The organism is Campylobacter concisus, from assembly GCF_902460715.1.
In the GTDB taxonomy this organism is placed as follows: Bacteria; Campylobacterota; Campylobacteria; order Campylobacterales; family Campylobacteraceae; genus Campylobacter_A; species Campylobacter_A concisus_AK.
In genome coordinates this window covers 845,531-903,201 of the sequence record NZ_CABPUX010000001.1, presented here as the reverse complement: position 1 = coordinate 903,201, position 57,671 = coordinate 845,531, and the positions used below count along the sequence as shown (strand labels likewise).

55 protein-coding genes and 1 tRNA gene (1 of these 56 cut by a window edge) are annotated in these 57,671 nt (G+C 39.8%); 25 read left to right on the top strand and 31 right to left on the bottom strand.

Translation table 11 applies throughout. The annotated features are described in order from the left end of the window. The 3 genes in view from fmt to obgE are tightly spaced (at most 46 nt apart) and all read right to left on the bottom strand, a layout consistent with a single transcriptional unit that may run on beyond the window. Nucleotides 1-312, bottom strand: the beginning of a protein-coding gene (gene fmt, locus F3G91_RS04435) for a methionyl-tRNA formyltransferase (RefSeq protein ID WP_149700823.1). The gene continues 594 nt to the left of window position 1, outside the view; 312 of the gene's 906 nt are visible here — the first part of the coding sequence; it begins with the start codon at nucleotides 310-312; its stop codon lies off the left edge, out of view. A gap of 16 nt (nucleotides 313-328) precedes the next feature. Next, nucleotides 329-664 (bottom strand): EF-hand domain-containing protein, encoded by a 336-nt coding sequence (locus tag F3G91_RS04430; RefSeq protein ID WP_149700822.1) that lies wholly within the window; start codon nucleotides 662-664, stop codon nucleotides 329-331. Nucleotides 665-710: 46 nt separating this feature from the next. Next, nucleotides 711-1,769 (bottom strand): GTPase ObgE, encoded by a 1,059-nt coding sequence (obgE, locus tag F3G91_RS04425; RefSeq protein WP_149700821.1) that lies wholly within the window; start codon nucleotides 1,767-1,769, stop codon nucleotides 711-713. A gap of 175 nt (nucleotides 1,770-1,944) precedes the next feature. Here obgE and polA point away from each other — a divergent pair, with 175 nt between their 5' ends. Then, nucleotides 1,945-4,581 (top strand): DNA polymerase I, encoded by a 2,637-nt coding sequence (polA, locus tag F3G91_RS04420; protein ID WP_149700820.1) that lies wholly within the window; start codon nucleotides 1,945-1,947, stop codon nucleotides 4,579-4,581. A gap of 150 nt (nucleotides 4,582-4,731) precedes the next feature. Here the strand turns inward: polA and ttdB are convergent, their stop codons facing one another. The 7 genes from ttdB to F3G91_RS04385 are packed head-to-tail and all read right to left on the bottom strand — an operon-like array spanning nucleotide 4,732 to nucleotide 11,551. Continuing rightward, nucleotides 4,732-5,352 (bottom strand): L(+)-tartrate dehydratase subunit beta, encoded by a 621-nt coding sequence (ttdB, locus tag F3G91_RS04415; RefSeq protein WP_149700819.1) that lies wholly within the window; start codon nucleotides 5,350-5,352, stop codon nucleotides 4,732-4,734. Continuing rightward, a complete protein-coding gene (gene ttdA, locus F3G91_RS04410) occupies nucleotides 5,349-6,248 on the bottom strand; it encodes a L(+)-tartrate dehydratase subunit alpha (RefSeq protein ID WP_149700818.1) in 900 nt (299 codons plus the stop codon). The genes ttdB and ttdA overlap by 4 nt, the downstream gene beginning before the upstream one ends. Nucleotides 6,249-6,259: 11 nt before the next feature. Then, a complete protein-coding gene (locus tag F3G91_RS04405; RefSeq protein ID WP_223227812.1) occupies nucleotides 6,260-7,591 on the bottom strand; it encodes a ribosomal maturation YjgA family protein in 1,332 nt (443 codons plus the stop codon). Between the two features lie 28 nt (nucleotides 7,592-7,619). After that, nucleotides 7,620-8,366 (bottom strand): nickel pincer cofactor biosynthesis protein LarB, encoded by a 747-nt coding sequence (gene larB / locus F3G91_RS04400; RefSeq protein ID WP_149700817.1) that lies wholly within the window; start codon nucleotides 8,364-8,366, stop codon nucleotides 7,620-7,622. Further along, nucleotides 8,363-9,136, bottom strand: a complete 774-nt coding sequence (larE, locus tag F3G91_RS04395) for an ATP-dependent sacrificial sulfur transferase LarE (protein ID WP_149700816.1) — start codon at nucleotides 9,134-9,136, stop codon at nucleotides 8,363-8,365. Before larE ends, larB begins: the two co-directional genes overlap by 4 nt. After that, complete coding sequence (gene larC / locus F3G91_RS04390; RefSeq protein WP_149700815.1) at nucleotides 9,108-10,298, bottom strand: nickel pincer cofactor biosynthesis protein LarC; 1,191 nt, start codon at nucleotides 10,296-10,298, stop codon at nucleotides 9,108-9,110. Before larC ends, larE begins: the two co-directional genes overlap by 29 nt. A 2-nt stretch (nucleotides 10,299-10,300) precedes the next feature. Beyond that, nucleotides 10,301-11,551, bottom strand: a complete 1,251-nt coding sequence (locus F3G91_RS04385) for a lactate racemase domain-containing protein (protein WP_103650554.1) — start codon at nucleotides 11,549-11,551, stop codon at nucleotides 10,301-10,303. A 205-nt stretch (nucleotides 11,552-11,756) separates the two neighbouring features. Here F3G91_RS04385 and F3G91_RS04380 point away from each other — a divergent pair, with 205 nt between their 5' ends. After that, complete coding sequence (locus F3G91_RS04380) at nucleotides 11,757-13,436, top strand: anaerobic C4-dicarboxylate transporter (protein ID WP_021084942.1); 1,680 nt, start codon at nucleotides 11,757-11,759, stop codon at nucleotides 13,434-13,436. Nucleotides 13,437-13,528: 92 nt separating this feature from the next. Here F3G91_RS04380 and flhB read toward each other — a convergent pair whose 3' ends face one another. Further along, complete coding sequence (gene flhB / locus F3G91_RS04375; RefSeq protein WP_002942594.1) at nucleotides 13,529-14,602, bottom strand: flagellar biosynthesis protein FlhB; 1,074 nt, start codon at nucleotides 14,600-14,602, stop codon at nucleotides 13,529-13,531. 143 nt (nucleotides 14,603-14,745) lie between these two features. Here flhB and F3G91_RS04370 point away from each other — a divergent pair, with 143 nt between their 5' ends. The 3 genes from F3G91_RS04370 (at nucleotide 14,746) to rpmA (ending at nucleotide 16,399) form a co-directional block, all read left to right on the top strand. Further along, nucleotides 14,746-15,708, top strand: coding sequence for a hypothetical protein (locus tag F3G91_RS04370; protein WP_149700814.1), 963 nt, complete (start codon nucleotides 14,746-14,748; stop codon nucleotides 15,706-15,708). 107 nt (nucleotides 15,709-15,815) lie between these two features. Then, the gene (gene rplU / locus F3G91_RS04365; protein WP_149700813.1) at nucleotides 15,816-16,130 is read left to right on the top strand and encodes a 50S ribosomal protein L21; all 315 of its coding nucleotides are present in this window, start codon (nucleotides 15,816-15,818) and stop codon (nucleotides 16,128-16,130) included. 11 nt (nucleotides 16,131-16,141) lie between these two features. After that, a complete protein-coding gene (rpmA, locus tag F3G91_RS04360; RefSeq protein ID WP_002942569.1) occupies nucleotides 16,142-16,399 on the top strand; it encodes a 50S ribosomal protein L27 in 258 nt (85 codons plus the stop codon). A 120-nt stretch (nucleotides 16,400-16,519) separates the two neighbouring features. On the opposite strand, the gene uvrA is transcribed toward rpmA, so the two are convergent. Further along, nucleotides 16,520-19,348 (bottom strand): excinuclease ABC subunit UvrA, encoded by a 2,829-nt coding sequence (gene uvrA / locus F3G91_RS04355; protein WP_149700812.1) that lies wholly within the window; start codon nucleotides 19,346-19,348, stop codon nucleotides 16,520-16,522. 173 nt (nucleotides 19,349-19,521) lie between these two features. On the opposite strand from uvrA, the gene F3G91_RS04350 reads away from it, so the two are divergent. The 14 genes from F3G91_RS04350 (at nucleotide 19,522) to F3G91_RS04285 (ending at nucleotide 31,605) form a co-directional block, all read left to right on the top strand. Beyond that, a complete protein-coding gene (locus F3G91_RS04350; protein WP_002942606.1) occupies nucleotides 19,522-19,806 on the top strand; it encodes an NADH-quinone oxidoreductase subunit I in 285 nt (94 codons plus the stop codon). A gap of 102 nt (nucleotides 19,807-19,908) precedes the next feature. Continuing rightward, complete coding sequence (ndk, locus tag F3G91_RS04345; protein ID WP_002942517.1) at nucleotides 19,909-20,322, top strand: nucleoside-diphosphate kinase; 414 nt, start codon at nucleotides 19,909-19,911, stop codon at nucleotides 20,320-20,322. A 14-nt stretch (nucleotides 20,323-20,336) separates the two neighbouring features. Then, nucleotides 20,337-20,696, top strand: coding sequence for a DUF177 domain-containing protein (locus F3G91_RS04340; RefSeq protein WP_103640030.1), 360 nt, complete (start codon nucleotides 20,337-20,339; stop codon nucleotides 20,694-20,696). 11 nt (nucleotides 20,697-20,707) lie between these two features. Beyond that, nucleotides 20,708-20,854 (top strand): 50S ribosomal protein L32, encoded by a 147-nt coding sequence (gene rpmF, locus F3G91_RS04335; protein ID WP_002942540.1) that lies wholly within the window; start codon nucleotides 20,708-20,710, stop codon nucleotides 20,852-20,854. 3 nt (nucleotides 20,855-20,857) lie between these two features. Continuing rightward, nucleotides 20,858-21,847 carry a phosphate acyltransferase PlsX gene (plsX, locus tag F3G91_RS04330; protein WP_009294377.1) on the top strand — a complete coding sequence of 330 codons (990 nt, stop codon included), beginning with the start codon at nucleotides 20,858-20,860 and terminating at the stop codon, nucleotides 21,845-21,847. Between the two features lie 3 nt (nucleotides 21,848-21,850). Further along, nucleotides 21,851-22,855, top strand: coding sequence for a beta-ketoacyl-ACP synthase III (locus tag F3G91_RS04325; protein WP_103640031.1), 1,005 nt, complete (start codon nucleotides 21,851-21,853; stop codon nucleotides 22,853-22,855). A gap of 197 nt (nucleotides 22,856-23,052) precedes the next feature. Beyond that, on the top strand, nucleotides 23,053-23,652 hold the full coding sequence (locus tag F3G91_RS04320; protein ID WP_002942572.1) for a peroxiredoxin: 600 nt from the start codon (nucleotides 23,053-23,055) through the stop codon (nucleotides 23,650-23,652). A 123-nt stretch (nucleotides 23,653-23,775) separates the two neighbouring features. Continuing rightward, nucleotides 23,776-24,858: a PilZ domain-containing protein gene (locus tag F3G91_RS04315; protein ID WP_103640032.1), complete on the top strand. Its 1,083-nt coding sequence runs from the start codon at nucleotides 23,776-23,778 to the stop codon at nucleotides 24,856-24,858. Nucleotides 24,859-24,866: 8 nt separating this feature from the next. Continuing rightward, complete coding sequence (locus F3G91_RS04310) at nucleotides 24,867-27,155, top strand: ATP-binding protein (protein WP_149700811.1); 2,289 nt, start codon at nucleotides 24,867-24,869, stop codon at nucleotides 27,153-27,155. Nucleotides 27,156-27,214: 59 nt separating this feature from the next. Then, a complete protein-coding gene (gene plsY / locus F3G91_RS04305) occupies nucleotides 27,215-27,826 on the top strand; it encodes a glycerol-3-phosphate 1-O-acyltransferase PlsY (RefSeq protein WP_149700810.1) in 612 nt (203 codons plus the stop codon). Continuing rightward, complete coding sequence (locus tag F3G91_RS04300; protein WP_103568336.1) at nucleotides 27,823-28,149, top strand: dihydroneopterin aldolase; 327 nt, start codon at nucleotides 27,823-27,825, stop codon at nucleotides 28,147-28,149. Before plsY ends, F3G91_RS04300 begins: the two co-directional genes overlap by 4 nt. A 76-nt stretch (nucleotides 28,150-28,225) precedes the next feature. Next, complete coding sequence (hsrA, locus tag F3G91_RS04295) at nucleotides 28,226-28,897, top strand: homeostatic response regulator transcription factor HsrA (RefSeq protein ID WP_002942555.1); 672 nt, start codon at nucleotides 28,226-28,228, stop codon at nucleotides 28,895-28,897. A 38-nt stretch (nucleotides 28,898-28,935) separates the two neighbouring features. Further along, nucleotides 28,936-30,153 carry a sensor histidine kinase gene (locus F3G91_RS04290; protein WP_188116800.1) on the top strand — a complete coding sequence of 406 codons (1,218 nt, stop codon included), beginning with the start codon at nucleotides 28,936-28,938 and terminating at the stop codon, nucleotides 30,151-30,153. 3 nt (nucleotides 30,154-30,156) lie between these two features. Next, a complete protein-coding gene (locus F3G91_RS04285; protein WP_149700809.1) occupies nucleotides 30,157-31,605 on the top strand; it encodes a Ppx/GppA phosphatase family protein in 1,449 nt (482 codons plus the stop codon). 799 nt (nucleotides 31,606-32,404) lie between these two features. On the opposite strand, the gene F3G91_RS04280 is transcribed toward F3G91_RS04285, so the two are convergent. The 10 genes from F3G91_RS04280 to F3G91_RS04235 all read right to left on the bottom strand — a co-directional run bounded on the left by F3G91_RS04280 (nucleotide 32,405) and on the right by F3G91_RS04235 (nucleotide 40,798). Further along, complete coding sequence (locus F3G91_RS04280; RefSeq protein WP_103640035.1) at nucleotides 32,405-33,283, bottom strand: excinuclease ABC subunit A; 879 nt, start codon at nucleotides 33,281-33,283, stop codon at nucleotides 32,405-32,407. Next, a complete protein-coding gene (fliN, locus tag F3G91_RS04275; RefSeq protein WP_002942551.1) occupies nucleotides 33,280-33,597 on the bottom strand; it encodes a flagellar motor switch protein FliN in 318 nt (105 codons plus the stop codon). Before fliN ends, F3G91_RS04280 begins: the two co-directional genes overlap by 4 nt. Continuing rightward, a complete protein-coding gene (locus F3G91_RS04270; RefSeq protein WP_002942548.1) occupies nucleotides 33,594-34,013 on the bottom strand; it encodes a chemotaxis protein CheX in 420 nt (139 codons plus the stop codon). Before F3G91_RS04270 ends, fliN begins: the two co-directional genes overlap by 4 nt. A 77-nt stretch (nucleotides 34,014-34,090) precedes the next feature. Then, nucleotides 34,091-34,840, bottom strand: a complete 750-nt coding sequence (gene trpA, locus F3G91_RS04265) for a tryptophan synthase subunit alpha (protein WP_021086085.1) — start codon at nucleotides 34,838-34,840, stop codon at nucleotides 34,091-34,093. Beyond that, nucleotides 34,833-36,014, bottom strand: a complete 1,182-nt coding sequence (gene trpB, locus F3G91_RS04260) for a tryptophan synthase subunit beta (protein WP_103612001.1) — start codon at nucleotides 36,012-36,014, stop codon at nucleotides 34,833-34,835. The genes trpA and trpB overlap by 8 nt, the downstream gene beginning before the upstream one ends. Further along, nucleotides 36,007-36,618 carry a phosphoribosylanthranilate isomerase gene (locus tag F3G91_RS04255; protein ID WP_149700808.1) on the bottom strand — a complete coding sequence of 204 codons (612 nt, stop codon included), beginning with the start codon at nucleotides 36,616-36,618 and terminating at the stop codon, nucleotides 36,007-36,009. The genes trpB and F3G91_RS04255 overlap by 8 nt, the downstream gene beginning before the upstream one ends. Further along, on the bottom strand, nucleotides 36,605-38,221 hold the full coding sequence (gene trpD / locus F3G91_RS04250) for an anthranilate phosphoribosyltransferase (RefSeq protein ID WP_149700807.1): 1,617 nt from the start codon (nucleotides 38,219-38,221) through the stop codon (nucleotides 36,605-36,607). The genes F3G91_RS04255 and trpD overlap by 14 nt, the downstream gene beginning before the upstream one ends. Nucleotides 38,222-38,304: 83 nt before the next feature. After that, complete coding sequence (gene recR / locus F3G91_RS04245) at nucleotides 38,305-38,877, bottom strand: recombination mediator RecR (RefSeq protein ID WP_009294391.1); 573 nt, start codon at nucleotides 38,875-38,877, stop codon at nucleotides 38,305-38,307. Further along, nucleotides 38,874-40,130 carry an ArsS family sensor histidine kinase gene (locus tag F3G91_RS04240; protein WP_021086841.1) on the bottom strand — a complete coding sequence of 419 codons (1,257 nt, stop codon included), beginning with the start codon at nucleotides 40,128-40,130 and terminating at the stop codon, nucleotides 38,874-38,876. The genes recR and F3G91_RS04240 overlap by 4 nt, the downstream gene beginning before the upstream one ends. Beyond that, complete coding sequence (locus F3G91_RS04235) at nucleotides 40,127-40,798, bottom strand: response regulator transcription factor (protein ID WP_009294394.1); 672 nt, start codon at nucleotides 40,796-40,798, stop codon at nucleotides 40,127-40,129. Before F3G91_RS04235 ends, F3G91_RS04240 begins: the two co-directional genes overlap by 4 nt. A gap of 123 nt (nucleotides 40,799-40,921) precedes the next feature. Here F3G91_RS04235 and dnaJ point away from each other — a divergent pair, with 123 nt between their 5' ends. Continuing rightward, nucleotides 40,922-42,064 (top strand): molecular chaperone DnaJ, encoded by a 1,143-nt coding sequence (gene dnaJ, locus F3G91_RS04230; RefSeq protein WP_149700806.1) that lies wholly within the window; start codon nucleotides 40,922-40,924, stop codon nucleotides 42,062-42,064. A 612-nt stretch (nucleotides 42,065-42,676) separates the two neighbouring features. Here the strand turns inward: dnaJ and F3G91_RS04225 are convergent. Together F3G91_RS04225 and pyk are read right to left on the bottom strand one after the other, a co-directional pair. Continuing rightward, entirely contained in the window at nucleotides 42,677-43,528 is an 852-nt protein-coding gene (locus tag F3G91_RS04225; protein ID WP_188116795.1) for an arginase family protein, read from the bottom strand. Nucleotides 43,529-43,542: 14 nt separating this feature from the next. Continuing rightward, entirely contained in the window at nucleotides 43,543-45,006 is a 1,464-nt protein-coding gene (gene pyk, locus F3G91_RS04220) for a pyruvate kinase (protein WP_149700805.1), read from the bottom strand. A 92-nt stretch (nucleotides 45,007-45,098) separates the two neighbouring features. On the opposite strand from pyk, the gene F3G91_RS04215 reads away from it, so the two are divergent. After that, nucleotides 45,099-46,160, top strand: a complete 1,062-nt coding sequence (locus F3G91_RS04215) for a TRAP transporter substrate-binding protein (RefSeq protein WP_103615660.1) — start codon at nucleotides 45,099-45,101, stop codon at nucleotides 46,158-46,160. 64 nt (nucleotides 46,161-46,224) lie between these two features. Here the strand turns inward: F3G91_RS04215 and F3G91_RS04210 are convergent, their stop codons facing one another. Beyond that, complete coding sequence (locus F3G91_RS04210) at nucleotides 46,225-47,427, bottom strand: molybdopterin molybdotransferase MoeA (RefSeq protein ID WP_149700804.1); 1,203 nt, start codon at nucleotides 47,425-47,427, stop codon at nucleotides 46,225-46,227. Between the two features lie 136 nt (nucleotides 47,428-47,563). Here F3G91_RS04210 and yedE point away from each other — a divergent pair, with 136 nt between their 5' ends. Further along, the gene (yedE, locus tag F3G91_RS04205; protein WP_149700803.1) at nucleotides 47,564-48,622 is read left to right on the top strand and encodes a YedE family putative selenium transporter; all 1,059 of its coding nucleotides are present in this window, start codon (nucleotides 47,564-47,566) and stop codon (nucleotides 48,620-48,622) included. A 117-nt stretch (nucleotides 48,623-48,739) separates the two neighbouring features. Next, nucleotides 48,740-48,816 (top strand) — tRNA-Met (locus F3G91_RS04200). A 656-nt stretch (nucleotides 48,817-49,472) separates the two neighbouring features. On the opposite strand, the gene F3G91_RS04195 is transcribed toward F3G91_RS04200, so the two are convergent. The 6 genes from F3G91_RS04195 to F3G91_RS04170 all read right to left on the bottom strand — a co-directional run bounded on the left by F3G91_RS04195 (nucleotide 49,473) and on the right by F3G91_RS04170 (nucleotide 55,477). Beyond that, the gene (locus tag F3G91_RS04195; protein ID WP_149700802.1) at nucleotides 49,473-49,730 is read right to left on the bottom strand and encodes a hypothetical protein; all 258 of its coding nucleotides are present in this window, start codon (nucleotides 49,728-49,730) and stop codon (nucleotides 49,473-49,475) included. Then, nucleotides 49,730-50,299, bottom strand: coding sequence for a GTP-binding protein (locus tag F3G91_RS04190; RefSeq protein ID WP_149700801.1), 570 nt, complete (start codon nucleotides 50,297-50,299; stop codon nucleotides 49,730-49,732). Before F3G91_RS04190 ends, F3G91_RS04195 begins: the two co-directional genes overlap by 1 nt. Nucleotides 50,300-50,440: 141 nt before the next feature. Beyond that, entirely contained in the window at nucleotides 50,441-52,069 is a 1,629-nt protein-coding gene (locus F3G91_RS04185) for a hypothetical protein (protein ID WP_149700800.1), read from the bottom strand. A gap of 51 nt (nucleotides 52,070-52,120) precedes the next feature. Further along, complete coding sequence (locus tag F3G91_RS04180) at nucleotides 52,121-52,393, bottom strand: hypothetical protein (protein ID WP_149700799.1); 273 nt, start codon at nucleotides 52,391-52,393, stop codon at nucleotides 52,121-52,123. Between the two features lie 68 nt (nucleotides 52,394-52,461). Next, nucleotides 52,462-53,787: an McrC family protein gene (locus F3G91_RS04175; RefSeq protein ID WP_149700798.1), complete on the bottom strand. Its 1,326-nt coding sequence runs from the start codon at nucleotides 53,785-53,787 to the stop codon at nucleotides 52,462-52,464. Continuing rightward, nucleotides 53,768-55,477, bottom strand: a complete 1,710-nt coding sequence (locus tag F3G91_RS04170) for an McrB family protein (protein ID WP_149700797.1) — start codon at nucleotides 55,475-55,477, stop codon at nucleotides 53,768-53,770. Before F3G91_RS04170 ends, F3G91_RS04175 begins: the two co-directional genes overlap by 20 nt. 164 nt (nucleotides 55,478-55,641) lie before the next feature. Here F3G91_RS04170 and F3G91_RS04165 point away from each other — a divergent pair, with 164 nt between their 5' ends. Next, nucleotides 55,642-57,129: a DUF2779 domain-containing protein gene (locus F3G91_RS04165; protein ID WP_188116794.1), complete on the top strand. Its 1,488-nt coding sequence runs from the start codon at nucleotides 55,642-55,644 to the stop codon at nucleotides 57,127-57,129. A 69-nt stretch (nucleotides 57,130-57,198) separates the two neighbouring features. Continuing rightward, on the top strand, nucleotides 57,199-57,459 hold the full coding sequence (locus tag F3G91_RS04160) for a DUF4143 domain-containing protein (RefSeq protein ID WP_223227811.1): 261 nt from the start codon (nucleotides 57,199-57,201) through the stop codon (nucleotides 57,457-57,459). Nucleotides 57,460-57,671 lie beyond the last annotated feature (212 nt).

Below are 57,671 nucleotides of genomic sequence, written 5' to 3'. Positions count from 1 at the left end.
TATACAAGTCGCCACGTCAAGCACGCTCTTAGGCAAAATTTTGCCATAAGCTGCCACTACGATAAATTTAGGCTCAAGTGCCTTTAGCTCGACAACCACTGCCTCATCTTTTAGCGTATTTGGTGTAAAGACTGGCACGCCTACTAGCTCATTTTGCGCGTAAATTTTAACCTCGCTTGGGGTTAAAATTTGCTTTCTGCCAACTGGCTTATCAGGCTGAGTAAAGACCGCTTTTATATTAAAGCCAGCCTCTTTTAGGTGCCTAAGTATCCTAACAGCATAATCAGGTGTCCCCATAAAAACTACATTCATCACTTTCCTTTAAATTTCAACGACTTTTATTTTGATCTGCATTTTGACTGCTTGGCGGCCAAGAGGCGCATGGATCTTTCTGCCAGCTAATCTTTTGCAATACTAAATTTCTTAGCTCATTAACGCTAACTTTACCACTACGATCAATATCCAGCCTTTTAAATTCATCACTAGTGCATAGATCTGGCGCTATTTTTAGCTCAGGTGGCGCCTTGCACGCCGTCCATTCATCTAAATTTAGCATGCCGTCGCGATCTATATCATTAAAATCTAAAAACATATATGCCGGGTCCGCTGGATCACAGCTATATGCACCAAGGCAAAATAGCATAATGCAAAAAATTTTCTTCATTTTATCTTCTTAAATTTCTAAGTTCAAAGTGCCAAAAAATCGCAACTCAAAGCTCTTTTTTAAGTAGCTCAAGCAGTGCAAATTTAAGCTCGTCGATGTTCTCGTTTGTCGCTGATGAGATTGGTAAAACAAAATATGGTTTTTTCGCGTCAAAGCTGTATAGGTCTTGCTTATAGATAAATTTACCAACTTGATTTGGCTCTAAATTTATGCTTTTCATAAATTCTTTTATATTTTCATCTAAATTTTCTGCCGCATCGACTCTTGTAATAGCGATAGCATAGTCCCTGCTAGCAAGTACGCTTGAAAATTTAGCGACCTCCTCTTTTAGCACGCTAAACTGCTCGCTCATGCTTCTGTAGTTTGCACTATCTATCATGAAAAGCAAAATTTTATTTCTCTCGATGTGCTTTAGAAACTGCACGCCAAGGCCGCGTCCATCACTCGCTCCCTCGATGATGCCAGGGATATCAGCCATGACAAAGCCGCTAAACTCATCGACCTCGACAAGTCCAAGCTTTGGCGTAAGCGTGGTAAATTCGTAGTTTGCGATCTGTGGCTTGGCGTTTGAGACGGCTGAGATGAGGGTTGATTTACCGACATTTGGAAAGCCAACAAGGCCCACGTCAGCTATCAGCTTTAGCTCGAGCCTGACCTCTACGCTCTCTTCTGGCATGCCCTTTTGAGCGTATTCTGGAGCTTGGTTGATAGAGTTTTTAAAGTGAAAATTTCCAAGTCCACCCTTGCCACCTTTTAAAAATAGCGTCCTTTGCCCCTCCTCTACCATGTCGCAAAGCAGCTCGTTTGTCTGTGCGTCATAGACCGCCGTTCCTGGTGGCACGATGAGCTCTAGGCTCTCGCCCTTTTTGCCAGTCATTCTTTTGCCCATGCCAGCCTCGCCGTCGCTTGCTCTCATCGCCTTTTTGCCCTTGTAGTTTGCCAGTGTGTGGGTGTTATTGTCGCAGACAAAATATACATCTCCGCCGTCACCGCCATCACCGCCGTCTGGGCCGCCTAAAATGACGTGCTTTTCGCGGCGAAAGCTTACTGCACCAGCTCCGCCATGCCCTGAGCTTAGGGTTAATTTCACGCTATCTATAAACATTTTTTACCTTAAATTTATCTATTATTTAGTTTGAATTTTAGGCGAGATTATATCTTTTAAATGATTAAAATTTGTTTTGCGTTTAAAATCTCACTTTGTTTTTAGTATCTTATAAATTTAGAAAATCAGCCAAATTTTTGCCTAAATTTCATAAAATGGTGCAAAAGGATAGAGAATGAAAACACTTACGATTATTGATACTTTTGGCTTCTTTTTTAGGCTTTACTACGCTATGAGTGGGCTTAAAAATCGCGAGGGCAAACCAAGTGGCATGATAAGTGGCTTTGCAAATTTCATAGCAAGCCTAAAAGATGAGTACCAAAGCGACTACCTCATCTTCGCACTTGATAGCAAGGGCAAGACCCTGCGCCACGAAATTTTAGGCGAATACAAGGCAAACAGGAGTGAGCCGCCAGCACAGCTAAAAGAGCAGCTGCCAGTTTGTATAGATATGATAGAAAAAATGGGACTTTACAGCCTTAGCCGCGAGGGCTACGAGGCCGATGACATCATCGCAAGTGCAGTTAAAATTTGCAAAGATAAAGATATATTTGTGCGAATAGTCACGCATGATAAGGACCTTTACCAGCTCATAGAAGACGGCAAAGTGAGCATCTACAGCCCACAAAGCAAGATCGACCACGATAGCGCTAGCTGCTTTGAAAAGTATGGCGTCTATCCAGCTCAGGTGAGGGACTTTTTAGCCATCGCAGGTGATAGCTCAGATAACATCCCGGGCGTCAAAGGTATCGGCGCAGTGGGAGCTAAGAAGCTTTTAGCTGAGTATGGTAGCTTAGAGGGAATTTATGAAAATTTAACCCTTCTTAGAAACGAGCGCACCAAAAATATGCTAGCAGCCGCAAAAGACGAGGCGTTTTTGAGCAAAAAGCTAGCCACGCTCTTTGATGACGCGATCACTTCGCTTGATCTTGAGCAGTCTAAATTTCCAGAGCAAAATCCTTTGATAAATATCTCAGAAATTTTAAAAGAATACGATCTAAACAGGCTTCTTAAGAGCTTGCAAAAAGAAGAAAATGCTGAATTTAAGCTTGGCTTTAGAGCAAATTTACTACTTGATGAGGCAAGCATCGAAAAGCTCCTCTCAAGCGTCACGCCAGAGACCATCGTCGCCTTTGACACTGAGACCACGGGCGTTGATAGCAAGAGCGCAAAGATCGTTGGTTTTAGCTTTTGCTTTAACGACGAGGACGCATACTACGTGCCAGTAGCTCACAACTACCTAGGCGCGCCAAAGCAAATAGACCTAAAATTTGCCACTTGGGCGGTAGGGCAAATTTATAAAGGCTGCGTGATCGGACAAAATTTAAAATATGACTTTGAGATCGTGAAAAACAACCTTGGTCTTAATCCTCCAGCAAATTTTAAAGATACGATGATACTTGCTTGGCTTAGCGATCCAAACTCAAGTGTGGGCATGGACGCGCTGGCAAAGAGGCTATATGACTACGACACGATCAAATTTGAAGATGTGGTCAAAAAGGGGCAAACTTTTGGCGATGTGCCACTAGAAAATGCCGCTAAATACGCAAGCGAGGATGCTTGGATAACGCTTAAATTTTATAAAACTTTTCAAAACACGCTTGATAAAAATTTACTAGCCCTTGCCGATACGCACGAGTTTCCTTTTATCCTCACGCTCTTTGACATGGAGCAAAACGGCATCAAGATAAATGAAGCTAAGATGAAAAAGCTCATCCTTGAAAACGACACCAAACTAAAGGCGCTAACAAGCGAAATTTATGAGCTAAGCGGCGAAAATTTCAACATAAACTCCGTAAAACAGCTTGGCGTCATACTTTTTGAGCGCCTAAAACTCCCAACCAAAAAGAAGACAAAAACAGGATATAGCACCGATGAGAGCGTGCTAGCTGAGCTTACGGATGCCCACCCAGTGATCGAGAAAATTTTAGCTTACAGAGAGCTATATAAACTGCAAAGCACCTACTGCGAGCCACTTTTAGCGCTTGCGAAAAAGGACGAGGGCTCGCGAATTTACACGAGCTTTTTACAAACTGGCACGAGTACTGGCAGGCTTTCAAGTAAAAATCCAAATTTGCAAAATATCCCAGCTCGTGGCAGCCTCGCAAAGGACGTTAGAGAGTGCTTTGAGGCGCGCGAAGGCTATAGCTTTGTGGGGCTTGACTACAGCCAGATCGAGCTTAGACTGCTAGCTCACTTTAGCCGTGATCCTGCACTGCTTGAGGCGTTTAAAAATGATGAGGATATTCACGCAAGGACGGCTATTAGCATATTTGGTAGCAGCGACGGACAAAATAGAGCCGTGGCAAAGAGCATAAATTTTGGCCTCATTTACGGCATGGGCTCAAGCAAACTAGCAAATCAAGTAAATATCACAAGAGCCGAGGCAAAAGAGTATATAGAGCGCTATTTTAAGGCATTTGCGACGATCAAAGAGTTTTTAGAGAGCATAAAAATCTCAGCTAAAAACGACGGCTTTGTGCAGACACTACTTGGCAGAAAGCGCTACTTTGACTTTAAAAGTGCTACGCCTATGCAAATAGCCATGTTTGAGCGTGAGGCGGTAAATACGGTCTTTCAAGGCTCAGCAGCAGACCTTGTCAAGATGGCTATGGTAAAAGTTAGAGCAAATTTAGATGAAAAAGCGAGTATGTTGCTTCAGATCCACGACGAGCTGATCTTTGAAGTAAAAGACGAGTTTGCACAGGAATTTGGCAAGGCGACGCAAAAGACGATGGAGGAAATTTACACGTTAAATGTGCCGCTTAAAACATCGCTAAATATCGCGAAAAACTGGGGCGAGTTAAAGTAGAGCAAATTTTGGCTAACGAGAGTAGCGATAGTTTTTTACCATCAGTCACACAGCAAAAACTAGAGAGATTTTAGAAGCTGCGATAAATAATGCGCTTTAAATTAACGTAAATTTTAAAGCGCATTTATAAGCTATCAAGCCTAAATTTACCTACTTTATAAACCCTACCTGTGGTAAAATTTCAGCCAAAGCCTCGTCTTTTTTCTCGTTAAATTTAACCTTATTTTGCTCAAAAAGGTTGTTTCCGTGCGCATCTATCGAGACTATTAACGGGCCAAACTCTTTTACACGGCACTTCCAAAGAGTCTCAGGCATACCAAGCTCCGTCCAGTCCGCACTCTCGATCTCTTCAACCTGCGTTGCGACCACCACTGCACAGCCTGCTGGGAATACGCAGTGAATAGCGCCAAACTCCTTGCAACCGCTCATCGTGCCTTCCCCCATGCCGCCTTTGCCCACAATGAGACGCACGCCAGTTTTTGCGATAAATTCTCGTTCAAATTTCTCCATCCTCATGCTAGTCGTAGGCCCAACCGAGACCATTTCAAAGCCCTCCTTACCGCCATCTTCTGTTTTTCTGATGATCGGCCCTGCGTGCAAGATCGCACCACCTTTGATATCTAGTGGCAGCTCCCTACCCTCCTCCACTACGCGTCTATGCGGCACGTCGCGGCAGGTGACGATGTGTCCCGTCAGATAGATCACGTCGCCGATTTTGATGCTTGAAAGATCCTCGGCGCTTATTGGCGTGGTTAAAATTTTCTTACTCATAGCGCGAACTCCTTGTGCGATTTTATGTCGAAGTTTAGATCTGCATCCCAGACGATGTGCCCTTTACGGTGCGACCAACAGCCCACATTTACGGCGACAGCTATGACGCTTGGGTGGCGAGCGCAGTTTTCTATATGCACGCCCATGACAGAGCTTGCACCGCTCATGCCTTGAGGACCAAGACCGATTTTATTTATGCCATCTTCAAGCAACTTTTCGGTTAGTGCGGCTCGTTCGTTTGGATTTTTAGAGCCCAAAGGCCTCATCAGCGCCTTTTTAGATAGCAAGGACGCTACCTCGATCGAAGTGCCCACACCAACACCCACTAGTAGCGGCGGACAAGCGTTTATGCCGTAGCTCGTCATTATATCCATGACAAATTTAACAACGCCCTCATAGCCCATGCCAGGCATCAGCACGGTCGCTTTGCCAGGCAGACTACAGCCGCCACCAGCCATATATGTGTGGATCTCGCACTCGCTGCTATTTGGCACGATCTCCCAAAAGACGCTCGGCGTGCCCTTGCCGACGTTTTTGCCGGTATTATACTCATCAAATGTCTCCACGCTGTTATGACGAAGCGGAGCTTCACGAGTAGCTTGCAGAACAGCCTCTCGCAGCAGCTCTTCAAGCTCACCGATCAGCGGGAAATTTGCGCCACATCTTACAAAAAACTGGATCACTCCAGTATCCTGACAGGACGGGCGGTTTAGCTCCTTTGCAAGGCGCTGATTTTCAAACATCGTTTTATAGATCTCCTTTGCCAGCGGCTGCGTCTCGCGCTCGCTAAGCTCAAGTAGCTTCGCAGTCACGTCATCAGGCAGCACTTTGCCCGTGTAGCCGACAAATTTTGCCATGACCCCAGTCATCTTTTTTATGGATTTTTCTTTATCCATCGCTTCTCCTTTTAAATTTCGTCCTCGAAAAACGGCTCGGGATTTTTAAGCAACCAAAGCACGAATAGGTATCTAAGCTTACCTACATCTTCAGCATGCCAACTTGTCCTTAAATTATAAAACATCTTATCAAGCGCTTCATCGTTTAGCTCTTCGAGCCTATTGCCTAGCTTAAAATATTTTTTAATTTCGGCGGCGGCTTTATCTGTATATTCACCATCCCATAAAATCCAACCTCCATATTCCCCGTTGTAGTCCCAGTACCGGTATAAATTAGTAGCCGCATGTATCATTTTATACTGCACGCTATCTTTTTGTCTTAAGAATTTCATCCAAAAATTATAGGTAAATTCGCTGTATTCTTGCGGATCGTATCTTTCCATATCCGTTGGATACTCGGGTACATATAGGTATTCCAACCTTTTGCCAAAGTGACGCCAAATATAAATTTGCGATTTTTCAGGTAGGAGATTGTATATATAATTATACATTATTCCAAAATCGATATTAACGACTTCACCCGCCTGTTTTATATATTCCCGAGAGACATAGTCCTGCTTGCCTACGATTACTAACTTTTGATGCGGTTTTAAATTTTTATATACATACCACATAAAATTTCTAAGCGGCGTCTCACCCTTTTTATTTTTAGCGTTTATGTCGCCGCCTTGCATAATAATCCATTCGATTAAATTTGCGTCCGCATACGCATAGGGCGAGTTTGGATCTTTTTTCTTGATATCTTTGTTTGCATGTAGCATATGCAGTATCGTGTTGCCGTCTTTGTCGGTCGCATTTATATCGTAAACTTCAAATACCGCCTTAATCTTCTCATCGTCGCCGCTTTGCAAAATTTCATTAAAATTTTTGGGTAATCTTTTACGTCTAAAAATTCGTATCTCGTTATAGATCGCATGCTTACTACCGATGAAATTTTCAGATACGTAAGCTAAAACGCAGCCTATCGCGTAGCATATAATGTCCGTCCAATCAAATGTTCCACCAAAAATTATCCATAGTGCGTAATTTTGAACGCCTAAAATTTCAAGTACCTTAAAATATTGTGTGATTTCAATAACTAGCGAGAAAGTGAAGGCCGCAAGCGCTAAAATTTTAGGCGGTAGCCTGAACGCGGCTCGCCCAAATGCATAAAGCATCGCTGCGGCTAGCGCATCGCCTAGATAGTAGCGTATGAAGCCGTCTTTGGCGTAAATTGCGATAAAAATTTCAAATGCTAAAATAGCAATACCCGTCATCGCCCAGTTCATTCTAGCATCCCAACAATACTCACTTCTAGATGCGTCCGTAGGCGAAAGTATTGCTTTTTTCGTATCCTCTCTCAATTTTACCCTTACAAATTCTATTTAAAATTTAGAGATGATTTATCAGGCTCGCGTTATATGCAGCGCCGTATCCGTTGTCGATATTTACGACACTTATGCCATTTGCACAGCTATTTAGCATAGCTAGCAGCGCCGCGACTCCGCCAAAATTTGCCCCATATCCCACGCTAGTAGGCACTGCGATCACTGGAGAGCTTACAAGTCCAGCTAGCACGCTAGCTAGAGCACCCTCCATGCCAGCAACGGCTATCACAACCTTTGCACCGCGTATCTCATCAAGCTTTGCGACCAGCCTATGTAGCCCTGCTACGCCAACATCGGTAAATTTTCTCGCGTCATTGCCTAAAAATTTTGCCGTCTCATAGGCCTCCTCCACGACTGCGCCATCAGCAGTGCCAGCAGAGACTATCGCGATGTAGCTTTTTGTGGGTGCAGGCTCTTTAAATTTGACGCTGATCACCCTACCACGAGCGTTAAAATTTGCCTGCGGAAAGATCTCACAAATACGTTTAAAAACACTCTCATTTGTTCTTGTGATTAAGATATTTTCATTTTTTTCGCCGATCGCACTAGCGATTTGCAAAATTTCATCATCTGTTTTATTTGCTCCGTATATCACCTCTCCAGTGCCATTTCGCAAAGCACGCTGAGTGTCGATCTTGGCGCATCCGATGTCGTTAAATGGGTAGTTTTTTAGATACTTTAGCGCATCTTGCTCGCTCATCTTGCCGTTTTTTATACCAGCGATAAATTCTAAAATTTCAGCCTCGCTCATGTCAAAACATCCTCTCTAAGCCCCTTTAGATCAAGCGTCACCTCTGCCGCGCCAAGTGCAACTAGCTCCTTAACGATAGACTTAAATTTCACATCGTTTAAAAAGCTTTGCATGCTAGAAAATGGCATTTGAAGCTTTATTTTTCTATCATAAAGCCTTGCTCGCACATTTGCGTAGCCGCTTTTTATCAGTAAATTTTCAGCCGCTTCTACTAAATTTAGCCCATCTGCGCTTATCTCTTTTTCATGAGGCAAACGAGTTAGCAAGCATGCGTAGCTTGGCTTGTCTGCCGTTGCTAAATTTAGCTCGCGTGAGAGCTCGCGGATCTCAAATTTACGTAAATTTACAAGTGGCGAAAGCACGCCAAGCTCCTCTTTTGCCTTGAGCCCTGGGCGATATTCGCTAAGATCGTCCTTATTTGTGCCGTCAGCCAAATTTGTAAATCCAAGCTCGTTTGCGCGCGCGATAAGCCTTGAAAAAACTGCTTTTTTGCAAAGATAACAGCGATTTTGTGGATTGAACTTTATCTCATCAGCGATACCCACCTCAAATATCTCGTGCCTGATGCCATAAAATTTAGCAAATTCTACCGCCTCATCTATCTCGCGCAAAGACATATAGGGCGATTTTACCGTGAGTGCTAGCACATTTTCGCCAAGCACGTCCGCAGCGACCTTTAGCAGTAGTGAGCTATCCACGCCGCCGCTAAATGCAACGGCTAAATTTCCTAGCTTTTTTATATCATTTTTTAGAATTTCTAATTTCGTCATACTTTTTAAAAATTTCTTTTTTTACCTGAAATATCGATGTTTTATGTGCAAGTGCAGCGCTTTTACACTCGTCAAATTCAGGCTTTGCTTTTTCATCATCGCCTGAAATTTTTAGTCTTATATCGCCAAATTTAGTCTCAACACTTACAAATTTTCGTTTTAGCTCGGTTTTTACGACATCTATCTCTCGAACGCCAATGGCCGTCGTATGCATAAATATAAGCTCTTTTAGCCTTTTTGCATCTTCACTTTTACACAATACATTTAACTCAAAGCCGATACGCCCTTTTTTCATATAGATAGAGTGGCTAAAGACGTCTAACGCGCCATTTTCACGTAAAATTTCACACGCAAAGGCAAAGCTTTCCGCATCCATATCGTCTATGTTTGTGGATATCATTTTTTGCACCAAATTTTGGCTCTCATCCACCTCGCAGATCATCGCGCGAAGGGCATTTGCAAAATTTGGCGCATTTTTTTCGCCAGCTCCGTAAGCTACTTTTTCTATTTTGAAATTTATCTCATCCACAAACTCATCTGCGCATGCTTTTAGTATCGCAGCACCTGTTGGCGTAGTCATCTCAAAATTTGCTCGCCCAAGACTAACTGGCACATCTTTTAAAATTTCACAAACCGCTGGCGCTGGGACATTAAGATGTCCGTGGTCGCACTTTACTACGCCGCCACCAAGCTCGATCTTTGAGCTGACGACCCTAGAAATGCCAAAATTTTTAGATAGATATTCAAAGCAGATCGCCGCTCCAACGACATCTACTATGCTATCAACCGCTCCAACCTCGTGAAAATGCACCTCATCGATGCCAACTGCATGTACTTTTGCCTCAGCCTGAGCGATCACGTGAAATATCGCAGTGGCCTTTTTCTTGCAAATCTCGCTCAAATTTGAGCTAGCCAAAATTTGCTTGATATCAGCGTAGCTTCTAGCGTGAGGCTGTGATTTTAGCAGCACAACGTCTATTTTAGTCGCAGCGATGCCATTTTTTACTACGTTTTTTTGCTCTAAGTAAAATTCTCCGCTCAAATTTAGTTTCTCTAACTCAGAGCAAAGATAGCCAAAATCCACACCAAGCCCGACAAAAGCGGCTAAATTCATATCGCCGCTGATGCCAGAGCTCGCGTCATAATATAAAATTTTAGCCAAACTCACACCTTAGGCACGGTCATAGAGCCAAACGGCAAGATGATTATTTTTGCATCCGCGCCTTTTTGAGCTAGCGCCTCATCTACAGCCTTTTGTAGGTCGTGATACGGCTTTAAATGCACAGCTTTCATCTCATCATCGCTTAGATCAGTCACAGCCCAAGTCTGCGCCCAAAGCGAAATTTCAGCCATTTTTGCAGCCTTGTGATAGCCAAGCTTAAAGCCAGAATTTATCTTTTCTAGCACTTTTTTTGGCGTATCGGCCGATGCCATAAGGTCAAAGAAAGGTTTTGGGCCGATGCCTGTGCGGCATTTTGCGACCATTATTAAAATTCCATCCTTTGCAAGCGCTAGTTTGCCGTTATCTAGGGCCTTTTGCGCCTGATAAAGATCGACATCCATAGGATAAGGCGCTACCGAGATCACGATATCAGCTTTTTGTGGGATATTTACGCAAAATACCTCATCAGCCTTTTTCACGCAGTCATAAAAACTATCGTTTAGATCGCCAGCACTCGCGTAATAGACGCCATGCTCGCTATCAAGCACAGTCTGTATAGAAAAGACATCGATATTTGAAAGAACTTTCATCGCATCAATCATATCTTCATGCACAGGGTTGCCCTCAAGGCGAAGTGCCTGAGCGTCAGCGCTAAGTGCTAGTTTATGATTTTGTGTGATGCTCTCATACGACGCGGTGCCAGGCAAAAAGGCCTTTCTGCCGCCAGTGTAGCCTGCAAAATAGTGGGGTTCGACCGAACCTATAACGATCACCTTCTTAGCTTCAGCCACGATCTTGTTTAGATACATCTGTGTGCCGTTTTTGCTCTCGCCTAAAAAGACCATCTCATCGTGCTTTGAGTCGTGGTCGTGGACCTCGTTTTTAGCTCTGATCTCTGGGTAAATTTCTTTAGAAAATATCATATTGTATTCATCTAGCGTGCCCTCTCTGTGACAGCCAGTGGCGATGATGAAAATTTTATTTTTATCGCGAAGTTTTGGATAAATTTGCTTTAAAATTTTAGCAGTTGGCGTAGGTCTTGTGCCGTCATTTACGATGATAACGATCTTTTCATCGCCAGCGATAAATTCATCAAAGCTCTTTTGATTTATTGGATTAGCCAAAGCCTTTGCGATAAGCGCTGCTTCGTCAAATTTAGCGACCTTGTTTGGATCAAAAACACCAAGCAGGTTTTTTTCGTCTATTTTTAAATTTATATGGTCATCTTTGCCATAAGCGATAGGGATTTGCATGCTTCTCTCCTTAAATTTAACTATTAGTTATTTGCTTTTAGGATTTTATCTCAATCTTTCTTTTAAATATATTTAATTTTTTCACAAAAATATAGATAAGATAACAAGAATTAAATGTAATATTAAATTCTACATATCTTTTTTAATTAGTATTTAATTTTAATATTTATATACTATTTACGTAATTTTCGAAAAGGGAGAAATCATGGAATTTCTTACAAGTTTGTCTGAGAGTACGCAGTTTTTCTTACAATTAATCGTCGTGCTCGGCTGTTTGTTCTACGGAGCAAAAAAAGGTGGTATGGCACTTGGTGTCCTTGGTGGCATCGGTCTTGTTATTTTGGTATTTGCATTTGATTTAAAACCAGGTAAGCCTGCTATTGATGTTATATTAACTATTCTTGCAGTTGTTGTAGCAAGTGCTACACTTCAAGCAGCTGGTGGTCTTGATGTTATGCTTCAGATCGCTGAAAGAGCGCTTAGAAAACATCCAAAAACAGTTTGTTATCTTGCGCCTATTTGTGGCTGGACACTAACAGTACTTTGTGGTACAGGTCACACAGTTTATACACTTTTACCGATCATATATGACGTATCAATGAAAAGTGGTATCCGTCCAGAACGTCCGATGGCAGCTACTACGATCTCATCACAACTTGCTATTATCGCAAGTCCAGTTTCAGTTGCTGGTGTATCTATGGTTGCTGTTCTTCTTGGTACTGGCACAGTTCATATTGAGGGCTTTACAAGCTATGTTGATCTATTAAAAGTTACCATTCCTTCTACATTTTTGGGCGTACTTTGCATAGGAACTTACTCAGTATTTAGAGGTAAAGATCTTGATAAAGATCCAGAATTTCAAGCAAAAATAGCTGATCCAGAGCAAAGAAAATATATATATGGTTCTGATGAGGCACATTCATTAATCGGTGTTCATTTGCCAAAAAAACAATGGAATGTTATGTGGATATTCCTAGCTACAATCGCTGTTGTTGCGGTTTTGGGTTATTACAAACAACTTCGCCCAAGCTGGACAAGCAATGTTCCTGGTAAATCAATAGAAATAATCGTAGATAAAAAAACAGTTAAAAACATCACTGTTAAAGACGGACAAGTTGTTTCTATGGTTGGCGATAGCAAGATCGTCTCAAACGTAAAAGACAATAAAGTAAAAGATGCTACTAAATTTACAAGCGTTCAAGTGCTAGATAAGGACAACAAGGTAACACAAAGCATTGTTTCAAATGGCGCTGATGTTGTTATCACTGCAGGTGATAAAAGCGAAACTATCGCAAACGCTAACATAGTAGTAAAAGATACTATGAAAAAGACTGCGCCACTTGGCATGGTTGATACGATCCAAATTTTCATGCTTTTAGCAGCATCTATCATGATGATCTACTCAGGCATCAAAGCAGCTAAAATTGGTCAAAATGAAATTTTCCACAGCGGCATGGTTGCACTTGTTGCGATTTACGGCATTAGCTGGATGGCTGAGACAATGTTCCACTCTCACATTGATATGCTTAAAGGCTCACTTGGCGAGGTTATGAAAGCATATCCTTGGATGTATATCATAGTTGGTATGCTTATATCAAAATTCCTAAACTCTCAAGCTGCTGCAGCTGCTACATTTGTGCCACTCGCTGTTCAAATAGGCGTTCACCCAGGCGTTATTGTCGCGTTTGCTACTGCTTGCTATGGATATTTCATCCTTCCAACATATCCAAGCGACCTTGCAGCCGTGCAATTTGACCGCTCAGGCACAACACACATTGGTAAATATGTAATCAATCACAGCTTTATCATACCTGGTTTCATAGGTGTATTTAGCTCTTGTGCTGTTGGCTGGGTGCTAGCAAATATCTACGGATATCTTAACTAAAATTTTGTTTCTGACAAGCTGTTTTAAAGGCAGCTTGTCTTTTTTCTACAAAATTTACTACCATTTTTATAAAAAAATTTGACCTACTGCTTTCAAAGTTTATCTTGAAATTTCTGCTTATTACTCATATAAACAAAGCTTAGCACTTCAGCCACAGCCCTAAAAAGGTGCGCTGGTATCGTATCATCGACCTCGCAAACCCTATAAAGCTCCCTTGCAAGAGGTGGATTTTCATAAATTTGCACTCCGTTTTCAACCGCTACCTTTTTTATCTGAAGCGCTAAGAAATCAACCCCTTTAGCAAGTATTATCGGTGCTTCGTCGCGGCTTTTGTCGTATCTGATCGCCACGGCGTAGTGAGTTGGGTTTGTGATGACGACGTCAGCTTGTGGGATGTTTTGCATCATTCGGCGCTTGGCTGCACGCATTTGCGCTTGGCGGATCCTGCCCTTAACCTGCGGATCACCCTCCATCTGCTTGTACTCGTCCTTGATCTCTTGCTTGCTCATGCGAAGGTCCTTAAAATACTGAAAACGCACGATAAGCAGGTCAGCAAGACCGATCACAAAAAGTATAAAAAGCATGACGCTAACTAGGATGATGAGCTTCTCTTTTAGCCACGCAAGCTGGTCAAACATAGAAAAAAAGAGCGTGTGCGGAAGTTCTTTTATAAACTGCAAGAAAAAGTAAAATCCAACTCCAAAGACGATGCTTACTTTAACGACGATCTTGACGCTCTCGATCGCCTTTTTCATAGAAAATAAATTTTTTAGCCCTTTTAGCGGATTTATCTTGCCAAAATTTGGCGTTATAGGCTTTGTGGTAAATATAAAGCCAAACTGCATTACATTTGCGATTATGCCGGCAACTGCGACGCAGATGCAAACTGGCAGGATCATCAAAAGAGCCCTGCCAAAGGTATTTACAACGATCATTTTTACCGTTGGCAAAGTCAGTGGCTGACCGATAAATTTAGAGTAGTAGATGTAAAGCGAGATGACCTGATCTTTCATGAAATTTAGCATCGCAAGCAGCACACCAATAGCAATGACTAAGGTCACGAAGCCTGATAGGTCCTGGCTTTTTGGGACGTTGCCGTCCTTTTTGGCGTCTTCTATCTTTTTGGGGGTCGCTTCTTCGGTTTTTTCCTGATCTTCGCCTGCCATCTTTGTCCTAAGCTCGCTTAAATTTGGGCGATTATAGCCAAAATACGGTTAAACTATCCGCTAAATTTAAATTTTACAATTCAAAAAAACTAAGCCATTTTAGGCGTTTTTGGCTAAAATTAGCAAAAATAAGGAGACGCAAAATGTCATTTTTAGAAGGCTTATTTAACATTTTTAGAGCCAAAAAACCGCCAAAAAGCGACGAAGAGCTACTTTTAGACGAGTATGCGATGATTTACACCGAGATAAAAGAGAAAAATTTAAACGAATACGACTTTTTATGTGAGCTCATACGATTACTCTCTTTTTCAAGAGCTAGATGCTACGACTTTTGCCTTGAAAAGTGCCTAGCTGATGGCGACGCCGAGGCACTAAATGATCTCATCTTTCAATACGCTAAGCTAAATTTACTCCCAGGATGCAGCGGTGGATATGATCAGTGCGAGAAGCTCATACCGGCATTTTTTGCTATCGCTTGTGGCAACACAGCTAGTATGGCAAGCATCTTTCCAAAAGGCCTGCCACCTAGCAAAAACGGCTATAAATTTCTATGTGTCATGCATGATCTGCTCACGGCGATGCTTTGGCAAGATGAAAATTTACTTGTCCCAGCCCTAGAAAAAGCTCGCACCTTTGCAGAGTCTAAAAAGCCAGCAAACGAAAGAGAAGCGGTTAAGTTTGTGCTAGCTCTGCATGAAAAAGATGTGGCTGCTATGAGCGAGCATTTGCAGAAATTTTGCTCTACTTTTGGCAGGACAGATGCGCCTAAATTTGAAAAACGACTTTACATTTTTGCACACGGACTTCATGCCTTAGCGCGCTACTTTTTGCCATTTGAGCTTTTTAAAGAGATAAAACTACCAAAAAATGAAAATTTCAGTAAATTTTACGCAAAAAGGCTCTTTCAAAATGAAATTCCTAAGCCAAAACTTTATTTTACTTTTCCACCTGAGCTTGAGCTGATAAATGTGATCTTAAGTGCGCCAGTAGCTAAAACGCTAGTATATCAGCCACATTTGCCAAGTGACAAAACATTTTTCTTAGATCATAGCTCTATGATAAGAAATTTAGCTGATGAGATCATAAGATCAGGGGCATTAAAGTAGAATTTATAAACTTTTGGCTAATATTCACACTTTACAACCAATAAAGCTCCATAAATCTTTTGCAAAAAAGTGCTTTTTGGTCTTACCAAATTTTAGAAAGGTAGAGTATGTCAAAATACGCTATATTTAAGCATGGCGGTAAGCAATATCGTGTTAGCGAAGGCGAATTCCTTAAGCTAGATCACTTTAGCGCTGAAGCTAAATCAACCGTTGAGATTACAGAAGTTTTAGCTGTAAACGACGGCGAAGTAAAGGTAGGTGCGCCATTTGTTAAGGGTGCAAAAGTTGTTCTTGAGATCGTTAATGAAGGCAAAGACAAAAAAGTAGTTATCTACAAAAAACGCAGACGTAAAGACTCAAAACTAAAACGCGGCTTTAGAAGACAATTTACACGTGTAAAAGTCGTAAGTATCGCAGCTTAAGGAGATAAGATATGGCACACAAAAAAGGTCAAGGTTCAACCCAAAATAACCGTGATAGTATCGGACGCCGATTAGGTGTTAAGAAATTTGGTGGCGAGTTCGTTCGTGCTGGAAATATAATCATCCGCCAAAGAGGAACAGCAACTCACGCTGGAAACAACGTAGGTCTTGGCAAAGATCACACTATTTTTGCATTAGTTGATGGCTTTGTAAAATTTGAAAGACTTGATAAAAACAGAAAAAAAGTATCTGTTTATCCAGCTGCATAACCCCAGGGGCGTTCGCCCCTTCTCTTTTTAAATCCACTTAAAATTTAACAAATTTAATTTATCTTACTTATTATATATAGCTTGGCATTTTAGACAAACACCAAACCATATAAATTTATTTTATTTCGCTTTTAATAAAGCAAGTTCTTGCGCTAGAAATTCCCCTGTGTAGCTGCCAGTTTTTTTGTAATTTTTAGCTACATCTTTAACGCTGCCACAAGCTATCACTTTACCGCCTTTTGCGCCGCCTTCTGGCCCCATATCTACGATATAGTCGCAGTTTTTGATAACGTCCATATTATGCTCGATCACAAAGACTGAATTTCCAAGATCGACTAGGTGATTTAGCACCTTTACTAGCCTATCTACATCGGCAAAATGAAGTCCCGTCGTTGGCTCATCAAGGATGTAAAGCGTATTTCCAGTGTCGCTTCTACTAAGCTCTTTTGCTAGCTTTACGCGCTGCGCCTCGCCGCCACTAAGTGTGACTGCGTTTTGACCAAGCGTGATATAGCCAAGCCCCACGTCTTGTAGCGTGGTGAGCTTTGAAGCGATCTTTGGCACAGCCTTAAAAAACTCAACCGCCTCATCTATGCTCATATTTAGCACCTCGGCGATGTTTTTGCCTTTATATAAAATTTCCAAGGTCTGAGCGTTATATCTAGCGCCATTACAAACGTCACAAACCACGTTTATATCAGGTAAAAAGTGCATCTCGATCGTGATCTCACCCTCGCCTTGACACTTCTCGCAGCGCCCACCTTTGACGTTGAAGCTAAAGCGCCCTATTTTATAGCCTCTAAGCTTGGCCTCTTTAGTCTGCGCAAACAAATTTCTTATCTCATCCATCACGCCAGTGTAAGTCGCTGGATTTGAGCGTGGAGTGCGGCCAATCGGGCTTTGATCGAGGTATATGACCTTGTCTAAATTCTCAAGTCCGTTTAAATTTACCCCAGCTATTTTTTTCACTTTTTTAGCTCTATTTAGCTGCTCCTGCGCCTCTGGGAGCAAGGTCTGAAGCACTAGCGAGCTCTTGCCAGATCCTGAAACGCCAGTGATACCCACAAGGTTTCTAAGCGGAAATTTAGCGGTTAAATTTGAGATATTGTTGATATTTACATTTGAAATTTCAAGCCACTTCTCAGCCTTTCTATTTTTTTGATAGTCGATCTTTTTCTTGCCATTTATGTATTGTGCAGTCTGAGTGTCTGAGCTTAAAAGCTCTTTTGCCGTGCCTGCAAAGACCACGCTACCGCCAAATTTACCAGCTCCAGGGCCTATATCTACGATATAGTCAGCCTCCTCTATCGTCTTTTTATCATGCTCGACGACGATTACAGAGTTGCCTTTAGCTTGTAAATTTCTAAGTGTTTTTATGAGTTTTAACGTATCACGCTCATGAAGGCCGATGCTTGGCTCATCAAGCACATACATGACGCCACTTAGCCCACTTCCTATCTGGCTTGCGATCCTGATGCGCTGTGCCTCGCCACCGCTGATCGTCCTAGCATCACGACCAAGCGACAAGTAGCCAAGCCCCACGTCATACAAAAAGAAAAGCCTTTCGTTGATCTCTTTTAAGATAGGCTTTGCGATCGCCTTGTCGTAGTCGCTAAGATATGCAAAATTTTTCTCATTTGAGAAAAATGCGGTGCAGTTTTCTATGCTCATATCTAAAATTTCACCAAGCCCAAGGCCATCGACCTTTACCGCTAGACTTTGAGGTTTTAGCCTGTGACCATTACAAGCGTCACAAATTTTCTCACTCATATACTCGTCAAAGTCCTTATAATCCTTCAAAAGCCCGTGTGAAATTTTAACCACGCCATCAAATTTTCTAAGCAGTTTGTTTCTCTTCCAAAAAAACGAAACCTCCTTCACGTTGCCGTATAAAACGAGCCTCTTTTCATCTTCGCTAAGCTCATAATATGGCTTTTTGATATCGATGCCATTTTGCTCACAAAAAGCAAGTAAAAATTTATAGTAATAGCTCATGTTGTAGCCGTAAAGTAGCTTGATAGCGCCGTTTTCTATCGACTTTTCCTCATCAATGATCTTGCTCATATCTAGGCTGTATCTTATGCCAAGTCCGTCGCAGTGCTCGCAGGCACCCTTTGGTGAGTTGAAGCTAAAGCTTAGCGGCTCAAGCGGCGTAAATGAAATTTTGCAGTCAAAACAAGCCATGTGCTCGCTGTAATGTATAAAACTCTCTTTTAAGCCAAGCTCGTCAGCGTTTGCTATCTCTATCTCAACCTCACCAAAGCTCTCATTTAGCGCCTTTTCGACGTCACTTGCAAGGCGTTCGTGATTTTGCTCATCGATAGCGATCCTATCAACGATGACCTTTATCGTGTGTTTTTTCGTTTTTGCGAGCTCGATCTCCTCATCAAGCCTCACCACCACGCCATCTATCTGCGCCCTTACAAAGCCTTTTTGGCGTAAATTTTCGATCAGATCCGCCCATGTTCCCTTTTTCTCACGAACTAGCGGCGCATAGATGATCACTTTTGCGCCAAGTGGGAGCTTTGAAATTTCATTTATGATGTCGCTCGCACTCATTTTTGAGATAGGTTTGCCGCATTTATGGCAGTGCTGCACGCCAACCCTTGCGTATAAAAGCCTTAGATAATCATAAATTTCAGTAATTGTGCCAACCGTTGAGCGAGGATTTTTTGAAGTTGTCTTTTGATCGATCGCGATTGCAGGCGTTAGGCCCTCGATCTTATCGACGTCAGGCTTGCCCACGCGGTCTAAAAACTGCCTAGCATAGCTACTAAGGCTCTCCATATACCTGCGCTGTCCCTCAGCATAGAGCGTGTCAAAGGCTAGCGTGCTCTTGCCACTGCCGCTAAGACCGGTAAAAACTACTAGTTTGTTTTTAGGAATTTCAAGGTTTAAATTTTTAAGATTGTGTTCTCTTGCACCAGTTATTTTTATAGTATCATTCATTAAATTTATACGACCTTTTTAAAATTTTAATCTGTAAATTTAGTCTAAAAGTGATAAAAACTTTATAAAGTAGTTTAGAGAAATTAAGCGCGCTATGAAAATTTAAGAGTATATTTATATCATTTTCAGTTTTTTTTGATATTCTACGCCAAAATTTTATTTAAGGAGAAAAAATGTCTGTAAAAATAACCGATATATGCATAAGCTGTGGCTCATGCATAGATGAGTGCCCAGTTTCAGCTATTGTTGATGATAGCGACAACCCAACTGGAGCAGATACATACTATGTTTATTCAAACAAATGCGTTGAGTGCGTAGGTTACAACGACGAGCCAGCCTGTGCATCCGCCTGTCCAACTGATGGTTGCATCGTTTGGGATGCCGTAGTAGCAGGACAACCTTCACGTGATCAAATCGGTGCTGACGCTCGCACTGGCAGCACTCCAGTTATCCAATAAATTTACAAAATTTAGGCTCAAATTTGAGCCTATTTTATTTTTAAGCTTTATTTGATATAATTGCCAACTTCATTTAAATAACCTAAATTTTAAGGAAAATTTATGCAAAGAACACTTTCTATTATTAAGCCTGACGCTGTTAAGAAAAATGTTGTTGGAAAGATTATAGATAGATTTGAAAGCAATGGCTTAAGAATCGCAGCTGCAAAGAAAATCAAACTTAGCAAATGCGATGCAAAAGCATTTTATGCAGTTCATAAAGATAGACCTTTCTTCAACGATCTAGTTGATTTTATGGTAAGCGGACCAGTTGTGGTTATGGTTTTAGAGGGCGAAAATGCAGTTGCAAAAAACCGCGAGCTAATGGGTGCAACCAACCCAAAAGAAGCAGCTCCTGGCACAATTAGAGCTGATTTTGCTGATAGCATTGACGCAAACGCAGTTCACGGAAGCGACAGCCTAGAAAACGCTGTAAATGAGATAAATTTCTTCTTTGCTTCAAGAGAAATTTGCTAATTTTGGACTAAAATTTGATTATTCCGTTTTCTAAAATAGCAAACAAAGAGATAAACTTTGAGCTAGTAAGAAACAATGATCTAGTTTTTAGTGGAATTTTAAAAAGAAAAGACCCTTTTTTGGTAAAATGTCAAGGCACCATAAAGGGTAAGATAAAATATATTTGTGATCGATGTGGTGATGAATTTATGTTGCCTATCGACCAAAACGTAGAGCTAAATTTAAGTGATGGTGTCTATAAAGATAGAGAAAACGAGCTTAGCGATACGGTTGAATTTTTTGATGGCAATATTGATTTAAAAGAAGTTTTTGAAAGTGAGCTAGAAGCTTTTAAGAGCGATTATTTTTATTGTGAAAAATGTAAAAATTTATAAAGGAGAGTAAAATGGCAGTACCAAAGCGAAGAGTGAGTCATTCTCGTGCAGCAAAACGTAGAACACATTACAAAGTTACACTTCCAGTGCCTGTAAAAGACAAAGATGGTTCTTGGAAAATGCCTCACCGCATAAACAAAACAACAGGTGAATACTAAAATATGATTCGCATTGCTATTGATGCTATGGGTGGTGATTTTGGTGCAGATCCTATAATATCTGGCGTTATTGAAGCACTAAAAGAGACAGAATTTAAAGCTGTATTAGTTGGCGATAGCAATGCCATAAAACCACTCATCCCACAACCCTATTTAAAAAATATAGAATTTATAGAAGCTACTGAAGTCATCTCTATGGCTGACGGAGCAACAGACGCGCTAAAAAGAAAAGATAGCACGATTTACAAAGCTGTTGAGCTTTTAAAAGAAAAAGAAGTCGATGCTGTCGTTTCTGCTGGTCACAGCGGTGCTACTATGAGTTTAGCTACGTTAAGAGTTGGTAGATTAAAAAATGTATCTCGTCCAGCAATTGCTACACTTATGCCTAATTCAAAAGAGACAGCTACTTTGGTTTTGGACGTTGGTGCAAATGTTGATTGCAGAAGTGAACACTTATTTCAATTTGCTATAATGGGTGAAGCCTATGCAAAAGAAATTTTAGGCAGAAAAGAGCCAAAAGTGGGTCTTTTGTCAAATGGCGAAGAAGAGAGCAAAGGCAATGAAGTCAGCAAAGAGGCTTTTAAACTAGTTTCTAGGCTTGATAGCTTCGTTGGTAATGCAGAGGGCAATCAAATTTTTGATGGCAGCATTGATGTCATGGTTTGTGACGGTTTTATGGGAAATATCCTACTAAAAACGAGCGAAGGCGTTGCTGATGCCATAGGCAAGATCATCAAAAAGCAAGTCAAAAAATCACCTCTTGCTATGGCTGGATCAGTGCTTATGAGAAAAGTCTTTAAAACTCTAAAAAAACAAGTCAGCTACGATGAGTACGGCGGCGCTCCGCTTCTTGGCGTAAATGGCTGCGTCATCATAAGCCACGGCAAAAGCAACTCAAAAGCTATAAAAAATGCAATCTTTCAAGCAATTAAATTTGCTAACTCGAATATAAATAAAGTTATAGAAGAAGAACTTTCACACTTTGCAAGGTAAAATATGCCAAAAGCTTCATTGATCTCCATTGCGTCATATGTTCCAGAAAAAATTTTAACAAATTTTGATTTTGAAAAAATGGTCGATACGAGCGATGAGTGGATAGTGAAGCGAACTGGTATAGAGCAAAGGCACATCGCAACAACCGAGATAACAAGCGACCTTGGCACAAAAGCTGCCGAGCTAGCTATAAAACGCTCAGGTCTTGAAAAATCACAAATCGATGCGGTAATCTGCGCTACGATATCTCCAGATCATCTTTGCATGCCTTCAACTGCATGCAAGATAGCTGCAAATTTGGATTTAAATTTTGGAATTACAGCTTTTGATATAAGTGCGGCTTGCACAGGTTTTATCTATCTTTTAGAGCTTGCAAATTCTCTTATCGTAAGTGGTGCTAAAAAAAATGTTTTGATCATAGGAGCTGAAAAACTAAGCTCGATAATCGACTACACAGATAGAAGTACCTGCATACTTTTTGGTGACGGAGCTGGTGCTGCTGTGATAAGTGCTAGCAAAGAAAACGAGATCATCGACATCCACACTGCAAGCGATGGTAGACAGGCTGAGCTTTTGATAACTCCAGGATGTGGCAGTGCATTTCCAGCTAGCGATGAGACGCTAAAAAATAGACTAAATTTCATCCACATGAGCGGAAATGAGGTCTTTAAAATAGCGGTTCAAACGCTTAGTAAAAGTGTGATAGAAATTTTACACGAAAATAAAATGCAAAGCGAAGATATCGACTTTTTCATACCTCATCAAGCAAATATCAGGATAATAGACGCCGTAAAAAATAGGCTAAATTTCACTGACGAGCAGTGCGTTTTGACGGTTGCAAAATATGGCAACACAAGCTCTGCTTCGATCCCAATGGCGATAAATGATGCTTACGAGGATGAACGCATCAAAAACGGCTCTGTTTTGCTTCTTGATGCATTTGGTGGTGGCTTTACTTGGGGTTCGGCGATACTAAAATTTGGCGGTAGAAATTTTAGCGATCTGTAATTAACCGCTTCTATACCCAAAACTCTAAATTTAATAAATTTTCTACAACATCTTCTATAAATTTTTAAAAATTTCCATTCATTTTCAAATGCATATTAAAATTACAATGTTTTAAATTTCTAGATCTATTTAATTAGAATTTAAATTTTTATGGATATAATTTCGCAATCAATAAAATTTATTATTAAGGAGAAAATATGTTAGTAACAAAAAAAGCACCTGACTTTACAGCTGCAGCAGTTTTAGGAAACAATCAAATCGTAAATGATTTCAACCTTTACAAAAATATCGGCGAAAAGGGCGCTGTTGTCTTCTTCTACCCAATGGACTTTACATTCGTTTGCCCAAGCGAGATCATCGCGTTTGATAAAAGATATGACGAGTTTAAGTCACGCGGTATCGAAGTTATCGCAGTTTCTTGCGACAACCAGTTCTCACACTTCGCATGGAAAGAGACTCCAGTAAATAAAGGCGGTATCGGCAAAGTTCGCTTCCCGATCGTAGCTGACATGACAAAATCAATCGCTCGCGGCTTTGACGTACTTCTAGAAGACGCTGGCGTAGCACTTCGCGGATCATTCCTACTTGACAAAGATGGCACAGTTCGCCACGCAGTTATAAACGACCTACCACTTGGCAGAAACATCGACGAGATGATCAGAATGGTAGATACTATGCTATTTACAAACGAGCACGGCGAAGTTTGCCCAGCTGGCTGGCACAAAGGTGACGCTGGTATGAAACCAAGCACCGAAGGTGTTGCTGACTACCTTTCACACAACGAAAGTAAACTATAATTATTCAAATTTCTAGGCAGCTTTGCCTAGAAATTTCCTCTCTACACAAATTTAAATATTTTTTTAATATAACTTTATATATGATAGCGATGTTTTAATAAATAACCTTTTTTTGGAGACCCCATGGAGTTTAAGGGCAGGCAAGAACTTGTCGAAAATTGCGAGGATTGCATACTTGGTTTAAGAGCTAAATTTATAGATGAGGGCATCAAATTTTGCAGACAACTAACCCTTGTAGTGCCACACGAGCAGATGAAAATTTGCCTTGAGAGTATCTTTGATGCGCTACTCATCCAAAAGCCAAATGCCACACAAATTCGCGACGACTTAAACAGCCTAATACCAAAACTAAACGCAAAAGACGAGCTAGTAAATTTCTTACTCTTAAATTTGACACTAAATTTTAGTCACACCTGCGACGATGCAGTATATGTGGGCTATTTTGTAAATGCCGTCTCAAGGATGAAAGAAATTTTATATAACACGCAGGATCACCAAGAAGCCACGGTAAAAACGATGATCGATACTGGCTCATTTTTTTATGAAGATCCGATCAACACATTTACACGCATGAAAAATGCCAAAGTCCGCCCTGAGTTTTTAAATTTATATGACGGACTAAATATAAAATACGAAGCCGAAATTTTAGAGGTTAAAGAAGATAGTGTCGTTTTTCGCGTAGATATGATGCAAATTTTAGCCATGAAGCAAGATGGCAAGGGCTTTATCCTGCCAAACAGCTTCTTCTCAAAGCAACTTCGCGCCGACATCATCGACTACAATATCGCCGATAAAAGCGTCACCCTTTCAAATTTCTCACGCACAGCGACCATGCATGCAAACAAGAGAAAATTCCAGCGTGTCTTGCCAAACCGCTTTACCAAAATTTCTCTAAAAGGAGAGCAAGGCGAGCTTGTTGGTAGCCTTTATGACATCTCAGAGGGTGGCATGAGCATACTAAGCTCACAAGCTACAAATTTTAAAGACGGCGAAGAGTTGGAGGCAAATTTTGACATCATGCTCTCACCAGATGAAGTAAAAAACGTCTCTTTGAAACTAAGGCTAGTCACCGAGCTAGCATACAAGGGCTACATCAGATACTGCATGCAGATAGTTGATGATGACAAAACGATAAAAGACTTCACACAAAAGCGCGTCAAAGAGACACTTGACGAGCTTCGCTCACGCATAAATTTATACGAATAAGGCAATTAGTGAAAACCATACAAGAAAATTTAAAACTTTTTTACATCGGACTAAAAGATAAAGAGCCATTTTTTTACAAAAACAAAGACCTAACCACCCACGCGGCAATTATCGGTATGACAGGTAGTGGCAAAACAGGCCTTGGTATCACGCTTTTAGAAGAGGCCTGCATAGACAACATCCCCTCTATCATCATCGATCCAAAGGGCGATATCACAAATTTAGCCCTCACCTTTCCGCAGATGAGAGTGGAGGATTTTTTACCTTATGTCGATGAAGCAGAAGCGGCAAATAAAGGTCAAAGCGTAGAGGAATTTGCTGCCGCTCAGGCCGAGCTTTGGAGAAACGGCATAGAGTCGAGCTTTCAAGACCTTGAGCGCGTAAAAATTTTAAAAGATAGCGCTAGCTTTAATATCTACACGCCAAAAAGCTCAGCTGGCATAGGTGTGGCGCTACTTAGCGACTTTGCCTGCCCAAATATTAGTGACGAAGAAATTTTTAGCAACTATATAAACTCACTCGCAGCGTCGGTGCTATCGCTTATTGGCATGAGTTCAGAGGATATGAGCTCAAAAGAGCAGCTGCTTATCTCCACTATATTTGAGACTAAATTTAAAGAGCAAAAAGACGTCAGCATCGAAGAGCTTATAAATTTCATAGCAAATCCGCCGTTTAAAAAGATAGGCGTTTTTGACGTGGATACCTTCTATCCAAGCAGTGAGCGCCTAAAGCTTGCCATGAAGATAAACGCGCTCATCGCAAGCCCAAGCTTTAAGGGCTGGACACAGGGCGTTAGACTAGAAATTTCAAAGATGCTTTTTGACGAAAATGGCAAAGCAAAGTGCAATATCTTTACGATCTCGCACCTAAATGACGCTGAAAGGATGTTTTTTGTCACCCTTTTACTAAACGAGATCATCGCGTGGATGCGCGGCACAGAGGGCACTAGCTCACTTAGAGCGATCCTATATATGGATGAAATTTTTGGCTTCTTCCCACCAAACGCAAACCCTCCGTCAAAAACACCTATGCTCACGCTTTTAAAACAAGCCCGTGCATTTGGTTTAGGCTGCGTCTTAAGCACGCAAAACCCAGTCGATCTTGACTACAAAGGCCTTAGTAATATCGGCACTTGGTTTATCGGCCGCCTCCAAACAGCGCAGGATAAAGCCCGCGTGATCGACGGGCTAAGTGGCATCGCAGGCTCAAGCTTAGACAAAGCCTCACTTGAAAATCTCATATCAAATTTAGCCAAAAGAAATTTCTTACTCAAAAATATAAACGAAGATGACCTAAACGTCATCTCCACGCGCTGGGCACTTAGCTATCTAAAAGGCCCGCTAAGCCGCGAGCAAATTTCAAATTTAATGAAAGATAAAAAAGAGAATTTAAACAGTCAAAGCGTGGATAAAAGCGAGATGAAATTTAGCGCAAAGCCTATCATCTCAAGTGCGATCACGCAGCTTTATGCTAACTCAAAAAGCCTCACGCCAAATTTACTTGCAAGCGCAAAGGTGAGAATTTATGATGCCAAAAAAGGCATAGACAGCATTTGTGAGGTGAGCTATCTTTACGAGCTTAGTGAAAACGACAAAGAGCCAAACTGGAGTGAGGCTAGCGAAGGCATGCACGTTGATGCGAGCGAAAATGAACCAAGCGGTGCAAGCTTTGCAGCTGTGCCAAATTTCATAACGAGTGCTAAAAATTTTGACGCTTTAGAGAAAGATTTTAAAGAGTTTTTATATAGAAATTTCAAATTTAACACCTTTGAGGCGATGGGAATTTACTCAAAAGAAAACGAGTCAAAAGAGGAGTTTTTTATAAGGCTTCAGGATAAGTGCAATGAAATTTTAGAGGAGCAAACCGCAAAGCTCACGGCTAAATTTGAAAAAGAGCAAAAGAACTTGCAAGATAAGCTAAACAAAGCCCTTGCAAAGCTTGACAAAGAGCAAAAAGATATGACAGCAAGCGGCCTTGACGCAGCCATAAATATAGGCGCAAGCATATTTGGTGCGATATTTGGCAACAAGCTCTTATCTCGCCAAAACGCGGGCAAGATCGCCTCAAGTGCAAGAAGCGCAAACAAGGTCTTAAAAGAGCGAAGCGATGTCAAGCTTAGTGAGCAAAGCGTAAATGATATAAGCTTAGCCATAAGCGAGCTCGAAGAGAAATTTGCACAAGAGTGCGACGCGCTAAAAGAGGCGAACGATGTCAAAAACATCGCGATAAACGAAACGCAAATTTCGCCAAAGAAAAGCGACATCTACGACGAAAAAATCGTGCTTTTGTGGAGATGATTTATAAAAAAATTAGTATTTTTTTAATATCATTTCTCTTTAAATTTAAAAGGTAAAATATGCAAAATTTAATACTTTATGCCGTTAGCTACCTGCTTGGCAGCATCCCATCAGGGCTCATATTAGCAAAAATTTTCGGACATGTTGATATAAAAAAAGAGGGCAGCAAAAGCATAGGCGCGACAAATGTTTTAAGAGTTTTAAAGCAAACTAACCCAAAACTCGCCAAAAAACTAGCCATTTTAACCGTAGTTTGTGACGTGTTAAAGGGCGTTTTGCCACTTATCGTAGCCTCATCTCTTGGAGCTAGCCAAAGCGTGCTTTGGACGATGGCAGTTTTAAGCGTTGTGGGGCATTGTTTTTCTATATTTTTAGGCTTTCAAGGTGGCAAAGGCGTGGCAACCGGAGCTGGTGTGCTCGCATTTTTCTTACCAGTTGAAATCATCATCGCTCTTGTCGTTTGGTTTTTGGTTGGTAAATTTTTAAAGATAAGCTCTCTAGCATCACTTTGTGCGCTGATAGCTCTCATCGCATCAAGCTTTATCATCCACCCAGAGCTTGATGAAATTTACACTCACGCACCGATACTTATCATCGCATTTTTGGTAGTTTATAAACACATACCAAATATCGTTCGCCTGCTTTCAGGCAAGGAGCAAAAAGTCGTATGAAAAGTGAAATAACAACGATCATTAAGGATTATAAATTTCAAACCGTTATCGGGATGTTTGACTTTGAGCGAGTTGCAAAGCAAGAGGTAAAAGTAAGCTTAGAATTTCGCTCGACTAGCTTGATTGATTATGTTTTGGTGGCGGATTTTATAAAAGACTTTTACAATGAGATGAAATTTCAAAGCGTAGAAGAGTCGCTAGAAGCAACCTGCAAAGCGCTAAAAGAGAGGTTTAGCTCGCTTACTAGCTTAGATATGGAGATTTTAAAAACCGAGATTTTACCAAATGCAATTGTCGGTGCAAAAATCAGCACTGTTTTTTAAAAATTTATTAAAGTATCTTGAAATATTTCTTAATTTATGATACAATCGACCATAAATTTTAGTTTAAGGAAAAGAAATGCGTATTTTAATAGTAGAAGACGAAGTAACGCTAAATAAGACGATTGCTGAGGGGTTGCAAGAGTTTGGCTATCAGACAGATAGCTCTGAAAATTTCAAAGACGCTGAGTACTACATCGGCATCAGAAACTACGACTTAGTTTTAACTGACTGGATGCTTCAAGATGGTGACGGCGTTGATCTTATAAACATCATAAAACATAAATCTCCACGCACCTCAGTCGTAGTTCTTTCTGCAAAAGACGACAAAGAGAGCGAGATAAAAGCGCTTAGAGCTGGCGCTGATGACTACATCAAAAAACCATTTGATTTTGACATTTTAGTAGCTAGACTAGAGGCTAGACTACGCTTTGGCGGTACAAATATCATCAAGATAGACGAGCTTATCATCAACCCTGACGAAGAGAAGATCACTTATCTTGGCCGCGACATCGAGCTAAAAGGCAAGCCATTTGAAGTGCTTACTCACCTTGCAAGACACTCGGATCAAATCGTATCTAAAGAGCAACTACTTGACGCTATCTGGGAAGAGCCAGAGCTCGTAACTCCAAACGTTATCGAGGTTGCTATCAACCAAATCCGCCAAAAAATGGACAAACCACTAAATATTTCGACAATAGAAACTGTTAGAAGACGCGGATATAGATTTTGCTTTCCCAAAAAAGCTTAAGAAATAGATTTATACTGCAATTAGCATCTGGTGCGATGATGCTAATTGCCGTTGTTTCGGTGATGCTCTATCACTACATAAGAGTCACCGTTTTTCAAAGCGTAGTTAGTGAGTTAAACCAGCAAGCCACAGCTTACAAAAACAATCCACAAAATTTCAATCCTAACAATCTAAAAACTTTTACTATAGAAATCCCAAACAAAACTCTAGCCACAGTAAAAGCAGGTGAGCTTAAAGGCGAAAAACCCTACCTTGTGATGCAAAAGATAAAAGATAAGAGCATAACCACTCTAACAACAAGGCTAGATGACAGTAGCTACTTAGTCCTAGAAAAAGAGACGACGCTTCAAAGCCAGATAGTCGAAGAAATTTTTATAGATATTATAATCGTAAACGTCACAGCGATACTTTTGGTGCTATTTTACGCACTATTTTTATCAAGAATGCTTTTAATACCTATAAAAATTTTAAGTCACAAGCTTACAAATTTAGATGAGAAATTTCTAAAAGAGATCGATATCAAAAGCTTGCCAGACGAGTTTTTGCCACTTGGTAATAGCATAAATAGGCTGATCTCTCGCATACAAACTTTCGTTTTATACCAAAAAGAGCTCTTTGTAGGCGTTGCACACGAGCTAAAAACTCCACTTGCCGTCATGAAAACCAAAAACGAAGTTACGCTTTTAAAACCACGCGAGAGCGAAAAATACATAGAAGCGCTAAAATCAAATAACGAAGCGATCAACGGCATGAACGCTATGATAGGCTCTGTCCTTGAGATAGGTCGTCAAGAGGGCGCGCAGTTTGAAGAGCCAGTAAATACCGACGTGATCGCATTTTTGAAAAAACTAGGCAAAAACTACGAGGTGCTCGCAAAAGGTGAAGAAAAAAATCTCACACTCGATCTAAAACCTGAAATTTTAAACCTAAATATCCAAACCAGCCTGCTAACTCACATAGTGCAAAATTTCGTCCAAAATGCTATCAAATTTTCTCCAAAAAATAGCACGATTACGATTAGCTCAAGGCTTGAAAAGAGCAAATTTATCATCGAGGTTGCCGACGAAGGCGTGGGCATAGACGAGAGCAAGGACTTGTTTGCTCCATTTAAAAGATACGGCAACAAAGGTGGTGCTGGACTTGGACTATTTCTCGCAAAGGGCGCAGCACAGGCACTTGGCGCTGAGATATCTATCAAAAATAGAGAGAACGCAAACGGAGCAGTTGCAAGCCTCGTTTTAAATTTAAAAGGATAAAAAATGGCAAAGAGAACCGCAGTGATCGATCTTGGCTCAAATTCTATGCGCATGGCGATATTTGAGCGCACATCACGCTTAGCATTTTTTATACTAGCCGAATACAAAACCAAAGTGCGACTAGGCGAAGGTGGATACGGCTCAAACAACGAAATTTCAGAAGCTTCAATGCAAAAAGCGATCAAAGCTTTTAGCGAATTTGACAACATCATAAAAAGTTACAAATGCTCCAAAGTCCTATGTGTTGGCACTTCAGCGCTTAGAGATGCTCCAAACTCAGGCGTTTTGATCTCGCTTTTAAGAAAAAAACTTGGCATAAATTTAAAAGTAATTGACGGCAAAGAGGAGGCTACTTTTGGAGCGATAGCGGCTAAAAATTTGCTTCACAATCTAGCCGAGTGCGTCACTATCGATATCGGCGGAGGCTCGACCGAGCTTGCTAGGATAAGTAACGGCAAGATAGTCGATGTCCTCTCGCTTGATATAGGCACGGTTAGGCTAAAAGAGCTATTTTTTGATAAGAAAAATTTAAACAAACTACCAAAATTTCTGTCGCAGATCACAGCGCAGATAGATGAGCAATTTAAGTGTCCAAATTTAATAGCGATCGGCGGCTCTTTAAGAGCGATCTCATCGGCCATAATGAGCAAAAATTTATATCCGCTCTCATCGCTGCATGGCTTTTGCTACAAGCTTAACGACGAGCAAGCCTACATCGAGAGCATCGCAAACGTTAGCGTGCTTGAACTAAATAAATTTCCTATAAAAAAGGATAGATACGATACCATCAGAGAGGGCGCACATATATTTTTAGCTCTTGCCAAGGCGCTAAATGCCAAAAATGTCATCACAAGTGGCGTTGGCGTAAGAGAGGGCGTCTTTTTAAAAGATTTTTTGCGTCCAAGTCTTAAATTTCCAGAAAATTTTAACCCAAGCGTCAAAAGCCTACAAGATCGCTTCATCCTCTCTTGCAACAAAGCCGTGGCAAGATACGCAAAGGATATTTTTGTGGCGCTTAAAAAGCTTCATGGGCTAAATGAGAGCTATCTTGAGACGCTGCTAATTGCTGCAAAGCTCCACAACGTCGGTCAAGAGATAGGCTTTTACGGCGATCACAAAAACTCAGCCTACATCGTCCTAAATGCCCTAAACTACGGCTTTTCACACGAGAAAAAGGCACTAATAGCCGCAGTCATCGGCACAAATGGCAAGAAAAATATTTATGAGTTTGAAAAGTATAAAAATTTATTACCAAAGGCTGAATGTGTAAGGTGGCTAAGCTTCATCCTTGCGCTAGCCAAGGCACTTGATATAACCTGTGAGAAGCTAAATTTAAGCTTTGAGTTTAGCGGTCACACACTAAAAATAGAGGGTGCAAAAGAATTTGCAATGGCAAAAGAAGAGATAAAAAAGATCGCAAAACCTGAAATTTTTGCCATTTCGTTTGTGTAGATCAAAAAGTTAGCGGTCAAATTTATAAATTTATTTTCTAAAAATAGGGGGTGGTAAAGGCTTATATTTTGCTTAATAGGCTCGCAAGGCAGATACGAAGTCCATCCACCTACCAACTTCTTTTTATCAATCAAGTACCGCACACGTTCAAAGTATGCAGCAGCGTCAAAGTGCCATGTTTTTAGTGTGTCAAACAAATTTTAAAATTCCATGAGCGAGTAATTTCGGCTCTAAAATTTGAGCTAAGCGGCAAGCGAAGCCAAATTTTAGTAGTCAATTCTTGCGAGTGAATGGAATTTTAAAATTTGCAAAGACAGCTTGACTAAGTTTGTAAATTTCTTTTTATCCAAAAGGGAGACAAGGGGACTCGAGTTACGAGGCCGTCCCCTTATCCCCCCCTTTTAAATCCCCCAATCCCATCGCACGTTCAAGGTTGCATGCTTCAGTGCTAAAGCACTACATGCATTTAAAAACCATGGCGAAAATTTCTTTATCTAGTCATCGTCAAGTAAATTTTAAAATTTCATGAACGAGTAATTTCGGCTCTGATTTTAGTGGCAAGCTTTGCGAGACCTAAAATCAGTAGTCAATTCTTGCGAGTGAGTGGGATTTTAAAATAAGAGGGAATAGGCTTGAATTACGGTCTACTTGCAGTTGCGAGCTAACGAAGCAAAGAAGCTCTCTTCCCCCTTAACGATCCCCTAACTCCGACAACGTTAGAAGTGGCATGCAATGGTGTATGCGCACTGCATGCGCTTTATGCAAAAACTTTAAAAATTTAGTAGTGCAAAAAGCGGAGTTAAAATTCTCCACTCATTTTGTCTTTGTAGTTATTTAGGCTATTTTGACGCTCTTGCAAAAATGAACCAAGTTTTTTCTTATTTTCTTCAAAGAAAACAGCGAAGTCCTGCTCATTTTGGATCTTGTCCTCACCAAAGCTATCAAGCATGACGTTTGAGCTGCCAACTATCACTAGATAGCGCCTATTTTCGTAGCTTAGAAGCATTAGCTTATTTGTGCGGTCAAGATATTTTTCGTAGATGATATTGACACCGCTATTTTGGTTTTTTAGTAACCAGTTCATCGACTTTGTGTCGTTTTGTGGTTGATTTTGTGGCGTTTTAAATCCACTAAAGTCACTACTTTTTGAAGTAATATATCTTTTAAAAACATATAAAAATATAAGAAGCGCAATGAGCACACTTAGGACGATGAAGTATCTCGAATCAATATTAACCATAGGTTCATTTTCTGTCTTTGGCGTGCTGGCGGTTTCTATCTTTGCGCTTGCTTGAGGCATATTTTGCACTTGCGTTTTTGTGTTTTTTAGTGTTACGCGGATGCGAAGCCCGAAGCTGTCAGTTGTCTTTGAAGCATTTACGATGATCGCATCGTTTGAGCGCAAATTTAAGACCAAAGAGTTTTGCTTTGGCTCAATATCTAGCTCTTGAATGATCTTTGAGTTTATGTCCTTGCTCGCGCTTTGATCGTAGCTTAGAGAATTTAGTATCAAAGAGGTCGTATCTTTTTCACGCTTTTGAAAGATGTTGCCCTCATACGGCGCATCAAAGCTAAGCATGATATCGACCCTGTCGGTGCGCTCATAGATGTTGTATGTTAGCAAGTTTGAGGCAAAGATCTGCGTAGCAAAAAGCAGAAAAAATAGTATAAATTTCATAAAAGTTCTTTTTTGAAGTACTGAATAACTGACTTTGAGTCCAAAATTTCATTTATCCTGATGGCTAAATTTTTCTCATAAACCATTACTTCGCCTTTTCCAAAAATTCTATTATTTATATATAGCTCCACGCTCTCGCCAGCTGGTTTTTCGAGGTCTATGACCGAGCCAGCTTCAAATTTCAAAAGCTCATTTATGCTAACTGTGGTAGTTCCTAGCTCAGCTATAAAATCAACGCTTATATCCATAAGCTCATCATAGCTCTTAAAAAGCCCTAGCTGTTCTAGTGTCTCTATCGCACCTTCGTCGTTCATTGTATCTTGTAGCCTATTTGAAATGTTCTATTTTTTATCTTATATATAAATTTCTCTTTTAGCTTTATGCCAAAATTCTCAACCTCGCCCAAAAACTCAGGCGTTCCGAGTTTATAAGCATTTGGCTCTTTTTCATTTAGCAGATTTTTAGCCTTGCCGATGATCTGATTAGCTATCTCTTTGCAAAGATCGTCCAGATCGCCACCATCAACATCTTCGTGACCAAAAAAGGCATTCATAAAAATTTTCAAAGTATCTTTTTTAAAAAATAGATAAAACTGATACTCGCTTTTACCCTTATAAACTGGTATGCTAGCCCCGTAAAATCCTTTACCAAGGCTCTTACCAAACTCTAAATCGAGCCCCAAAGTATCCTTGCAAAGATAGCTTGTGGCTTCATCTATAACTTTTCTCATATCTCTTCCTTAAGACTTGAAATGCGCGTTAATTATACTTTGGCTTTACTAAATTAGCTATAAATTTATTAAGCATTTTAAAAGAGTTTATCGACCTCTTTAACTAGCTCCTTTGCGCTAAATTTAGCACAAAGCTTGACTATTTGCGTGCCTATGATCGCAGCGTCAGCATATTTTTTCACTTCGCTAACATCATCTTTATTTTTGATGCCAAAGCCCACAGCCACTGGCAGATCGCTCTTTTTCTTAAGCTCTAGGACTAAATTTTTTATCCTATCTTCATCAGCTCTTTTTGAACCGCTAACGCCGATAGCACCTAGCACGTAGATAAATCCTGAGCCAAATTTTAATATCTCATCCGCCCTGCCCCCAGAGGTGACACTTATAAGTGGCACAAGGCATAAATTTAGCTCCTTGCATTTTAGAGCAAACTCCTCGCACTCCTCACAAGGCAGATCCGGCACGATAAAGCCGCTAACTCCGGCTTCACGTGATCTTTTTAGAAATTTATCAACGCCATAAGCAAAAATGATGTTGTAATAAACCAGAAAAACAAGTGGCTTTGTCACTTTTGCCTTGCAGCCCTCAAGCATGTCAAAGACAACGTCGGTATTTACGCCACTTTGAGCTGTCTCAAAGCTAGCTTGCGCGATGAGTTTGCCATCAGCCAGCGGGTCAGAGTACGGGATGCCGATCTCAAGCAGATCAAGCGTGCTTTCATCTAAATTTTCTAAAAATTCCTTCGTTTTTTCTAAGCTTGGATAACCAGCCACGATGTAGCCGATATTTGCCTTTTTGCCGTTAAATGCGCTTCTTACCTTATCCATAAATTTTTCCTTTTTCGTAGCCGATGACTGTGTTTATGTCCTTATCGCCCCTGCCTGAGATATTTACGACGATGACGCTTTTTTTATCGAGTTTTGGGCAAAGCTTCTCCAGATACGCCACCGCATGCGCGCTCTCGATGGCTGGGATGATGCCCTCCATCTTGCTTAGAAAATACAAGGCATTTATGCACTCATCGTCGGTCACGGCTTCGTATCTTACCCTTTTGATGTCGTTTAGATGGGCGTGCTCTGGACCTATGCCTGGGTAGTCTAGGCCTGCTGAGATGCTATGCACTGGCGAGATCATGCCGTATTCATCTTGCAAGACCGTCGTTTTCATGCCGTGGATGATGCCGGTTTTGCCTTTGCTAAGCGTAGCTGCGTGATAAGGCGTATCTATGCCAAGGCCGCCAGCCTCGATACCTACTAAATTTACGCTCTCATCGTCCAAAAACGCACTAAAAATGCCAATAGCATTGCTGCCGCCACCAACGCAAGCGATGACGTAATCAGCCTTTTTGCCGTAGTCTGCAAGCTGAGCTTTGGCCTCTGTGCCGATCACGCTTTGAAAGTCACGCACGATCTTTGGATATGGGTGTGGGCCAACGGCTGAGCCAATGACATAAAACGCGCTCTCTATCTCATTTACCCACGCTTGTATGGCCGCTGTGGTCGCCTCTTTTAGTGTTTTTAGCCCGTCTTCTACGCTCACCACCTTTGCACCAAGAAGCTGCATACGAAAGGCATTTAGCTGCTGTCTAGCCACGTCTGTTGCGCCCATATATACGTCACACTCTAAGCCCAAAAGTGCCGCTGCAGTCGCTGTTGCCACGCCGTGCTGACCAGCTCCAGTCTCAGCTAAAATTTTCTTTTTACCCATTTTTTTAGCAAGCAGTGCTTGAGCAAGAGCGTTATTTATCTTATGCGCACCAGTGTGGTTTAGATCCTCACGCTTGAGGTAAATTTCATGTCCGTAGTGCTCGCTTAAGCGCTTTGCAAAAAAGAGCGGACTAGGCCTACCAACGTAGTTTTTCAAAAGATCATCAAGCTCGTCTTTAAACTCTTTTGTCTTTGCGATGCTCTCATAAGCATTTTCTAGCTCATCAAGGGCAAACATCACAGTCTCAGGCACGAACTGCCCGCCAAATTTTCCAAAATACGCCTTACTATTCATCTTCTACCTCACCTATGATCTTTAAAATTCTCTCTATCTTTTGCGCATCTTTTATGCCATTTTCGTCTTCGACTTTGGAGTTGATATCGACTAGATATGGCCTAAATTTCAGCGCTTCTTTTATATTGTGCTCGCCTATACCCCCAGCCATGCCAAATTTAAATTTAACCTCTTTTAAAATTTCCCACTCAAAGCTAGTGCCATTTCCGCCAGCATTTTCGCCCTTGCAGTCAAAAAGCACCATGTCAAAATGCTTAAAATCAACCTCTGGCAAGCTATCTTTCACGCTAAAAACCTGCCAAATCTCAAGCCCCATATCTTTTAAATTTGCATGCAAATTTTCACTGATCGCTCCATGCACCTGAGCCACGTCAAGACCAGCAAACTGGCAAATTTCCATTATCTCGCAATCACTTTGCAAAGCAAAAACACCAACTACTTTTTTGCCCTTGCTGTGAGCAAATTTGGCTATCTGCCTAGCTAAATTTGGCTCGACCTTTCTTTTGCTTTTGGCAAATATCAGCCCGATAAAATCAACATCCAAAGCGCAAACCGCACTCGCCTCATCTAGCGTTTTGATGCCACAAATTTTAACTAGCGCCATTAGCCCCAGCCTTTATAAACTCTTCAAAAAATTTATACGCCTTACCAGAATTTATAGCCTCTAAAACCATTTTTTTGGCCTCGTCTGGGCTCTTTGCGCCATCAGCTGCGTAAAGTGCAAACATCGCGTTAAAGACCACGATGTCAAATTTCGCCCCCTGCTCCTCGCCTTTTAGCGTGCGTATCAAGGTTTTAGCGTTTTCTTCAGGTGTGCCACCCTCTATGTCACTGTGAAGCGCTCTTTTAAAGCCAAATTGCTCTGGCGTGATGCTGTATTCAAAAATTTCGCCATTTTTTAGCTCCACAACGCTTGTTTCACTGCAAAGCGTGATCTCATCAAGCCCGTCATCGCCGCGAACGACCAAAGCGTGCTTTCTGCCAAGGATCTTAAGCGTCTGGGCGTAGAGTTTTAGGACAGGCTTATGATAGACGCCAACTAGCTGATTTGTAAGGTTTAAATTTGGATTTAAAAGCGGTCCAAGCACGTTAAAAACGGTTCTTATGCCAAGTCTTTGGCGCACTTCTCTCACCTCACCAACTAGCGGATGGAAAAATGGTGCGTGGAAAAAGGCTAAATTTTTACTAGCTAAATTTTCACGCTGTTTTGCCAGTGATTTTTCACTTTTTACGCCTAAAATTTCAAGCACATCAGAGCTGCCAGACTTGCTTGAAACTGCCTTGTTACCGTGCTTTGCGACCTTTATGCCAAGGCTTGCAAGGATAAATGCCACTGTAGTTGAGATATTTATCGTCTTAAAGCCATCGCCGCCAGTACCGCAAAGATCGATCATAGGCGTATCATCGCGGTAGGTTTGCGAGTATTTTAGGATATTTTTCGCAAGTGCAGCAAGGCTTTTTGGGTAAAGGCTCTTTTCGCTAATTAGCACTAAAAGGGCTGAAAGCTGCACGATCTCGTACTCTTTGCTGGCTATTATCTCGCAAATTTGCTCAAAGTCGCTATCATCAAGCGGGATGTTTTCTTGAAGCTTGATAAGATATGGCTTAAGTGAGCGGATTTTTGGCTCTTTAGCCTCATCTTTAGCCTTGTAATTTACAAAATTTTCAACGATCTTTTTGCCGTATTGCGTGAAGTAGCTCTCAGGGTGAAACTGGATGCCAAAGATCGGCTTATCTTTTACGCTAAGCGCCATAACCACGCCATCATCACTCACCGCATCAGCGCTTAAGCTAGCTGGGAGCTCATCGACATAAAGCGAGTGGTAGCGCATAACTTCAAAACGATCAGGCAGCCCTGCAAATAGTGGCTCTTTATTTTTCACGTCGATAAATGAGGTCTTGCCGTGAAGTGGGTCGTCTAGTCTTTTTATCTTTGCACCAAAACTAAGCCCTATGGCTTGGTGTCCAAGGCAGATGCCAAGCACCGGCACGCCAAGGTCTGCTTTTAAAATTTCTAAACAAACTCCGCTATCTTTTGGGTGCTTTGGTCCTGGGCTTAGGATGATCTTACTTGGGTTTAGTTTTTTGATCTCTTCAAGCGTTATCTTGTCGTTTCTAACGCATCTAACCTCTTCGTTTGTGAGCTCCTTTACGTACTGCTCGACGTTGAAGACAAAACTATCGTAGTTATCTATAAGTAAAATCAATCTCTATCCTTTTAAATTTAGTGGCAATTGCGCGGACTAAATATTATAAATTTAGGTGAGATTATAACTAAAAGAAATTTTAATTAGGCTTTTGTGCGGCTCTCGTAGGCTTTTAAGAGTGAGAGCATATCGACATTTTCTAAATTTACACCAGTTGGCACGCCTTGAGCGATCTTGCTAAATGAAATTTCACTCATGCCAAGCTTATCCTCGACGTAAAGCATGAGCGCGTCTGAATTTAGCCCCGGCGTAAAGGCAAAGACGACCTCTTTTGAGCCATTTTGCTTGATCGCACTTCTTAGCCTCTCTATGGCGTCCTCGTCGATCTCGTCAAGCACGAAGTAAAGGCCATTATAAATGCCATTTTGTTCAAAAACCAAGATATCTTTTGGGCTCTCAACTAGCAAGATGACCTCGCTGTCCCTGCTCTCGTCACTGCAAATGTCGCAAATTTCATTTTCGCTTAGCCCACCGCAACGCTCACAACGCTTGATAAACCTTACCGCGTCTTCGATATTTTGCGCGAGCCTTAGCCCTGCAAAACTATCTTGCATGCAGACAAAGTAGGCAAATCTCGCGGCTGATTTTTTACCGACACCTGGTAGCTTAGCAAAAGACTCAGTTAGCTCGTTAAATTTCTCTAAGCCCCTTTTCATGCGCGTTTTGCCTTTGCTCGAAGTAAAATTTTAAAGACGTGATAGCCATCCTCGTAGTCGTAAGCAAGCTCAAATTTTTGCATCTGGCAAATTTGCTCGATGATGTAAAGTCCAAGCCCCATGCCACTTCCAGCACTCACCTTGTCGCCTCTCACAAAGGCTTGTTTGTAGTAGTCGATAGGGTGATTTAGCTTTTTGCCTAAATTTTTAACCGCTATAAATTCGCTATCGCAGATCAAAATGGCTTTCTTGTCCTCTGCGTATTTTAGGGCATTGTCTATCAAATTTTTAATCGCCAAACTAAAAAGCTGAAAATCCACTCTTAATATGACGTCGTCCCTAATATCACAGCTCACTCGCTCTTCAAATTTATCAAGCATGAGCATGTCTTGCACCTGCTCTAAAATGAGCGAAAAATGGCACTCTTGATAGTTTAGCGCGTAGCTTTTTGAAAGAAGCTGCTCGACTTTGCTAAATTCATTTATAAGCATCTCGAGGCGTTCAAAAACGTTTATGAGCCTCATCTTTTGAGTGTCGTTTGCGACCATCTCAGAGACGATCCTACCTTTACCAATAGGCGTCTTTAGCTCATGCATGATCGCACGTAAAAATAGCTGCCTTGAGCGAATTAACTCCCTGATCTTGCAAACGGCGTTGTCAAATTCAACTGCGACCTGCCCGATCTCATCTTGCTCGTTTTCATTTAGCCTAGCAGTCATCGCCATCTCCATGTTTCCGCTGGCAAATTTTCTGATATCTTTACTAAGTCTTCTAAGCGGTAAAAGGCTTCTAAGCACCGAGACATAAAGCGATATGAGCAGAGCCGAAATGATCAAAAATGCTACCCAAAGCGGGTCATTTACGTGTCTTGCGTCGTTACTCTCAAGTAGCAGCTGAAAAGATGGATTTTTGATGAGCAGATACAAATCGCCTTTGTAATTAACAGACTGCATCATGCCAAGAGGCGTGTGCTGCGTAAAAATGGCGTTTCCGCTTGTAGTAACAGAGGTGGCTAAATTTTTGTTGCCGACATATTCTAGGTTGAAATTTTTAAAGTAGTGCTCCAAATCTCTTGGAGGATTGCCACGCTCGTAAAGCGCCACAAGGTAGTTCATAGCGCTTATTTGCTTGTCTTTTAGCTTCTCAAGCGCACTTTCTTGCTGAATGTTTGCAAATGTCACAAAGAGCAAGCACATCAGCGAGAAAGCGATGGCAAAGATGATAGTTATCTTGGTGGTTATGGAGTATTTCATCCGATAAGCTTATATCCTATGCCTCTAACTGAAAAAATATGTTTTGGCGCTTTTGAGCTGTCGCCGATCTTTGTTCTAAGGCGTCCGATGATGACATCTAAGCTCTTTGAGTCCTTGTCTTTTAGGCTCTTGCAGTTATAAACTAGCTGCTCGCGAGATACTGAAAAGCTATGCTGTTTGATGAGATAGGTTAAAATTTCATACTCAGCTGGTGTAAGCGCAAGGGCTTCATTATTAAAGTAAATTTCATGGCGCTTGTCGTCTATCCTAAATGCGCTATCAACGACCTCCTCTTGCACTTCATTTGTCTTTTTATATCTTCTAATAAGACTTGTGATACGAGCATACATCTCTTTTGGATCGTATGGTTTTGGCAAATAATCATCCGCTCCAAGCTGAAGTCCAACTACCTTATCGCTGATGTCACTGCGTGCTGAGCTTATGATGATAGGGATGTCGTATTTTTGGCGAATTTCTTTGCAAACCTCAAGCCCGTCTATGCCTGGCAAAGTAAGGTCAAGTATGAGCAGGTCATAGTTTTTTATGCCGGCACTTAGTCCAAGATATGGATCTTCAAAGTTAGTCACTTTTATATTAAAACTATCAAGATATTCAGATAAAATTTGTGCAAATTCTGGATCGTCTTCTATCATTAAAACGTTAATCATAAATCATCCTTTTCATTGAAAAATAGTAGAGATTATACGGCAAAAATGTAAATTTTTTTTTAAATTTAAACTTTTTTGGATAAAATCTCACATTTAAAATAAGCTTAATAAACAAGGAAAAATGTGGAGTTTGATTATTACGAGATCCTTGAAATTTCAAGAAATGCAAGTGGCGACGAGATAAAAAAAGCCTTTAGAAAGCTCGCTTTAAAATACCACCCAGACAGAAACGCTGGCGACAAAGAGGCTGAGCAGAAATTTAAACAGATAAACGAAGCCTATCAGGTCTTAAGCGATGAGCAAAAGCGCTCAATATACGACAGATACGGCAAAGAAGGGCTTGAGGGTAGGTTTGGCAGTGGCGGTGGCTTTAGCGCTGATTTTGACCTTTCAGACATTTTTGACTCGTTTTTTGGTGGCGGTTTTGGCGGTGGCTCTAGACAGAGAAAGAGGCGAAGCGAAAAATACTCAGCAGATCTTGAAATTCCTATAAATTTAGAGTTTAATGAAGCTGTTTTTGGCTGCGAAAAAGAGATCAAATTTGATCAAAAAGTGCCTTGCCCAACATGCAACGCAACAGGCAGCAAAGACGGCAAAAACAAAACTTGCCAGCACTGCGGCGGAAGCGGCAGGATCACACGTGGAAATGGCTTTATGAATATCGTTCAAGAGTGCCCATACTGCCACGGATCTGGCGAAGTGATAAGCGAGCCATGTCCTGATTGCAACGCAAAAGCCTATAAAATCCAGAAACAAAGCGTCAAGATCACGATCCCAGAGGGCGTTGATAGTGGCATGAGGATGAGGGTCGCTGGCAAAGGCAACATCGGTGCAAACGGCGTTCAAGGCGATCTTTACGTGAGCATAAATGTAAAAGAGGACAAGCACTTCATCCGCCACAATGACGATGTTTATATAGAAATTCCAGTCTTTTTCACCCAAGCCGTTCTTGGCGAGAGCATAAAGATCCCAACACTTCGCGGTGAAACCGAGCTAAAACTGCCAGTTGGCGCGAAAGATAAGCAGCAATTTATCTTTGAAAATGAGGGTATCAAGGGCGTAAATTCACGCAAAAAAGGCAGACTTGTAGCTCAAATTTCTATCCAAACACCTGATAAACTAAGCGACGAACAAAGAGAGCTTTTAAACAAGCTTCAAGCTAGCTTTGGCATAGTTTCAGGCAAGTCAAGCACCGATGAGAGCGTCTTTGATAAGATAAAAAGCTGGTTTAAAGGCGACGAGCCAAAAGGCAAAAAGAAAAAATAAATTTAGATTTGTGACGCTAAATTTGGCGTCACAAAATCTTTAAAAATCTTATTTGAATGCGATTATACAACTATACCAAAGCGCAAAATTCTAGTAAATTTTAAAATTTCATGAACGAGTAATTTCGGCTCTAAAATTTGAGCTAAGCGGTAAGCGAAGCCAAATTTTAGTAGCCAACTCTTGCGAGTAAGTGGAATTTTAAAATTTGATAATTAAAGTTTTTAAAAACTTAAAGTTTTGTTTTTATCCAAAAGGGAGACAAGGGGACTCGAGTTACGGTCTGCTTGCAGTTGCGAGCCTGCGAAGCAAAGCCGTCCCCTTATCCCCCTTTTTAAATCCCCTAAACCCCTCGCACGTTAGAGGTGGCATGCAATTGTGCTAAAGCACTGCATGCGGTTTTTGCACAAAAAATTCTATCAAATTTTAAAATTTCATGAACGAGTAATTTCGGCTCTAAAATTTGAGCTAAGCGATAAGCGAAGCTAAATTTTAGTAGCCAATTCTTGAGAGTGAGTGGAATTTTGAAATTTGCGATTATGAACTAAAAATATTTAATTTTATAAAAAAGCTAGAGTAAATTTTAAAATCGCAAAAATGCAAATTCCCCCCCCCTCACTCAGTAAAAATTTTCACTTTATTAAACATTTGATGCATTTTATATGCGTCAAAGGGCATATATTCGGCGATACTAAAACCAACCACGTCAGCTTTTTGTGAGATGAGAGATAAAATTTCACTTAGCTGATCAAATTTCATTTTTCCGCCTCCAGAGCCATCCCCACCAGCATCTGGGTCTGCAAAATATGTCGAGTGGAAAAACTTTTCATCAAGCACATCTATATCAAAATGAACGAGAATTTGATCAAATTTAGCTATGAAATTTTCTATTTTTTCGTTTGAGATAAATTTATCACTTTGCACCTCATAATCCACGCCTGCCTCGTCCAAAAAGGCTTTTTGGTAGCTATGTAGCCCCTGCAATCCCACGTAAAGCACCTCATCTGCTCTAAATTTCTTATTTTTAACAAGAGATAAAAGCTCTGCATCACCATTTCCCAAAAGCGCTCCAAGCACCATGGCATGAGCCATAGGATAGCCGTCTTTTGGCGTTGAGACGTCTGGATGTGCGTCTATCCAAATGATACCGACATTTTCATACCTGCCCTTTAGATAGTCAAACGGAGCAAGTGAGACAAAACATGTGCCGCCGATCGTTATGATCTTACCTGGATTTTCGCTAGAAATCTTGTCTGTGGCATCTTTTACGCCAGCTACGACGTCAGCTCTAGCGTAAATTCCATCCACGATCTCTTTTTCTTTGCCATCAGGCGGCGCGATATCTAGCTTTATCAAGGGTTGATTTGCATTTTGTGGCAAGATATGCTGAAGCAAATTTGCACCAAAGTGATAGATCGGCAGGCCGCCACTTAGGTAGTCTGGATAGAGTAGCCTTATAGTTTTCATAAATTTACTCCGATCTACTTTTGCTCGCCATTTTTCGCAAGGTCTAAGTAATAATCAAGCTGGTCGCGTCTGATGATGCGTATGAGGTTTGTGCTGCCCTCTACGCCTGTTGGGTGGCCAGCTGTGACGAGATAGGTCTTGTCATGCTCGACGTATCCAGCGTCGTAAGCCTTTTTGATGACATTTGCAAGAAGGACATTTAGCTTTGTCTTTTCAAGCACTAGCGCTGGCGTCACACCCCAAGCAAGGGTAAGCATGTGAGCTGTCTGCTCGTCGTGTGCGATAGCGATGATGTCGATACTTGTGCGGTTTCTAGCTAACTTTATGGCTGATTTGCCTGAGCCTGTGATAGAGAGTATCGCATTTGCCTTGATGCGAACAGCTAGCGAAGCTGCGCTATTTGCGACCATATCTGTCTCGTCTAAAAAGTCAAATTCGTCAAATTTATTGTATGGATAGATGCTTTGCGTTTGTATGATCGTTTTGCTCATCGCCTCTACAACTGCGACTGGGTTTTTGCCGATCGCGCTCTCCTCGCTTAGCATAACTGCGTCAGTGCCGTCTAGCACAGCGTTTGCCACGTCACTGATCTCCGCTCTTGTAGCAGTTTCATGCTCAGCCATGCTTAGCATCATCTGAGTTGCTGTGATGACTGGCTTGCTGGCTGCATTTGCCTTTTTGATGATGAGCTTTTGTATGGTTGGCACCTTGTAAAATGGCACTTCTATACCAAGATCGCCACGAGCTACCATGATGCCATCGCTCTTTGCGATGATATCATCTATGTTTTCAACCGCGTCAAATTTCTCTATCTTAGATAAGATAGCCGCACGTGAACCAAATTCTTTTAAGATATTTCTCGCTTTTATCACGTCATTTGCGTCTTGCACAAAGCTAATGGCGACGAAATTTACCCCGTGTTTTGCGCCAAATTCCATATCCTCTTTATCTTTTGGCGTGATGATTTCGATACCAAGGGCGGTATTTGGGAAATTTACCCCTTTGTTTGAGTTTAAAATTCCGTCATTTTCGATGATGGTTTTTACCACATCTTTGCCCTCGCCTATAACTCTTGCTCTGATCGAGCCATCGTAGAGATAGACGTACTCGCCAGCCTTTAGCATAGGTAAAATCTGAGGTTGATTTAGGCTCACTCTATAAACGCCCTTTTCGATCTTTTCGCCCACGATATCCTCTGCGTAGATGCTAAGCTCATCGCCAGCTTTTAAGTAAAATGGCTCGCTAAGCTTGCCAACTCTGATCTTTGGACCGCAGATATCTTGCAAGATGCCTATGCGTTTGTTTAGTCTTTTTTCGATGTTTCTGATTTTGTCGATGTTTGATTTGTGGTATTCGTGTGTTCCGTGGCTAAAATTTAAACGAAAAACATTAACCCCTGCTTTAACCATCGCTTCCATCGTCTCTTCGTTGTCACTTGCTGGCCCTAAAGTCGCTACAATTTTCGTCTTTTTTATCATTTTTATGCCCTGTAATTTGATTTTTGCGATTATAACACATTTTAATAATGTAAATTTTTTGTATAATATGCAAAATTTTTAAAGGAGAGAGTATGAATAAATTTTTATTAGCATCTCTTGGCCTAGCGGCTCTTGCTTGCGCTGCCATGGGAGATGACAAAGTCTATAAGCTCAAGCTTGCAACCTCATGGGAGAGCACTATGCCAGTGCTTGGTGACGTGCCAAAAGAGCTAAAAGAGAAAGTCGAAAAGATGAGTAACGGCCGCATCGAGATCAGGATCGACTACCCGTCAAAGCACAAGTCACCTTTTGCGATGCTTGACTTTGCAAAGAGCGGTCAATACGACATCGGCTACACAGCTAGCTACTACTATAAAGGCAAAGACCCTAAGACTATGTTCTTTACAGCAACACCATTTATGATGAATACCGACGAGCAAACAGCTTGGTATGAATTTGGCGGCGGCAAAGAGCTAGAGGCGAAAGTTTTCGACCCATATAACATCAAAATTTTTAGAGCTGGCAACACCGGCATGCAAATGGGCGGCTGGTTTAAAAAAGAGATCAAGTCAGTTGATGATATCAAAGGCTTAAAGATCAGAATTCCAGGCTTTGGTGGTGAAATTTACGCTAAGCTTGGCGCAAATATCAACACTATCCCAACTGGCGAGCTTTACATGGCACTTGAGATGGGCACTATCGACGCTGTCGAGTGGGTTAGTCCAGCTTATGACATGGCGCTTGGCTTTCACAAAGTGGCAAAATACTACTACACAGGCTGGCAAGAGCCAGATGGTGAAACCCAGTTTTTCTTCAACAAAAATGCGTATGAAAAACTTCCAGACGATCTAAAAGCTATCTTTGAAGCAGCTGCTGCTGAAGTAGCAAGAGATGTGAATACTAAGGTATTTTACGCAAATGTAGAGTACTGGGACAAGATGAAGGCTGAGTACCCAGACATCCAAGTAAAATCTTTCCCACCAGAGGTCATCGCAGCTCTTAAAAAGGCTACAAACGAGCTACTTGATGAAGAGAGCGCAAAAGATCCACTATTTAAAGAGATCGTCGAGTCTCAAAGAGCTTTCCTCAAAAAAGCAAGAGAGTGGACTAAAATTTCTGACTACGCTTACATCAAAACAAACGAAGAGGAATAACCACAGCAGGGAGCTCTCCCTGCTTTTTACTCTAAATTTTAATTTTACCCTTAGCAAGGCATCTTTAATAGCAAGGCATCTTTAAAACTTCTACCACTTCACCTTTTGCGATAAATTCTGTCTCTTTTGGGATGATAAGCAGTGCAGCTTCGTTTGTTAGGTTATTTACGATCGCCGAGCTACCAAGCTTTTTACCGTTTAAATTTACAAAAATTTTGCCATCTCTGTTTTCTAAATTTACCGCTGTAAATTCCAAAAATGGCGAGCGTTTTTTGTAGTCTTCGTCCATTATCGCCGTGATCTTTGGCTCTTCTTGGCTAAACCAAGTGTTTATAAGCACTCTTACATAAAGCACGCACATAACCATCGCCGAATACGGAAATCCCGGCAGCGCAAAGATATATTTGTCGCCTGATTTTGCCACTCTGATATGGCGGCCTGGTTTTATCGCAGCGCCCTCGATAATAAGCTTGAAATTTTCATTTAAAGCGCCCTTTACAAAGTCATAGTCTCCCATGCTGATACCACCAGTAGTCACTAAGATATCGGCTGATTTTAGCGCATTTATGATCGCTTTTTCGACAAGCTCAGCCTTATCTCTTACAATCTCGCAGATGATCGGCTCTGCGCCCATTTTGCGTATCTGCATAGCGATACCTACGTGGTTTGAGCTGTGAATTTGCGCTGGACTATCAAGAGGCTCGCCAAGGTCTTTTATCTCGCTGCCAGTTGCTAGTATCGCCACTCTTGGGCGGATAAAAACGCTTACGTGAAAGACGCCAAGCTCGGCAAGAAGCGCTATCTCAGCGTATGTTAGGCGCGTGCCTTTTTTTATTAAAATTTCGCCTTTTTTGTAGCTCTCGCCCACTGCTCGCACGGCAAAGCCCTTTGACACGCTCTTTTTGATGATTATTTTTGAGCCGCTAACCTCGACATTTTCAACTGGCACAAGAGTATCAGTGCCCTCGCTCATTAGCGAGCCGGTGAAGGTTTTGACGCATTTGCTGCCCTCTACATGTAGCCCTTTGTCACTACCTGCTGGCAGATCTGTGATGAGCTCAAGCTCACTTAAGCCCTCTTTAAAGGCAAAAGCGTAGCCGTCCATTGCCGAAACTGGCTTTGCTGGGTAGTTTTCAGTAGCTGTGACATCATAGGCGATATTTCTATCAAGCGCATCTGTGATAGCTACTTTTTCGACCTTTTCCCACGCATTTATCGTATCTTTTAGAATTTTCAGGCTATCTGCATAGCTCATAAAATCTTTCATCATTTATCCTTTTTATGAAATTTTTGCATATTTTAGCCACTTCTGTTTTACAAAAAATTAATCTTTGTTTTATTTAATGATTATTAAAATGTCGTTTAAGAAACCGGTCGGGTTTTACCTTTACACAGGAATTTACATGAACAAGACATTACTTTACATCATCGCAGGTGCGAGCCTTGGCATACTTGCTCCAGTGCTCGTTCATTTTGGCAACCCAGCAAACATGGGCGTTTGCGCGGCTTGCTTTTTACGAGATAGCATGGGTGCGCTTGGCTTTCATCAGGCAAAAGTCGTGCAGTATCTAAGGCCTGAAATTTTAGGACTTATCATCGGAGGCTTTTTAGCTAGCGTGCTTTGGAGTAGAAATTTCACTCCAGTGTCTGGTAGTGCGGCATTTTCTAGGTTTTTCTTAGGCGTGTTTGCGATGATAGGCTGCCTTATATTTTTAGGCTGCCCTTGGAGAGCGTTTTTGCGTCTTGGAGGCGGAGATATGACCGCTATTGCTGGCGTAGTTGGCCTATTTGCTGGAGTCTTTGTGGGACGAACTTTTAAGAAAAATGGCTACGTTTTGCCAGAGAGCGAAACCACAGCAAAGGCGATAGGATTTTTGCCAACTATCATCGCGGTTTTGCTTTTGATAGCACTTATCTTTGGTCTAAAACTTGGCGAAAATGGCGCATTATTTAGCTCAGCAAAAGGCCCAGGTTCACAGCATGCAAATTTATTTATCTCACTTATTTGTGCTATCATCATCGGCGCATTTATGCAAAGAAGTAAATTTTGTTCAGTGGGCGCAATAAGCAAAATTTTCGAGCGTGACTTTTCGATGTTTTATGGCGTCATCTCTATCATCGTCTGCGCAAGTATCACAAATTTAGTGCTAAATCAATACAAATTTGGCTTTGAAGCTCAGCCTATCGCTCACAATGATATGCTTTGGAATTTCCTTAGTATGACGCTCGCTGGTCTTTGCTTTAGCTTAAGCTACGGCTGCCCTGGCAAACACCTAGTGCAGATGGGAGCTGGAAATTTAAGCTCAGGTGTATTTGTTTTAGGCATGGGAGCAGGTGCTGCGATAAGTCATAACTTTGTCTTAGCAAGCTCAGGAGCTGGGATCACACCTTATGCCCCGTATGCCGTAGTGATCGGCTTTATCTACGCTATTTACGTTGGATTTTTCACTAAAAAAGCTTAACTGAATTTGGCTGCTCTTTGCAGTCAAATTTGCTTTTTTATATATAAAATTTGAGTGAGATAAATTTTAGCTAAAAATAAGTTCTTAGGTTGTATAATCCAAAACTTATTTTAAGTTGTCACGGTAGCTCAGCTGGTTAGAGCGCTGGTCTCATAAGCCGGAGGTCGGGAGTTCAAGTCTCCCCCGTGACACCATAAATACCTAAACTACGATGTTTCTACAATATTATATTGCAGTCACCTTTCATTAAATATAGCTTAATGTTTGTAGCAAAATAAAAATTTATGTAGCAAATTTTTAAGCTTGTTGTAATTTTAGCACGTTTTTTTATAAAACCACAAAAACTAATCATATATAACTGTACAATTAATACAAGTTCTAGAATTCATATTTCTAGTTTTAGTGAAATTTTCCAAATTAAAAATACACATCTACATGTTTAATCCAAATTTTTACATTTATTTTAAATCTACTAATCAAAATTTATTTATAGCAAAGGCTACTCCTATCAAAAGCAATGATATGAATGAGATATCATCGAGCCGTTACACAAAAAAGGTCTTTATATAGAGAAATGGTTTATAATAAGCAACATAGGATAGCTAGTAGAACATGACTTCGAGTGTGTAGGAGATAACTACCTAGCAAATTTCACGATTAATGTACACACATAATCTATGGCAACGTTATATCTATGCGATTATCATAGATAAAAAATAAGGCATAGCCTACTTTAATGATCAGTTTATTTTAAAAAATCTCTTTATATAAATAGACAATGGTAAATAGGTAATTTTTAGATGAATTTTAATTGATACAATACTTAAAACAGCGGTTTCAAAGAGTTGTCTTATTTAGTCTTAGTAGCATTACGTTCTGATATCAATTTTTTAAATTTTTCCATATCTTGTTTATCTAACTCCATATAGTGTGATTTTAATGCCAAATCAGAAATACCAATATCGACCAAATCTTGATTGGTTATATTCCAAGCGTTAATATTTTCTACAAAATATTTTTGATTTTTTCCAGGAACAGTTACATAGTTATAAATATAAAAAGGCGTTACTATTAAAAACATAATTAGAAAAACAACAAATAACTTCATTACGCTACCTCCACATCCTGCCTAATATTTTTTTTGCCACAATGTTTCATACCTTGAATTAATGCATTTCTAACCTCATCTCGTTTTTGTCTGCTTAGAAACGTAAGTGATTGAGAACCAAACGAACCTGTTACACTTAGATTATACCTGGCATGTTTTTTAGTATATTTTTTACCTTTTTCTCCATGAGTTGTAGACCATCTTTGTGTATCAAGATATACTCCTTCTATATCACGCAAATCTACATCCTGTGTCCAAAATAGTTTAAAAAAAGGTACCAAAATAATAAATGCTATGATGGAATTAGAAATATCAACCGCAGGACATGTAAATAAATTATTTTTGGTATTAATTTTATATGTCAAATTTGCAAAATATATTTTTATTAGCAAAAAAATATATGCAAATCCATAGAATGAAAGTATGGCTGTTTTAATAACTTGAGGGCAATTTAAAAAAGTAATCCCTGTTAGCGTTATATACAAACCAAACAAAAACGGTATTCCAGACCACTTTATGAATACCCATACTCTAAATATAGCAGTTTGCACATCTCTGACAACATACATTTATTTGTCCCTCTCCATTTGTCTATTTTATAAAAACACTCAAAAAGATACTTATTTAGCAAAACTAAACATGCTGTTTAAAAACCCAGACAAGGTCTCATAAACATAAACTGCCTTATCTGGAATTTAACTATATTTTTACTACTTAAAAAATACTTCATCATTAGCTAGGTCTTTAACAAAAAGCCTAGTTGCTTTATTTTTATCTACTTTAAAAATAACTACCGTTCTAATATAGTCATCCAACACTTCTAGCTCATCGCCATTTTCCTCAATTTCATATTCATTAGCTGCGCCTTCAGATGTATTTTGCCAAAATGTTTGAGGTAAATAAAGATAGGTTTCACCTCCTTCTGGCGATAACATAGAGTCTACACCATCCTCGTTAGCACCCATGCCAAACGATAACTCTATACTATGAGCTAAATATTTCATACCGCCGTCTACTATTTCATCCATATTTTTATTTTTTACATTTATAGAATAGACGCTTTTTCCACCCCAGAAAACCATGCTGTATATACCGTTCTCTAAGCTTCTATTGTTAAATGACACTAGTCTTTTTAGGTCTATCTCCGAATGACCTTCTCCATTGCCTTGTTCACACTCCACACCTTCAAAATTAATGGGCTCATCTTCCTCCATCCATGGCGTATTCTCATGGCAAATATTGTCTGGTGTTGCGGTAATAATATCATACACCTCTCCACTATCAGCACCAATAATTTCCACAAATTTATCGTAAAACTCATCAGCATCATTTGTCTTATTATATGCCTCTTGTATTTCCTTTGCTTTTTCGCTATCAAACCTACCTATTGCTATTTCTCCGCCGAGTAATCGCCCATTAGAATCTAAACGAACTGTAGAGGATATATCATCTTCGTAGCTCTCATTGCATTGTTCCTCTTCATCATCATATTCAACTCTAAACTCCTCAAAACTAATTTCTGTAGGATCTATTTCACCACTTGCTATCTTTTCTTTATATAGTGCTTTTAGGTCAGGTTTTAAGCTTTGTTTAAACTCCTCAAAACTAATTTCTGTAGGATCTATCTCACCACTTGCTATCTTTTCTTTATATAGTGCTTTTGGATCTGGTTTTAGTTGCTCTTTAAAATCCTCAAAGCTTAACTCTGATGGATCAATTTCACCACTTATGATTTTTTCTTTATAAAGAGACTTTACATCTTTTGTCTGAGATATAGGTTTTAGTTCTTTTAAAAATACCTGCTCCGTTTTACTAAAAGACTCTAAATTTTTAGGATCTGAAGCTATTTTAAACGCTTTATTTAATACTTCTGATTCATTATGATCTTCACCTGCAACAGCAACTAGTCGAGAAATCAAGATATACTTTGACAAGAAAGGCAAGACAATTCCTTGTATAAATTTATCGTCTTTTGTTGTAAAATGAATATAATTCATATCTGCACAGTTGTCACTCTTTAGGAATATTTTACGATTTATTGGAGTACTTACAGAAATACTATCTATATCATTAAGTCTTATACCTTCTTTGCTGGTAAAAGCATCGCAGTATACTTTTTTGTTGGTAAAAAAGAAACCTTTTTTTGCGCTTCCAAAAACAGTATCATCAAATAAAAAAACAATAGGCTCATTGTTTTCAATATTTGAGTATTCTTTTTTGGCATTTTCTATTTTTTTATGATACTTAGTATCATCGTTTTCATTATTGAAAAACAAAAAATAGCGCTTGATATCAGAGAACCAAGGTTCGCCAGAAAACATATTTAAAATATTTAACATTATCTATCCTTTATAAGATTTTTTAATTTTATCAAAAATTTATTTTTAGAACTACCTAATAATAGTTTTTAAAAATTCTAGTCCCGAAGCTATAGTCTTAAAAGCTTCATGGTCTCCATTTTTCAACCGGTCCAAATTGGGATAATACACTAATGGCAAAAATGCCATAAAAAATACATGTATCTTTTTGTGTATATTATCGTCTATTTTATCAGTCTTATCACGCATTTGCTTTAAAAGTTTGGTCGTATCATCAGTTAGTTTATTTAACCTAAAATCAGCTATTAGTTTATCTATTTGCCCAACCAGTTCATTGCTTTGCATTTTACTCTCCTTTGTAGTTGTATTAATGAAATTATAATATATATTTAAGACAATTTTATGTCTTTAAATTAGTAAATATACTCTTTTATTCTAGAAATAAATTCATTTTCTTTGATTTTGATCTCATCGATGCTAGGTTCGTTTAAATTTGTAAGTTCTATGCCATCTACTATAAATTTGGTATTTAAATTTTCAAACCAAGAGTGGCTATGGCAACCATCCCTACTAAATTTATCCATAGGATATAAAAGCCCTCCAGCTATGACGCTTTTGCCTTGGTTTTGATAGTAGCTCATATATGTATTTATCTGAAAAAAGTCATTTCTATCAACATCACCTAGTCCGTATTGATCCTTGCCTAGCATACTCATACGCTTATATTTGGTATCAAACACGAGTACCTTATCGCCGTTACTCATAACTATATCAGGAATGATCTTTCTTGCAAAAAATTTATCTTTATAAAGCTCTATTTTTGGGCTAGTTACACTCCAGTCCTTAAACTCTTTTTGTAAAAGCTTGCGTATATAGGTCTCAAAAAGCTCAGCCACATCTACCAAAAAGCCTAAATTTTGCTTGCCATTGCTTTTGGTGCCGGTATCTTCGTTTTCTATGATTAGTTTTGCGTATTCTAAGACTTTTTTATATGGGGCGTAGATTGGATTATGCAGTGCTTTTGAATTTAAGGCATTGTGTATGACATTAGGCGTTACAAGTCTTGGTTCCTTTATCTCGTTTAGATAGCATAAAGCGTTTATGACCGGTTTTATCAGCTCTTTACTCTCTTTTTGCACTATCTTTAATGCTTTATGTAAGAGCAAAACTATATCGCCTATATCTTGTCTCTCTCTATTTATGCTAGATATTTTGCCAGCAAATGGGACGTCTTTTTTTATAAATTTAGCCATATCGACTTTGCCCATAACCTTTGCTTCACGATAGCTTTTGTCTTTATATTCTTTAGGCAGTCCAAGTAAAAATGCGCGCTCTAGCGCTTGTATAAAGAGATAATAGATGACAATCCTTGACAGATTTTTCTTAGCATCTATGGATTTGCCAAGCGATACGTCATCTACGTAAATATCATTTGCAAAATTTAGCATCCGCTCTAAAAATTTATTTGAAAATCTAGAGTTTATCTCTATATCTATGCCATTATGGCTAAAGCTTCCTATGAAATTTCCAGTTTGCACGTAAAGCCCATCATTTTGCTTTTTTGTGCTAATGATAAACTCATCTTCTTTTTCTTTGGAGTCTGGCAAAAAAGAGAGAAATTTACCACCATTCGCCACGTACTCACTTAGAGTTAGTTCAAATTCCGTCTTTTCTTTCTTTTGTAGTTTTTTATCTTGCTCGTAATTCCCGAAAAAATTATCATTTATTACTATTGCCATATTTATCAATCAGCTTTGTTTTCATGTCATTTAAACGAGTTTCTATATCTTTACCGCTATACTGAGTTCTTAAGTACTCTTTTAAAAGCGGGCTTATATGTCCTTCCCAGAGCTTGCTTATCTCTTTTTTGCTTAAATTTTTTGGTTTTAGGAAATATGAATGCCCAAGTTCGTAGCTGTCATCCAGCCCTAATCCTTTATCGCTAGTTATATACTCATTTATATCTTTGCAAAATTCTACATATGTTTCAAGTTTATCCTCGCTTGATTTATCAAAATGTTCAGCTATTACATCATAATTGCAACCATACCTTTTCCAAACAAATCTTCTTCTAAGCGCCATATCAAAGCTATCTATGCTTTTATCTATATCGTTCATTGTGCCGATGAAGTATAAATTTTCAGGCACTCCAAAGTAGCCTTCGCCGACTTCATCTATATAAACAGCGTGTTTTTCATTATCCCAAAGCGATGAATTTGCTGTTTTGACTAGCATGCCTTGTAAATTTTTGCCCTCATATCTTAGTCTTTTATCCTCTTCAAGACACAAAAGTAGCTCACCAAAGACCCTTGAAAGCTCAGCTCTATTTATCTCATCAGCTACGAAGTAATATTTTTTGAGTTCTTCTTTGCCTTCTTGGCTATTTTTTAAATTTTTAAAAGCATCTATACACATCTGCTTAAATACGCCATTTCTTAACTCAAATTTCATTGCTCCATTTTCTATACCAATAGGCTTTACGCCGTCCATGAAGTCCTCGTAGCTATAGCTTGGATGAAACTGAACTATTTTATATTCGTGATTTTCTTCTATTAGTTTTCTAGCCTCTATGGTTTGTTTGGTTTGATATGTTTTGCCAGTGCCCGGAGCACCGTAAAGGATGATATTTTTAGACTCAAAGTCTATGCCACCGCTCCAGATATTTTTTACTCTATCATCATAAAAAATATTTTCTTTTAGATTCTTCTCATTTTTTAGGGCATTTTTAAGTCCCTTTTCTATATCTTTTAGTTTCTCATCAATATCATAAGTATCATCGATATTATCAGAATCTACTTTACAGTATTTACTCTCAAAGGTAGCTACGATAGCTTCCTTGTGAGCATTACTTATTATCGGCATATAATTTTTCGGATCAAAAAGATGAAGCAAGGCGTTATACATTGAAGCTGTTTTTTTATTTTCTTTTATGGCGATACTATTTCCAAGTTCTTTTAGGATGTCTATTTCTTTGCCATTTTCATCATTTTCTAAATATTTTTTTAAAAATCTTATTATATAAGCAAGCTCAAATGCTTTATTGATATTATAATAAGTACCAGCTGTTGCAAATCCAACGAAATTTCCTAAAAACGAATTAGGATCTCCGTGTATCAATTCTTCTTTATTAAAATTCTTTAGAAAAAATACAATACTACCTTTTCTGTCTGCTGTTTTAGGTGGTAATCTCCAAAGCCAAATGATATTTGCCATAAGATCTATCACATCATCATCATCATTAGCATCTTTTAGTTGTTCTTTTATCTTTTCATCAAAATCTTTGTCGCTAGTATCACCTTTTTCTACAAAATGATTAATCAAAAACTCCACATTGCCTTTATTTAAAATTTCTTTATCTGTAAAAATAGATTTTTTGTTTTTTAAAAATGTCTTGTTAAAATCATTAAACATATCTATATAAGTTGCCATTTTTTTCCTTAAATTGTGTGATCTAAATAAAATATATAATGCAATTATTATCTATTTTTCTAGACTTTTGATGTCTTGTTTTTATGCTAAAATTAAAAACAGTGTTATTTTATTTAAATATAGATTAAATAAAACATAATAATTGCTTAACAAGAGGTAAAATAATGAGTAATAAATTTTTATCAAAATCACTCTATGTAAGAGGTCTTCAGTGTCCAAAATCACTATGGCTTAAAAAATATAAATCTGATGTTTTAGAACAAAATACGGATCCTAATATATTTGAGACTGGGAATATGGTAGGAGAGCTTGCTTGTGAACTATTTAGTGGCGGCAAAAGGATAGATTTTGATGGGAGTAGTTTTAATGACAAGATAGATCAAACTAAGAAATTCATAAAAGATGGTGAGAAAATAATATATGAAGCTACATTTTGCTTTGATGAAATTCTCGTAATGGTAGATATCTTACAGATCATTGATGGAAAATTAATCATAAACGAAGTAAAAAGTAGCACGAGCCTATCTGATGTTTATATAGATGATGCCAGCATTCAATATCATGTTATTAGTTCATTGGGATATGAAGTAAAGCGAGTCAATATAGTCTATCTAAACAATCAATACATTCGTAGCGAGAAGTTAGAACTAGATAAGCTTTTTGTAATAAATGATGTAACAAACCAAATTTCACTCATGCAAGGCGAAGTTATTAAAAACATCAAAAAATTAAAAGAGACTATAGATGACGACGTTGAGCCAAATTTAGACATAGGGGCTCACTGTTTTAAACCTTATGAATGCGATGGGATGAATTACTGCTGGCAAAGGCAAAGAAATATATCTGATGAAATTTCCGTATTTAATATCACAAGAATTAATAAACAAAAAGCAACCGAACTTTATCAAAATGGGATAGTAAATATTACCGACATTAAAAAGATGGATACCTTTAATGCAAATCAGCAAATACAGATAAACGCCCAAATTAGTGGAAAAGAATTTATAAATAAAACAGCGATTAGAGAGTTTTTAAGCACGCTTAGCTATCCACTCTATCACCTTGATTTCGAGACATTTCAACAAGCTGTACCAGATTTTATAGGTATTAGACCATATGAACAGATACCTTTTCAATTTTCTATACATAAAGATTATGGCAATGGTAAAACGGAGCATCTTGGATTTTTAGCTGAGGCAGGAGCTGACCCAAGATATAAATTAGCATTAAAATTAATTGAGTACATCCCACAAGATGCTTGCGTATTAGCTTATCATGCTAGTTTTGAAAAAGGAGTAGTGCAAAATTTGGCCTCATTTTTTCCACAATTTTCTTCTCATCTAATGAATATATATGGCAATATCAAAGATCTTGAGACGCCGTTTGCAAAGAAATTTTATTACCATCCAAAAATGTGCGGAAGTTCATCGATAAAGAAAGTTCTACCAGCTATAGTACCTAACTTTAAGGATGCGTATGCAAATTTGAATTTAATCCATAACGGTGGAGAGGCAATGAATGAGTACGCAAAGCTAAACAACAAGACTAAAGCAGAACAAGATATGGTTAGAAAAGCGCTTTGGGAGTATTGCAAATTAGATACACTAGCTATGGTTAAGGTTTTAGAAAAGCTGTATGATGTAGCAAAATAGGCATATAGATATCTGACACTAGAGCAAAACTATAGTAACCAAATTGGCTTTTAAATTACTAACTCTAAAATGCACCCAGCATTCATAAAAACTATATTCATTGGAGAATTTTGCTTATGCATAGACTTTATCCTTGAGATATCAGGTAAGCTCATAGCCATAGAGGTCAAATCCTCAAAAACTATCAGCAAAGATGACTTTAAGCATATCTACCATCTAAAAGAAAATTTACAAAGTAAATTTGATAAGGGCATAGTTTTTTATACTGGAGATGCGGCTATGAAGCTAGATGATGATATGTTTGCATTGCCGTTTGGTTTTATGGGGTAAGAGATGGCCAATAATTTGGTTTCTATAACAGCTTACGATAATCTACCTTCTCAAACCATCATACTCTGACTTCACATCCTGATCTTTGTGTTCTGCTACACTTGATGGTTGTTTTGTTTGCTCTGCTCCAAAGTTACTGTCAAGTCCTTGACCATATAACTCTTGATTTGTTATTTTTAGTGAGCCAAATGATATATGATCATTTGCTAGAG

Bases quoted from the DNA above. Each gene is read 5' to 3' on its own strand.
- trpA (WP_021086085.1), bottom strand. From the start codon at position 34,840: ATGGATAAGGTAAGAAGCGCATTTAACGGCAAAAAGGCAAATATCGGC.
- F3G91_RS04210 (WP_149700804.1), bottom strand. From the start codon at position 47,427: ATGAAAGATTTTATGAGCTATGCAGATAGCCTGAAAATTCTAAAAGAT.
- F3G91_RS04240 (WP_021086841.1), bottom strand. From the start codon at position 40,130: ATGAAATACTCCATAACCACCAAGATAACTATCATCTTTGCCATCGCT.
- F3G91_RS04165 (WP_188116794.1), top strand. From the start codon at position 55,642: ATGAGTAATAAATTTTTATCAAAATCACTCTATGTAAGAGGTCTTCAG.
- larE (WP_149700816.1), bottom strand. From the start codon at position 9,136: ATGACGAAATTAGAAATTCTAAAAAATGATATAAAAAAGCTAGGAAAT.
- F3G91_RS04175 (WP_149700798.1), bottom strand. From the start codon at position 53,787: ATGGCAATAGTAATAAATGATAATTTTTTCGGGAATTACGAGCAAGAT.
- yedE (WP_149700803.1), top strand. From the start codon at position 47,564: ATGAACAAGACATTACTTTACATCATCGCAGGTGCGAGCCTTGGCATA.
- F3G91_RS04280 (WP_103640035.1), bottom strand. From the start codon at position 33,283: ATGAAATTTATACTATTTTTTCTGCTTTTTGCTACGCAGATCTTTGCC.
- plsY (WP_149700810.1), top strand. From the start codon at position 27,215: ATGCAAAATTTAATACTTTATGCCGTTAGCTACCTGCTTGGCAGCATC.
- F3G91_RS04315 (WP_103640032.1), top strand. From the start codon at position 23,776: ATGGAGTTTAAGGGCAGGCAAGAACTTGTCGAAAATTGCGAGGATTGC.
- F3G91_RS04170 (WP_149700797.1), bottom strand. From the start codon at position 55,477: ATGGCAACTTATATAGATATGTTTAATGATTTTAACAAGACATTTTTA.
- F3G91_RS04235 (WP_009294394.1), bottom strand. From the start codon at position 40,798: ATGATTAACGTTTTAATGATAGAAGACGATCCAGAATTTGCACAAATT.
- ttdA (WP_149700818.1), bottom strand. From the start codon at position 6,248: ATGGATAAAGAAAAATCCATAAAAAAGATGACTGGGGTCATGGCAAAA.
- larB (WP_149700817.1), bottom strand. From the start codon at position 8,366: ATGAGCGAGGCTGAAATTTTAGAATTTATCGCTGGTATAAAAAACGGC.
- rpmA (WP_002942569.1), top strand. From the start codon at position 16,142: ATGGCACACAAAAAAGGTCAAGGTTCAACCCAAAATAACCGTGATAGT.
- F3G91_RS04380 (WP_021084942.1), top strand. From the start codon at position 11,757: ATGGAATTTCTTACAAGTTTGTCTGAGAGTACGCAGTTTTTCTTACAA.
- uvrA (WP_149700812.1), bottom strand. From the start codon at position 19,348: ATGAATGATACTATAAAAATAACTGGTGCAAGAGAACACAATCTTAAA.
- F3G91_RS04160 (WP_223227811.1), top strand. From the start codon at position 57,199: ATGCACCCAGCATTCATAAAAACTATATTCATTGGAGAATTTTGCTTA.
- F3G91_RS04320 (WP_002942572.1), top strand. From the start codon at position 23,053: ATGTTAGTAACAAAAAAAGCACCTGACTTTACAGCTGCAGCAGTTTTA.
- flhB (WP_002942594.1), bottom strand. From the start codon at position 14,602: ATGGCAGGCGAAGATCAGGAAAAAACCGAAGAAGCGACCCCCAAAAAG.
- hsrA (WP_002942555.1), top strand. From the start codon at position 28,226: ATGCGTATTTTAATAGTAGAAGACGAAGTAACGCTAAATAAGACGATT.
- rplU (WP_149700813.1), top strand. From the start codon at position 15,816: ATGTCAAAATACGCTATATTTAAGCATGGCGGTAAGCAATATCGTGTT.
- pyk (WP_149700805.1), bottom strand. From the start codon at position 45,006: ATGATAAAAAAGACGAAAATTGTAGCGACTTTAGGGCCAGCAAGTGAC.
- F3G91_RS04180 (WP_149700799.1), bottom strand. From the start codon at position 52,393: ATGCAAAGCAATGAACTGGTTGGGCAAATAGATAAACTAATAGCTGAT.
- ttdB (WP_149700819.1), bottom strand. From the start codon at position 5,352: ATGAGTAAGAAAATTTTAACCACGCCAATAAGCGCCGAGGATCTTTCA.
- F3G91_RS04325 (WP_103640031.1), top strand. From the start codon at position 21,851: ATGCCAAAAGCTTCATTGATCTCCATTGCGTCATATGTTCCAGAAAAA.
- F3G91_RS04195 (WP_149700802.1), bottom strand. From the start codon at position 49,730: ATGAAGTTATTTGTTGTTTTTCTAATTATGTTTTTAATAGTAACGCCT.
- F3G91_RS04430 (WP_149700822.1), bottom strand. From the start codon at position 664: ATGAAGAAAATTTTTTGCATTATGCTATTTTGCCTTGGTGCATATAGC.
- F3G91_RS04290 (WP_188116800.1), top strand. From the start codon at position 28,936: ATGCTAATTGCCGTTGTTTCGGTGATGCTCTATCACTACATAAGAGTC.
- F3G91_RS04370 (WP_149700814.1), top strand. From the start codon at position 14,746: ATGTCATTTTTAGAAGGCTTATTTAACATTTTTAGAGCCAAAAAACCG.
- F3G91_RS04255 (WP_149700808.1), bottom strand. From the start codon at position 36,618: ATGGCGCTAGTTAAAATTTGTGGCATCAAAACGCTAGATGAGGCGAGT.
- trpB (WP_103612001.1), bottom strand. From the start codon at position 36,014: ATGAATAGTAAGGCGTATTTTGGAAAATTTGGCGGGCAGTTCGTGCCT.
- fliN (WP_002942551.1), bottom strand. From the start codon at position 33,597: ATGAACGACGAAGGTGCGATAGAGACACTAGAACAGCTAGGGCTTTTT.
- F3G91_RS04350 (WP_002942606.1), top strand. From the start codon at position 19,522: ATGTCTGTAAAAATAACCGATATATGCATAAGCTGTGGCTCATGCATA.
- F3G91_RS04300 (WP_103568336.1), top strand. From the start codon at position 27,823: ATGAAAAGTGAAATAACAACGATCATTAAGGATTATAAATTTCAAACC.
- F3G91_RS04285 (WP_149700809.1), top strand. From the start codon at position 30,157: ATGGCAAAGAGAACCGCAGTGATCGATCTTGGCTCAAATTCTATGCGC.
- F3G91_RS04270 (WP_002942548.1), bottom strand. From the start codon at position 34,013: ATGAGAAAAGTTATAGATGAAGCCACAAGCTATCTTTGCAAGGATACT.
- F3G91_RS04225 (WP_188116795.1), bottom strand. From the start codon at position 43,528: ATGAAAACTATAAGGCTACTCTATCCAGACTACCTAAGTGGCGGCCTG.
- rpmF (WP_002942540.1), top strand. From the start codon at position 20,708: ATGGCAGTACCAAAGCGAAGAGTGAGTCATTCTCGTGCAGCAAAACGT.
- F3G91_RS04215 (WP_103615660.1), top strand. From the start codon at position 45,099: ATGAATAAATTTTTATTAGCATCTCTTGGCCTAGCGGCTCTTGCTTGC.
- F3G91_RS04185 (WP_149700800.1), bottom strand. From the start codon at position 52,069: ATGTTAAATATTTTAAATATGTTTTCTGGCGAACCTTGGTTCTCTGAT.
- F3G91_RS04190 (WP_149700801.1), bottom strand. From the start codon at position 50,299: ATGTATGTTGTCAGAGATGTGCAAACTGCTATATTTAGAGTATGGGTA.
- obgE (WP_149700821.1), bottom strand. From the start codon at position 1,769: ATGTTTATAGATAGCGTGAAATTAACCCTAAGCTCAGGGCATGGCGGA.
- recR (WP_009294391.1), bottom strand. From the start codon at position 38,877: ATGAAAAGGGGCTTAGAGAAATTTAACGAGCTAACTGAGTCTTTTGCT.
- ndk (WP_002942517.1), top strand. From the start codon at position 19,909: ATGCAAAGAACACTTTCTATTATTAAGCCTGACGCTGTTAAGAAAAAT.
- polA (WP_149700820.1), top strand. From the start codon at position 1,945: ATGAAAACACTTACGATTATTGATACTTTTGGCTTCTTTTTTAGGCTT.
- plsX (WP_009294377.1), top strand. From the start codon at position 20,858: ATGATTCGCATTGCTATTGATGCTATGGGTGGTGATTTTGGTGCAGAT.
- F3G91_RS04385 (WP_103650554.1), bottom strand. From the start codon at position 11,551: ATGCAAATCCCTATCGCTTATGGCAAAGATGACCATATAAATTTAAAA.